A 54717-nucleotide genomic window follows, 5' to 3' on the forward strand; every position below is an offset into this window, starting at 1 on the left:
GTACCGGTACCGCGGGCACGGGCAGCACGACGGCCGCCGCAGGCGGCACCGGCGGCACCGGCGGGGCCGGCGGGGCAGGCGGGGCAGGCGGCGCCGGCGGCAACGGCATCGGCGGGGTCGGCGGCGGTACCGGCGGTCAGGGCGGCGTCGGCGGTGTGGCCGGCAACGGCGGCGCGGGCGGCAACAACACCGGCACGACCAGTGGCGCCGGTGGGGTCGGTGGCAACGGCGGAATCGGCGGCAACGGCGGTGCGGCGGGTACCGCCGGCACGAACGGCGGCACCAGCGGCAGTGCGGGTGCGGCCGGCAACGGCGGCACCGGCGGTGCCGGCGGCGGCGGCGGCGCGGGTACGACCGGCGGAACGCCGGGTACGGGCGGCTCCGGCGGCGCGGCCGGCAACGGCGGCGCAGGCGGAACCGGCGGCAACGGCATCGGCGGCGTCGGCGGCGGCACCGGCGGGCAAGGCGGCGGCGGCGGCAAAGGCGGCACCGGCGGAACCGGCGGAACCGACACCACCACAGGCGACGCCGCTGCCAACGGTGGCGGCGGCGGCAAGGGCGGTACCGGCGGTACAGCCGGCGCCGGCGGTACCAACGGCGGTACCAACGGCACCGGAGGCCAAGGCGGGACCGGCGGCACCGGCGGAACCGGCGGCGCCGGAAACAACGGCACCAGCGGCGGGGCACCCACCGCTGGTAACGCCGGCGGACAGGGCGGAGCCGCGGGCGCAGGCGGCACCGGCGGAACCGGTATCGGCGGCGTCGGCGGCGGCGCGGGCGGTCAGGGCGGCGTCGGCGGCACCGGCGGTGCGGGCGGAACCGGCGGCAACAACACCGGCAACAACGGCGGGAACGGCAATGCCGGTGGCGGCGGCGGCAAGGGCGGCGTCGGCGGTGCGGCCGGTGCCGGCACCAACGGCGGCGCCAACGGCACCGGCGGCGCCGGCGGCCTCGGCGGCAACGGCGGTAACGGCGGCACGGGCGACATCGGCACCAACAGCATCACCGCTCCGGTGGTGGGTGGCAACGGTGGTACCGGCGGCAACGCCGGCGGCGGCGGCTCGGGCGGCGCCGGCATCTCGGGGGTCGGCGGCGGCACCGGCGGCACCGGCGGCACCGGCGGCACCGGCGGCACCGGCGGCAGGGGCGGTAACGGCACCGGAGCCAACACCTCCGGCGCCAAGGGCGGCACCGGTGGCACCGGCGGGTCTGGTGGCGCCGGCGGGACCGGCACCGACGGCGGGTCCGGCGGCGCCGGCGGAAATGCGAACACCGCGGGCGCCGGCGGCAACGGTGGCACCGCCAACGGCACCGGCACTGGTGGCGGCGGCGGAACAGGAGGCACCGCGGGCGTCGGCGGTACCGGCGGCAATGCCGGCGGTGGAAACGGAACGGGCGGCACCGGCGGCACCGGCGGCACCGCTGGAAAGGGCGGAACAGGCGGTGCCGGTACCGGTGCGAACGGCATCGGCGGCGCCGGCGGCAACGGTGTCGTCGGCGGCGTGGGTGGGACCGGCGGCACCGGAAGCGGCTCCGGGTCCGGTGGCATCGGTGGTACTGGCGGATCAGGTGGGGGTGGCGGCACCGGCGGATCGGGCAAGGCCGGCTCCAGCGCGGGCAAGGCCGGCGGCGCCGGCGGCACCGGTAATGCCGGCAGCGCCCCCTCCGGGGTCAACGGCGGCGGCGGCGGGACCGGCGGCACGGCGGGTACCGGGGGCGCGGGTGGCACCTGATCGCCGTTGCTCCGCCGGCTCCCGGCGGCCGGAAAAGTGCGCATATCGAACATGACCGCGTGCACCGCAAATAACCGCGTCGTCTCATTCCCAGACCGAATTTCCCGATCAGCACGACGTCAGCGGGCATAACCACCGAGATCCGGGCCCCGTCGGAAAATTGGCGATCGAGAGTTTGCCATGGCCCCGGCTCGCGCATTGCTACCATGTGGACGCTCAGAGCATTGGCGAACATGGGAGCAAACCATGGCTGCACGGCATCGCGCGGCACACCGGGCGATGCCCCGACCGCAGCGTGCCGCTGCCGACCATTACTTACAGCAGCCACCCAGCAAATTCTCATTATGGCTGGGAGCGGGTGCTCTCACCGTCGGTGTCTGCACTTCGCTGGCCGGCGCAACAGCAGTCGCCCACGCCGACTCCCCCGGCAGCGACTCCGCATCATCGAGCCACAGCGGTACCGGTCCCAAGGTAGGAAACTCCGGCCGCTCGTCGTCGAAAGCCGGCTCCAAGGCGGGGAGCACCGGCCGGTCCGACTCGAGACCGTCGACGACCGCAAAACGCACGGTCACCACGTCCTCGACCACGTCCTCGACCACGCCCGCCGCGGACGATCAGGCCTCGCCCACTCCGGCCGAGGCCACCTCCACGGATTCGGTGTCCACCGCCGCACAGGCTGGCAGTGCACGAACAGCGAAGACCGTGACGGCGGCGGATACACCGGCCACGCCGCCGAACCTGACGCTCAACGACATCATCGGTGCGATCGTCGCCTACGCCCAAAGCGGTGGGGGCACGGGAACCGTCCAGATCAGCCTCCCCGAAATCATCACCGCGCTCGTCACCAACGAATGGCTGGGCCGCCCGATCCTCGGCAACGGCGCGGACGGCACCGCGACGAACCCGGACGGACAGGCTGGCGGCTGGTTGTTGGGTAGCGGCGGTAAAGGCTATTCCTGGACCGACGCCACCTGCGTCGACAGCGGCGGGTGCGCCGGCGGCAACGGCGGAGCAGGCGGGCTGATCGGCAACGGCGGCAACGGCGGCGACGGCGCCGAGGGCGGGGCCGGCGGAGACGGCGGTGCGGCCCTACTGTTCGGCGTCGGTGGCGACGGCGGAGCCGGTGGAGCAAACCCGGCCGGGGTCGGCGGTGACGGCGGCGCGGGCGGGACCGGCGGACTGATCGGCGGGAGCGGCGGCAACGGCGGCACCGGCGGAGACGGCCAAACCGGCGGCAACGGCGGCGCAGGTGGCTCCGTGATCGGCTTCGGCTTCGGCTACTTCACCGGCTTCTACCACCCGGGAAGCGTGATCGGCGGTGCCGGCGGCGACGGCGGAATCGGCACGAACGGGGCAGGCGGCAACGGCGGAGCGGGCGGCACCGCCGATCTCTCGAGCGACCCCTTGTGGGACTACCTGTTGTCGGTAGCGAGCCTGATCCCCGGCGTCGTCTCGCCGGGTAACGCCATCGGCGGCAAGGGCGGTGCCGGCGGCGACGGCACCACCACCGGCGGCGCCGGCGGCCTGGGCGGGCTCGCCTACAACTACAGCCTCGGAAACTCCGTCGGCGGCGCCGGCGGTGACGGTGGAAACGGAACCACCGCAGGCGGTCTCGGCGCTACCGGCGGAACCGCTTGGGCGGCAAGTGGTTCGGCCACCAATGGCGCCGACGGTAGCAACGGAACGCCGTAGTTCAGCCGTCCAGGCGGGCGAACTGCTTGCGCTGATACAAGTCCACCGAGGCCTGGCGCCGGACTTTGCCACTGGTGGTGACCGGAATCGAACCCCCGCCCACCAGAACAAGATCCGCGACGGCGATGCCGTGGGTGTTCGAGATCGCGGTCGTGACATCGCGTTTGATGGCGTCGAGGTGCTGCTTGGCCTCCTCATCGGAGTCGCCGCGCTTGCGGACCTCCATCACGACGACCAGCTTCTCCACATCGTCGTCCGGAACGGCGATCGCCACACACCGGCCTTTGGTGATCTCGGTGACCGTCGCCTCGATGTCGTCAGGAGAATGGTTGCGGCCGTAGATGATCAGAAGATCCTTGATGCGGCCCACGACGAACAGCTCGCCATCGGAGACAAAGCCGACGTCGCCCGTCCTGAGCCAGGGCCCCTCCGGCGTCCCGGCCGACGGCCCGACGATGGTGGCGCCGAAGGTGCGGGCGGTCTCCTCGGGGTTTTCCCAGTAGCCGATGCTGACGTTGTCGCCATGACACCAGATCTCGCCGGTCTTCCCATCCGGAACTTCGCTGTGGGTATCGGGGTCGACGATCCGCAACAGCGGTGAACGGGTGCTGATCGGGCCGTCGTAGCTGACCAACGGCGTGCCGTCCGGACCGTCGACCCGCTTGGCCTCACCCGCGGTCAGGGCATCGGTGTCGAAGTGCACGACCTTGATCGGATCTTCCGGCCGCGGGGTCGACATGTAGAGCGTGGCCTCGGCCATGCCGTAGGAGGGCTGGATCACCGCCTCGTTCAGGTTGAAGCGGGCGAACCGGTCGGTGAAGCGCTTGATCGTCGCGGGTTGGACCCGCTCGGCGCCGCTTTGGATGGTGTGCACACCACCCAGGTCGAGGCCGGCCATGTCCTCATCGGAGGTCTTGCGCGTCGCCAGATCGAACGCGAAGTTCGGTGCGGCGGTGAACGGGCACGGATTGGTCGCCAGCAGCTGCATCCACCGCGCCGGGCGCACCAGGAACGAGGCCGGGCTCGTGAGAACCGCGCTGGTTCCCAGGACGATCGGCGAGCAAACGCCCAGGATCAATCCCAGGTCATGGAAGAACGGCAGCCACGACACGAACGTCAGGTCGGGCGGGGTCACTCCGGCATGCCGCGAGTAATCGGTGGTGATCTGCTGCAGATTGGTGAAAAGGTTTGTGTACGAGATCATCACGCCAGCCGGTGAGCGGGTCGAACCGGAGGTGTACTGCAGATACGCAGTGGCGTGCGGATTGTCGTTCTCGTACATCGCCGGAGCGCCGGGCCGGGGCGGGGCGTCCAGATCCAGCAAGTCGACCTCGATGATGGCCGGTGGTGCCTGCCCGGGCTGCGGGACGATGCTGCGGCTCACCTCGGCCACGACGGCGGATGTGGTGAGAACGGCAACGGGTGACGCGTCGCGCATCACCGAGTCGACCCGCTCGTCGGTGACCCCGCCCATCGGCACCGACAACGGAACCGGGATGACCCCGGCGTGCAGCGATCCCAGGAACGCAACGATGTATTCCAGGCTCTGCGGCGCGATGATCATGGCGCGATCGCCCGGCGACGCGGACACGCTGAGTTCACGGGCGAAATTGGCAACCCGCCGATACAACTGCGGCCACGTCAGGCTTACCGGGACGCCGGCCCAGTCCTGGTCGTAGTCCATGAAGGTGTACGCAATGTCATCCGGTTGCATGCTGGCGCGTTCGCGCAGCAGGGCAGGAATCGATGCCTCAATCGCCTGTGTCACGGCAAGCAAGCTATCAGGACCCCTCACCACGCCACTTTCGAACAGCGAAGTTAAGTGACGCCTTCGTCAGCCATCGCAGGCGGCGCAGACCCCTCGACGCGGGGTGCTGCTGCAACGCGCCTGCCAGCACTCTCCTGGAGTGCACTTACTTGTGAATCAAGCAAACTTGACCCCGCGACGATGCGTCTGCGTCAATAATCGTCTTGCCTGGGTCGGGGGAACCAAAGGTGAGTCAAGCAACGGACTGGACTGCGGCTTCGTTGCTGTTGAGGAGACGGGATGGTTTCATTCGGTGCGATCGATGATCGGCCAAGCAGCTCAAGCGCGGCGAATTCCCCAGCCCCTATGAGCTCACAATCGACCACTCCGGTCGCCGTCATCGGTATGGCATGCCGGTTACCTGGCGGTATCGAGTCCCCTGAGCAACTCTGGGAGTCACTGCTTCGGGGCGATGACCTGGTCACCGAGGTGCCGCGGGATCGCTGGGACAACGACGAGTACTACGACCCCGAGGCCAATGTGCCGGGCCGCACCGCATCGAAGTGGGGTGCGTTCCTTGACGACGTTGCCGGCTTCGATGCTGAGTTCTTCGAGATCAACGAGCGCGAGGCTGCCGCCCTCGATCCGCAGCACCGTTTGCTGTTGGAAACATCATGGGAAGCCGTCGAGCATGCCGGGCTCACTCCTGCGGCGGTGAGAGACTCACTGACCGGTGTGTTCACCGGATTAACGCACTCCGACTATCAGCTGGTATCGGCACAGAGTGACGCGATGGAGGGCCCGTACGGGTTCTCAGGCAGCACGTTCAGCATGGCTGCCGGACGAATCGCTTACACGCTCGGTCTTCACGGTCCGGCGATGGCAGTCGACACCGCATGTTCGTCTGGGCTGCTGGCAATCCACATGGGGTGCCGCAGCCTGAGCCAGGGCGAAAGCGATCTCGCGCTCGCCGGTGGCGCCTACGTGCTCCTGGACCCACGGAAGTTCATCGCGGGGACCGCGGCAGGCCACCTGTCTCCTACGGGACGCTGCCGCGCCTTCGACGTCGCGGCGGACGGCTATGTCGCTGGCGAGGCCTGCGCGATGGTGTTGCTCAAGCGCCTGCCCGATGCACTCCGGGACGGCGACCGGATCCTCGCGGTCATCCGTGGGACCGCCGCAAACCACGACGGCCATACCGTTAACACCTCAACACCGTCGGCTGGCGCGCAGGCTGCCGTGTACCGGGCCGCCCTGGCCGCCGCGGACGTCGACCCACACACCGTCGGCTTGGTCGAGGCGCACGGCCCTGGCACCCCGGTGGGTGATCCGATCGAGTACACCAGCCTCAGCGAGGTCTACGGCGTCGATGCTCCCTGCGCGCTCGGATCGGTCAAGACAAACGTCGGCCACTCGCAATCGGCGTCCGGTGTCGTCGGCCTGATCAAGACGATCCTCGCCTTGCAGAATGGTGTCGTTCCGCGCAATCTGCACTTCACCCGCCTCCCGGACGACCTGGCCAAAATTTCCACGAAACTGTTTGTGCCCGTTGAGAACACCGAGTGGCCCACCAGCGGACAACACCCGCGCCGCGCGGCAGTATCGTCGTATGGGGTGTCCGGAACCAATGTCCACGCCGTCCTGGAACAAGGCCCCGAACCCCAGGCGACGCAAAGCTCGAACCTGAGCCGCAGCGACGCGCCGGCGGCGCCACTTCTGTTCCCCATCTCGTCGACTTCGGCCGAAGAGCTGCGGCGCTCCGCCGGCCGGCTCGCCCAGTGGATACAGGCACACGACGACGTGGCGTTGTCAGATCTGGGCTATACCCTGGCCCGCCGGCGCGCGCACCGCCCGGTGCGCACCGCTGTCCATGCCAGCAGTGGGCCGGAATTGACCGCGACGCTGCTCGAGGTCGCCGGCGGCGAGACGCCGTATCCGGCGGCGCTCGCCCACGACGATCGCGGTCCCGTGTGGGTGTTCTCCGGGCAGGGTTCGCAATGGGCTCGGATGGGCGCACAGCTGCTCGAAACGGAGCCGGTTTTCGCGGCCACCGTCGCGCAGCTCGAGCCGCTGATCGCGGCCGAATCGGGGTTCTCCGTTACCGCGGCGATGACGGCACCGGAAGTGGTGAGCGGCGACGCTCAACTGCAGCCAACCGTGTTCACCGTGCAGGTCGCGCTCGCAGCCGCCCTGAAGGCCTGCGGTGCACGGCCCAGTGCCGCCATCGGATATTCGATGGGTGAGGTCGCCGCAGCCGTGGTCTCCGGTGCGCTGTCGCTCGAAGACGGGGTTCGGGTCATCTGCCGGCGGTCGCAGCTGATGTCTCGCCTCGCCGGTACCGGGATCATGGCGTCAGTGGAACTGCCTGCCAAGCAAGTGCTTTCGGAGCTGACACTCGGCGGCGTCAAGGACGTAGTCGTCGGCGTGGTCGCCTCACCGGAATCCACTGTGATCAGCGGCGCTAACCAGACCGTTCGCGAACTGATGGCGACGTGGGAAGAGCGGGACCTGATGGTCCGCCAGTCCGTCATCGATGTCGCCGCACACTCCCCTCTGGTCGAGCCGATCCTCGACGAACTCGGCCAGGCTCTCGCAGAGATCAAACCGCTTACACCGCAGATTCCGTTCTACTCGGCCACGGGGTTCGACCCGCGCGAGGAACCGGTGTGCAACGGAAAGTACTGGGTGAAGAATCTGCGCAATACGGTGCGGTTCGCCGCGGCGGCGCGTGCTGCCGTGGAGGACGGGTACCGGGTGTTCGCCGAACTCTCACCACATCCGATGCTCATCCACGCGATCGAACGGACCGCCGGCAATCTAGACGCGTCGGTCGCCACCTTCGCCGCCATGCGCCGCGAGCAGACGATGCCTCACGGGCTACGCGGCTTGGTGGCCCAATTACACAGTGCCGGAGCCGAAATCGACTTCTCCGTTCTGTATCCCGATGGGCGGCTGGTGGACGCGCCCTTGCCTACGTGGACACGCCGTCGGCTGTGGTTGGACCGCGACGGTCACGAGTCCCCGGCGCATGGCGATTTCACCGTCAGCGTGCATCCGCTCCTCGGCCCTCACGTACGCCTACCGGAGGAGCCGGAGCGCCACGTGTGGCAGGCCGAAGTCGGCACCGCAACCCAGCCCTGGCTCGCCGACCACACAGTTCGCAACGTGGCGGTACTCCCAGGTGCGGCCTACTGCGAGATGGCCCTGGCCGCGGCGCACATGGTGGTCGGGGAGGTCGTCGAGGTCCGCGACATCCGCTTCGAGCACGCGCTGCTGCTCGATGCGCAGACCTCCCTCGCTGCGTCGGCATGGCTGTCGTCCCCCGGTGTCGTCGACTTCCTCGTCGAGGCCGACGACGGCGGGCGCCAGACGCGGCAGGCCAGCGCGACCCTGCACATTGCCGCCGATCACGGACCGACCGCATATGATATCGCCGCGCTCAGGGTGGCCCATCCACACCGCACCGACGGCGACCAGGTGCGCGACAGGCTCGACCAGCTCGGCGTCCAGTACGGACCGGCGTTCCGCGGCCTGGGTGACATCCACACCAGCGACGATGCAACGGTTTTGGCCGAGGTCGCGCTGCCCCGCCAGCTCCGCATGCAACAAGGCGCTTACAGCGTGCACCCGGCATTGCTGGACGCCTGCTTCCAGGCGGTTGCCGCGAGTCCGCAGATCCAGGCCGGCGTATTGGGCCTACCGCTGGGAGTTGGCCGGATGCGCTCCTACGGACCGGCACGAAACGCCCACTACTGCCACGCCCGAGTCACCCAGATCGATTCCGCCGGGATCGAGGCCGATCTCGACGTGCTCGACAAGGACGGCACGGTCCTGCTCAGCATCCGGGGATTGCGCTGCGGTACCGGGGAATCCGAACAGGCCCAACAAGATCGGGTGCTCAGCCAGCGACTGCTGACCATCGAATGGCAGCAGTGCCAGCTGCCGGAACCATCGCACGTCGACGCCGGAACCTGGCTGCTGATCAACACGAGCCCCACTGCGGACCTACTCAGCTCGACACTGGCCGATACGCTGAAAACCCAAGGCGCTCAATGCAGCACCATGTGCTGGCCGTCGAACGCCGACCACGCCTCCAACGCCGGACATCTCGCCGAACAGCTTCGCTCCGGGAAAGTCACCGGCGTGGTGATCCTCGCCGGACCGAAGACCAACGGCAGTCATGACCAAACCCCGGTGGTGGGCCGTGAATACGTTCAGCATCTGACGCGCATCACCCGCGAGCTGGCCCAGACGTCGGGCCACATCCCTCACCTCTTCGTCGTCACCCGCGGCGCCCAGAGCGTAGTGGCCGACGACGTGGTCAATCTGGAACAAGGCGGTCTGCGCGGCCTGGTACGGGTGATCAGCGCCGAATATCCGCACCTACACGCTACCCAGATCGACGTCGACAACAGCGGCGACGCCGAAGAACTCAGCCGGCAACTGCTATGCGGATCCAAGGAAGACGAGACCGCCTGGCGCAACGGTACGTGGTACGCGGCCCGCCTGCGGCCCAGTCCGTTGCGACCCGACGAACGACAGATCATCGTCGCCGACAACGACTCCCAGGGAATGCAGCTGCGGATCCGTACACCCGGCGACCTGGAGACACTGGAACTGGTTGCCAGCGAACGTGTTACACCAGGAACAGGACAAATCGAGGTCGCTGTCGGAGTGTCGAGCATCAACTTCGCCGACGTGCTGGTCGCGATGGGACTCTTCCCCGCCATCGACGGCGGCCTGCCCGAATTGGGAATGGATTTCGCCGGCGTGGTCACGGCGGTCGGCCCCGACGTCACAGACCATTGCGTCGGTGACCGCGTCGGCGGCTTCTCGCCGAACGGATGCTGGGGCACATTCGTCAGATGTGACGCACGCCTGGCGGTCACACTTCCTCCCGAGCTGACCGATCATCAGGCAGTCGCCGTGGCGACGGCGACCGCGACCGCGTGGTACGGCCTGCACGAACAGGCCCGGATCGCGGCCGGCGACCGAGTGCTGATCCACTCCGCAACCGGCGGCGTAGGCCAGGCCGCTATCGGGGTCGCGCGAGCGGCCGGCGCCGAGATCTTCGCCACCGCCGGTAGCGAAGAACGCCGACAAATGCTGCGCGACATGGGGATCGAGCACGTCTACGACTCACGCAGCATCGCCTTTGCCGACCAGATTCGCCGTGACACCGGCGGGTACGGCGTAGACATCGTGCTCAACTCGCTGACCGGCGCTGCCCAGCGGGCCGGCTTCGAACTGCTGGCCACCGGCGGGCGGTTCGTCGAGATCGGCAAACGCGATGTCTACGGCAACACCCGCCTGGGGCTGTTCCCGTTCCGGCGGAATCTCACGTTCTACTATGTGGACCTGGCGCTGATGTCGCTGAGTCATCCTCAACGGATCGGCGACCTACTGCGAACGGTGTATCAGCTTGTAGCACAGGGCGATTTGCCACCCGCCGCGCACACTGAGTATCCGTTGGGCGACGCCGCCACAGCCATCCGGGTGATGGGTGCGGCCCAGCACACCGGCAAGCTGCTCCTCCAGATTCCGCGCAGTCAGACCAGCAGCGTCGTGGTCCCGCCGGAGCAGGCCAACACCTTCCGCCGCGACGGCGCCTACTTGGTCACCGGCGGCCTGGGCGGCTTGGGGCTGTTCCTGGCCGAGAAGATGGCCGTAGCGGGCTGCGGACGTATCGTACTGACCTCCCGCTCGCAGCCGACACTGAAGGCGCTGGAGACAATCGAACTGATCCGCGCGCTGGGTGCCGAGGTCGTCGTGCATTGCGGCGACATCGCCGATCCGGGCACCGCGCAGAAGATGGTAGACGCGGCCACCGCCACCGGGCTGCCGGTACGGGGTGTGCTTCATGCGGCGGCGGTGATCGAGGACGCCATTCTGCCCAACATCACCGACGAGCTGATCGAGCGCGACTGGGCACCAAAGGTCTACGGCGCATGGAATTTGCACAACTCCACCGCCGATCAGCCCGTGGACTGGTTCTGCTCGTTCTCGTCGGCGGCCGCGCTGGTCGGCGCTCCCGGCCAGGGCGCCTACGCCGCGGCCAACAGCTGGCTGGATGCGTTCACCCGCTGGCGGCGGACTCAGGGCCTGCCGGGCACCGCGATCGCCTGGGGGCCATGGTCTCAGATCGGGCGGGCCACGGATCTCGCCGAGAGCGCGGGCGTGGCCATCGCTCCCGACGAGGGCGCGTACGCGCTCGACACGCTGCTGCGGTACGACCGCGCGTACACCGGGTACGCGCCGACGAGTGGCAGCTCGTGGTTGACGGACTTCGCCGAGCGGACTCCGTTCGCGGAGGCATTCAACCTCGCCGGAGAAAGCCAAACCAACACAAGCAAATTGCTCGAGGAGCTCAGCGGGCTGCCAAGGGCAGAATGGCCCGCCCGGTTGCGGCACTTGATATCCGATCAGGTGAGTCTGATCCTGCGCCGCAATATCGAGCCTGACCGACCACTTGCCGAGTACGGCGTCGACTCGTTGGGCGCCCTGGAACTACGGACTCGCCTCGAAGCCGAGACCGGGGTGCGTTTGACGTCAAGCGACCTCGCGGTCGGAACCATTCGAGGTCTCGCGGAGTTGTTGTGCGAAAAGCTCGCACCGACGAGCAGCGACGCGCCAGCCTAGCCCCACATGAGTGATCACCGCTGCAGCGGCACCAGCGGCACGCGCTGCAGAACAGAGGATTGGGAGGATCGTGAACGCAGTTCTTAGAGTGGCCGCCTTGGGCTTCAGTCAGCTCGTCGCGATCGCGCTGTTGCTGTTCATCCCGGCAGGCACGTTCAACTACTGGCAGGGGTGGGCGTTCTTGGCGGTGTTCGCCCTCACGGCCTGGTTCCCGAGCATCTACCTGCAGATCACCAATCCGGTTGTCCTGCAACGGCGGATGCGCAGCGGGCCGATCGCCGAAGCACGGGCTGTACAGAAGATGGTCATGCTCGGCCTCTACGGATCACTGGTCGCGATATGCGTGGTGAGCGCCCTCGATCACCGCTTCGACTGGTCATCGGTGCCGGTGCCGCTCTGTGTGCTCGGCAATCTTCTGGCGGGCAGCGGCCTGGTCGTGACGGTGATGGTGGCCGTTCAAAACACCTATGCATCGACCACTGTCCAGGTGGAAACGGGCCAGACAGTCGTCAGCACCGGTCTTTACGGCCTGGTGCGCCATCCCATGTACACGGGCAACGTTCTGATCCTCGTTGGCCTCCCGCTTGCCCTCGGCTCCTTCTGGGCACTCGCATTCGTCATGCCCGGGGTGGCCGTGCTGGCCGCGCGAATCCACGACGAGGAGAAACTGCTCGGTGACGAATTGGCCGGATACCGCGAATACACCCAGAAGGTCCGCTCGCGCCTGATCCCGTACATGTGGTGAGGCGCCCCTACCGTGATCGGCATCGTGCAGAAAGCGAGGTGCAATTCAGGTGACTGATCTGCAAGTACGCAAAATGCGATTCGGCTTCGCCGACTATCCGGTTCCGTTCAATTGGAATCCGTCCGATCCCGCGTTCTCGTGCGCGACCAACATGCTGTCGTTTCTGTTCCTGGCGATCGAGAAGATGATCAGCGCGACGGTCCACGAGGTGCTTCCGTCGATCACCGACCCGGAAGTCGCCGAAGAGGCCTTGGCTTTCGTGCGGCAAGAGGGCCAGCACAGTATGGCGCACCGTCAGCATGCCAAGGGCCTCATCAAAGCGTATCCGGCATTGCAGGAGACACTCGACGAGATCATGGCGGACTACGACGACATGACCGCCACCAAGTCAGTCAAATATCGATTGGCCTACATCGCCGATCTCGAGGCGACGTTCACGCCGACGTTCACGATGATGCTCAACCACGCCGACACCTTGCTCGCCCCCGGTGACGACCGTGTCGCCTCGATGTTCCTGTGGCATTTCGTCGAAGAAATCGAGCACCGGAGTTCCGCACTGATCATCTACAACGCCGTCGTCGGTGACCCGTGGTATCGAATGCGGCTGGCACCGGCGGTCTTCCAGCACGGCGGGATCGCGATTCAGCGAACCGCCAACAGCTTCAACGAACGCATCCCCCTCGAGGAGCGCAAAGTCGACGCGACGTCGATGTTCGGCCCAAACCTGAAAGGAACTCTCGCCCAGAAGTTTCCGTTCTTCCAAAAGTACCGACGTTTCGACGTCCCCGACCACGGACCCTTCCAGAAGTTCTATCCGCACATACCGCTGCGCGAGCAAGCCGTCGCCGCTTTCGGGGTCATCCTCAGTCAGATTCCGGGCCACAATCCCGGCAAGCACACGATGCCCGCCCTCGCGACCGAGTGGCTGGCCCGCTACGAGGCCGGTTACGATGTCACCCGCTGGTATACCGCGGGTAACGAACCGTCGCGGGGCTAGCTCGCTACGACGCGGCTCAGGTCTCGCACCGTCGGCGTTGCGAGAAAGACCGGCAGCGTCACCTGCTCACAGACGGTGGCGTTGATCGCCGCGACAGCCCGCATCGCCGAGAGCGAGTCCCCACCCAGATCGAAGAACGAATCGTCCACCCCGACGCGATCCACACCCAACAACTGGGTATAGATGCCGCACAAGGCCTTTTCGAGGTCGCTGCTCGGCGCCTTATACACAGGGTGTTCGGGCGCCGGGGCAGCTGGCGGCTGACGGTCCGCCACAATGAGTGGGTGGGCAGGGTCTTGCGCCATGTTCGTCAGAGCCCCGTCGAGTTGCTCGACGATCCGCTTAATGCTGTTCTCGTCGAACACATCGGTTCGATATTGGATCCGCAGATCCAGTTCCGGACCCGGCACGGCTTGGACCGTGAGCGGGTAATGGTAGAAATCGCGGCTGTCGACGGCGGTGACCGCCAGCCCGTCCGCTCCCGACAACAGCGAGGTATCGGTCGGGTAGTTCTCGAACACGAACACCGTGTCGAACAGCTTGCGATGACCGGCGACGCGATGAATATCGTTGAGCCCCAGGTACTCGTACTCGAAAGTCCGACTCCGGCTGTCCCGCAACTCGTCGAGAAGATCCGCAACGCCCGCGTCGGGCGCGACGTTCACCCGCATCGGCACCGTGTTGATCAGCAGGCCCACCATCGCGTCCGCGCCGGCCAGTTCGGCCGGCCGCCCCGCAACCACGACACCGAAGGTGATATCACGCCGGCCCGTCATCGTCATCAGCAGCTGCGTCCAGGCCGCCTGTAGAACAGTACTGATGGTGGTGTGGTGGGTACGCGCCAGCTCGTTCAACGCCGTCGTGGTCTGCTCCGAAACCCGAAGCGAGGCAACACCGCGGGGGCCAACGCCCAGATCCGGCGGCCCGACCAATGTCGGGGTGTCGAACCCGGCCAATGCCTCGCGCCACGCGGAACGCGCGGCAGGCAGATCCCGATCGGCCAGCCAGCTGACGAACCTGCGATACGGCACCGCCGCGGGCAGCCGCTGTCCGTAATAGCCGGCGAACACTTCCTGCAGCAACACCGTCGTCGACCAGCCGTCCAGCAGGATGTGGTGGTTGGTCAGGACCAGCCGATGCTGATCCGGTGCGACGCGAATCAAGGCGGCGCGGAACGGAGTCTGCTCAGCCAGATCACACACCGCCGCTCGTTCCGCCGCGCACAGCTGTGCGATCCGTTCATCACGGTCAGTGGCATCCCGACTGAGATCGACATATTGCCATGGCACGATCGGCTGCGCCGGGATGACCTGGATCGGTTCATCGAAGTCACCGGTGAAGTGCGCCGCAAGGTTGGGATGGCGTTCGACAGCGCCCTCGACCGCCTCCTGCAGCCGGTACCGGTCGAGCCGGCCCTGCAGCGTGACGCCCATCTGGACGGCGTACACGTCGTCGCCGGAACTGTGAGCGACTCCCGCGTGGAACAACAAGCCCTGCTGCAGCGGTGTCAGCGGCAGGATGTCGGCTACCTCGTGTTCCCGGCACAGTTCGTCGATCTGCTGCTGAGACAACCGGGCGGGCGCGATGTCCGACGGCGTCAATCCCCCGCCACCGCCGTGTACGTGCGCGCAGATTCCGGCGAGGGCGTCGAACCACAGCCCGGACAGCCGGGTCACCTGCGCGTGGTCGAGTGCGGACAGCGCCCACGTCCAGCCGGCGCGAAGGCGCGGTCCGTCGAGGGTTTCCACGGTGCCTGCGTTGAGTTCGACGGTGTGCATCAACGGCATCGGGACCGCCGCCGCGGCACCGGTCACCTTCCAGCCGTCCTCGCGGATCTCCCAGAAATCACCCGACGTCTGCCCGCCGGCACCACCCATCCGGCCGAGGTAGTTGAAGCCGATGGCCGGGTCGGCGCCGGCCAGGTCGACGTCGGCGTTGAGGTATCGCAGCAGACCGTAGGTCAAACCGTCGGGCAGAGCCCGAAGTTGTTCCTTGGCGTCCTTGATGATCGGGCCGAGGTCGGCGTCACCGCTGAGCACCTGTCCCCAGTCCAGCCCGCCTGCAGCGAGCGATATCGGGTACTTGGTGGTGAACCATCCGACCGTCCGCGACAGGTCTACGTCCGCCACTTCTTCCTGGCGGCCATGACCTTCTGCATCAATGACGACGGGTGCGCCTGCGGTGCCGAGGAATTCGGTCAGGGCCAGCCCGAACGCGATCAGCAGGATGTCGTTGATGCCGGCGTGGAATGCCGCAGGCACCTCGCCGAGCAGCATCCTGGTGGTCTCGGTGTCCAGCTCCACCGACAGGCTGCCTGCGTTCGCATAAGTGTCGATCGCGGGCTGGACGGCGGGCAATGGCGCGGGGATCGCCGCGATCTCCTGCCAGCGTTCGACGGTGCCCACGACTTCGGGGTGATAGGCGTGCTCGGCCAGGATCGCCGCCCACCTGGCGAAAGATGTTCGCGGAGCGGGCAATTCGACGGGCTGTCCGCCGTGAAGTTGCGCCCAGGCGAGGTTGAAGTCCTCCACCAGGATTCGCCACGAGACGCCGTCGACCGCGAGGTGATGCACGATCATCAGCAGCTGCCCGGTGGGGACGGCCCACAGCGCGCTCACCATCGCCCCGGTCGCGGGGTTCAGCCTGGATCTGGCCTTGGCGACCGTTTCATCCGAGAGGACGTCGACGGTGTGCAGGCACGCGCGGGCGTCAACGGATCCGGGCTCGGGCACGGTCAGCGACCAGCCGCCGGCACCGTCGTCGTCTACCCGCATCCGCAACATCGCATGGCGGTCCAAGACTGCTTGCAGCACCACCAGCACGTCGTCTTCGGTCACACCGACCGGCGCCTGGATCAACACGGTCTGGTTGAACTGATCGACCGGACCGTCAACGCCGTTCAGCCACTGGATGATCGGGGTCGCCTGCACCGTGCCGGTGCCCTCGTCGACAACATCGTCGTCACCGTCACTGAGCGTGGCGACCCGGGCCAGCCCGGCCACCGTCTGTTCGACGAAGATGTCGCGCGGCCGGCAGGTCACCCCGGCGGCCCGCGCTCGCGCAACCACCTGCATCGACAGGATGCTGTCGCCGCCGAGTTCGAAGAACGATTCGTCGACGCCGACCCGCTCCAGTCCGAGGACCTGGGCGTAGATACCGGCCAGGATCTCTTCGACCGCGTCCGACGGGGCGCGGTAGGAGTCGACGTCCTGATAGTCCGGTGCCGGTAACGCTTTGGTGTCCAGCTTCCCGTTGACTGTCAGCGGCAAGGCGGCGATCGCCACCACCGCGGCGGGGACCATGTACGACGGCAACCGGTCGCCCAGCGCGGCACGCGCGGCAACCGGGTCGACATCGCCGGTCACATACCCGACGAGCCGCTTGTCACCGGGACGGTCTTCGCGGGCGATCACCACCGCCTGCTCGACACCGTCCAGATCGCTGAGTGCGGCTTGGATTTCGCCGAGCTCGATGCGGTATCCGCGGATCTTCACCTGCTCGTCGGAACGCCCCATGTAGCGCAGTTCGCCGTCGGCGCCCCACGCCATCAGGTCGCCGGTGCGGTACATCCGTGCCCCGGGCTCGCCGAACGGGCAGGCCACGAACCGAGTTGAGGACAGCCCGGGCCGGCCGATGTATCCGTCGGAGACGCCGGCGCCCGCGACGTACAACTCACCGACGACACCGATCGGGACCGGTCGCAACAAGGTGTCGAGGACGAAGAAGCCGAGGTGCCCCAACGGCACGCCGATGGGGCTGACGGCGCTGTCGGCGTCCTCGGCCACAATCTCCCGGAACGAGGCGTGCACCGTCGTCTCCGTGATGCCGTACATGTTGAGCAGACGCGGCGAGCCGGGAGGATGGTTCGCCAGCCAGGCCCGCATCTTCTGTGGCTCAAGCGCTTCCCCGCCGAACACCACGGCCTCGAGCTTCAGCTGGGAGCCGAGCTCGGGATTGGCCGCGTCGGCCGTCTGCAACGCATAGAACGCCGAGGGGGTCTGGCTCAGGACACCGACCTGCTCGGACACCAGCAGGGCGTGCAGATCTTCCGGCGAGCGCACCACCGCGTCGGGGACGACGACCACCCGGCCGCCGTAGAGCAGCGCACCCCAGATCTCCCACACCGAGAAGTCGAAGGCCAGGGAGTGGCATTGCGACCAGGCCAACCCTGCCATGTCCATGTCAGCGTCCAGGGTCTCCAACAGCCGAATCACGTTGCGATGTGGAATCGCAACGCCCTTCGGGGTTCCTGTGGTGCCGGAAGTGTAGATGATGTAGGCGACGTCGTCGGCCTGCGGCCCGGGCAGTGTCGCGCCGGTGTCGACCGCGGGGTCGACCAGGTCACTCACATCGATCACCGAAAGGGCATGCCCGTCAAGCAATTCGGCCAGGGCCGCGGTGGTGACGGCGGCGACCGGCCTGGCGTCACCGAGCACGAACTGCCTGCGCTGCTCGGGCACCGTCGGATCGATCGGCACATAGGTCGCGCCGGTTTTCACCACCGCCACCATCGCCACGATCGCCTCGGCCGTGCGGGGCAACAGAAGCGCCACCCGTTGTCCGGGTCCTGCACCGCGACCGGCCAATACGTGCGCGGCCCGGTCGGTCGCCTCATCGAGTTCGCGATACGTCATCGAGTCGCCCTCGAAGGTGACCGCCGGCGCATCCGGGGTGAGCGCCGCCTGCCGGATGAACATCGACGCGATCGTCTCCGCGGTGCTCACCGGCTGGGTCAGCACGGTGCGGTTGCCGATCTGGTCGAGGCGGGCGTGTTCGGCGGTCTCGAGAACGTCCAGCGCCGACATCGGCTGAGCCGGGTCCGCGGTCATCGCGGTCAGCACCCGCCTCAGCCGGTCGATGAGGATCCCGATACTGGCGGAATCGAATACGTCGGTACGGAATTCGACACCGCCACCGATTCCGGCAGGTTCACCGGTCTCATCCCAGCGTTCGGCCAGATTGAACGTGAGGTCCATGCGCGCCGTCTTGGTGTCCACCGCGAGCGGCTCGACCCGCAGGTCGCCGAGCGAAAGCCCGGCGGCATCGCCGGCCTGCCAGCCGAAGTTCTGCCAGGCCAACACCACCTGCACCAGCGGGTGGTGGGCCATGCTGCGGGTCGGTTTGAGCCGCTCTACCAGGACCTCGAACGGCACATCCTGGTGCTCGTAGGCGGACAGGCTACGCCGGCGCACCTGGGCGAGCAGATCGGCGAACGTGGGATTCCCGCTCAGGTCGACACACAAGACCAACGTGTTGACGAAGAAACCGACCAGCTCGTCGAGCGCGGTGTCACCGCGTCCGGCGATCGGGAAGCCCACCGCCACATCGTCATTGGCGGACAGGTTCGACAACAGCACGGCCAGTGCGGTCTGCACCACCATGAAGGGCGTCGCGTTATGCTCGCGCGCCACCCTGGCGACCTGGCGTTGCAACTCGGCAGGCCAGTCGACATCCAGGCGCGCGCCGCGATAGTCCGCGGCCATCGGGTAGGGCCGGTCGGTGGGCAGCTGCAACTGCTCGGGCATACCGGCCAGCGCGTCCTCCCAATACGCCAATTCCGCGGAGATGCGGCTGTCGGCGTCGGTCAGATCCCCCAGCCGCGAGCGCTGCCACAGCGTGTAATCGACGTATTGCACCGCCAGATCGGCCCAGCCGGGCGCCTCGCCGGCCGACCTGCTGGCGTAGGCGACCCCGAGATCACGCACCAGCGGTGCGACCGACCAGCCGTCAGCCGCGATGTGGTGCACCACCGCCACCAGCACATGTTCGTCGCCAGCGATCCGGAAAAGCTGTGCCTGCATCGGGATTTCGTTGGCGAGATCAAAGGTGTACCGCGTCGCCGCGTCGATGGCATCGGCCAGCTCGGTGTCCGACCAGCCGGTGGCATCGATGACGGCCCAGCCGAAGTCCGCGACGTCAGTGGGGACGACGAGCTGTTGCGGCACGCCTTCGACTGCCGGGAACCGGGTGCGCAGGCTTTCCTGGCGGCCCACGACATCGGCCAGTGCAGCGCCCAGCGCGTCGGCGTCGAGCTGGCCCCGCAGCCGTAAGGACACCGGAAGGTTGTAGATCGGGGATGGTCCCTGGAGCTGGTCGACGATCCACAACCGGTTCTGGGCGAAGGACAGTGGTACGACCTCGGGCCGCGGGCCGGCCATCAAGGGCTCGGAACGGGTTTCGTCACCGGTGACCCGCAGCGCAAGCTGCGCGACGGTAGGTGTCTCGAACAGCACGCGGACCGCCAGCCCGGAACCCATGCTGTTGTTGACCGCCGCGACCAGGCGCATCGCCGACAGCGAATCCCCGCCGAGATCGAAGAACGAGTCGTCCACCCCCACGCGGTCGATGCCGAGCACCTGCGCGAAGATCCCGGCGAGGATCTCCTCGGTGGGAGTGCTTGGGGCACGGTAGTTTTCCGCATCCTGGTAGTCCGGCGCCGGCAGCGCCCGCCGGTCCAGCTTGCCGCTGACGGTGAGCGGCAACGCCGACAACTCCAGCACCGCGGCCGGAACCATGTAGGCGGGCAGCCGTTCGGCGAGCGCGACCCGCACCTTGACCGGATCCGCGGTGCCGGTGAAGTAACCCACCAGACGCGGGTCGCCGGGGCGGTCTTCGCGGGCGATCACCACCGCCTGCTCGACGCCGTCGAGGCCGGCCAGCACGGCTTGGATCTCGCCGGGCTCGATGCGGTACCCGCGGATCTTGACCTGCTCGTCGGCGCGGCCCAGGTATTGGAGCTGGCCGTCCGGACGCCACCGCACCAGGTCGCCGGTGCGGTACATCCGCTGACCGGGTCCACCGAACGGGCAGGGGACGAAGCGGGATGCCGTCAGCCCGGTCCGACCGATGTACCCGACGCCCACACCGCGACCGGCCACGTACAGCTCACCGACCACACCTTCGGGCACCGGGCGCAACCGTTCGTCGAGAACGAACGCTGCGACAGTTGGCGGCGGTGCGCCGATGGGGACCTCAGCGCCCGCCTCCAACGGCTTGCTCATCGAGGCGTAGACCGTGACTTCGGTGGGACCGTAGGCGTTGATCACCACTCGGCCGGGCGCCCATTGGTCGACCACTTCGGGCGGGCACGCTTCACCGCCGAGCAGCAACGCCACCGACTCCAACCCCTGCGGTCGCAGTGCCGCCACCGCGGACGGTGTTTGGGTGAGCACAGTGACATGTTCGCCGACCAGCAGCGCGTGGAAATCATCGGGCGAACGGACAACCGGATCGGGCACCACCAACAGCCGCCCGCCACCGAGCAGCGCGGCCCAGATCTCCCACACCGAGAAGTCGAAGGCGTACGAGTGGCATTGCGTCCACACCTGATCGGCCGGCAGGTCGGGGTGCGCCGAGTCAGCCAGGTGGGCCAGGTTCCGGTGGGACAGCGCAACACCTTTGGGGGTGCCGGTCGTGCCCGAGGTGTAGATCAGATAGGCGATGTTGTCCGGGTCCGGCGCCGGGAGCGCCGTGCTGGGCTGGACCTCAATCGACTCGTCGTCTATGTCGATGACCGCCACATCGTGCCCGTGCAACCGAGGCCGCAGCGCGGCAGTGGTGACGACGGCGACAGGCGCCGCATCGGAGAGCATGAACTCGATCCGGGCCTCTGGCAGCGCGGGGTCGATTGCCAGGTACGCAGCCCCGACCTTCAGTGCGGCCAGCATGACGACGACGGCTTCGGCCGAGCGTTCCAGCAGTAGCGCCACACAGTCACCGGCTCCTACGCCGCGACCAGAAAGCAAGTGCGCGTGGCGGTTTGCCGCCTCATCGAGGTCCCGGTACGTCATCGACACATCGCCAGAGGTCAACGCGATGGCCTGCGGGGCGCGACTGACTTGGCCTGCGAACAACTCCGGAACCGACATCGCCGGGGCAGATTCCGTCAGCACCGCGCGATTGCCCACGGTGTCGAGACGCGCGCGCTCGGCGGCGTCGAGTACGTCGACCGACGACACCCGCGCAGCGGGGTCGGCGATCATCGCCACCAACACCCGCTCCAGGCGCGCAACGAAGGTTTCGATGGTCTCGGGGTCGAACACGTCGGTACGGAACTCGGCCATGCCGAAGAGTCCGGTGGGCTCGCCCGATTGTGTCCAGCGCTCGGTCAAGGAGAACGCGAGATCCACTCGCGCGGTGTGGGTATCGAGCGGAAGCTGGGTGACTTGCAGGTCTCCCAACGCCAGCGCGATGTCTTCGCTGGTCTCCCCCGGCAGGTTCTGCCAGGCCAGCATCACCTGGACCAGCGGGTGGTTCAGAGAGCGGGTGGGATTGATCCGCTCGACGACCACTTCGAACGGCACGTCTTGGTGCTCGTAGGCGGCCAGACTGCGTGTCCGTACTTGAGCCAGGAGGTCGGCGACGGTGGGGTCACCACTGACATCGACGCGCAACACCAGGGTGTTGACGAAGAATCCCACCAGCGCGTCCAGGGCAGGGTCGGTGCGCCCGCCAATCGGGAATCCGACCGCCACATCGGAACTCGCGCTGAGTTTGCTCAGCAGCAGGGAGAGTGCCGCCTGAACCAGCATGAAGCTGGTCGCGTTGTGCTCGCGAGCTACCGCAGCGATCCGCTGCTGCAGCTCGACGGGCCATTGCCATCCGATCGTGGCGCCGCGCTGGTCTGCGACCGGCGGATACGGCCGGTCGGTCGGCAACTGCACCCGCTCCGGCATTCCGGCCAGCGCGTCTTGCCAGTACGCCAGCTGCGAGGCGATGAGACTGTTCCCGTCGTCCAGGTCACCGAACTGGGCGCGCTGCCACAGCGTGTAATCGACGTATTGGACCGGTAATTCGGCCCAGACGGGCGCCATCCCAGCCGATCGGCAGACGTAAGCCACGCCGAGGTCGTTCACCAGCGGGCCCATCGACAAGCCGTCGGCCGCGATGTGGTGTGCGACTGCCACAACCACGTGCTGGTGATCGCTGACGCGGAAGAGCCGCGCCTGCATGGGAATCTCGGCGGACAGATCGAACGAGTGCAGCGCGACGGCGCTGACCGCGTCATCCAACTCCGCTGCCGACCAACCGGCGGCGTCGATGACGTCCCAGCCGAAGTCGGCTGTCTCGGCGGGCATCACCAGCTGCTGGGGTATGCCGTCGGGCGCGGCGAACATGGTGCGTAGGCTCTCGTGACGGCCCACGACATCGGCCAGCGCGGCACCCAACGCCTGGGCGTTGAGCGGCCCATCCAGCCGCAGACCCACCGCCATGTTGTAGGTCGGTGACGGCCCCTGCAATTGGTCGAGGAACCACAACCGGTTCTGCGAGAACGACAGCGGTATCACCGGCGGGCGCTCCATGCGGCCCAGTGGCCTGAGCCGATCGTCATCCCCGCCGATCCGCGGCGCCAACTGGGCTACCGACGGCGCCTCGAATAAGGTCCGCACCGAAAGATGCGTGTTCAGACCGGTATTGATCGCGGCGACCAGACGCATCGCCGACAGCGAATCCCCGCCAAGATCGAAGAACGAGTCATCCACACCGACGCGGCTCAGACCCAGGATCCTGGCGTAGATGCCCACCAGGATTTCCTCGATCGCGGTGGCCGGCGGGCGATAAGAGTCGGTGTCGGCGAATTCCGGTGCGGGCAGGGCCCGTCGGTCCAGTTTGCCGTTGACCGTCAACGGCAGCGCGTCGATCACCATGATCGCGGCCGGAACCATGTATTCCGGCAGGCGTTCAGCTAGCGCCGTCCGCGCTGCGACGGCATCCACCGAGCCGGTGACGTAACCAACCAGACGCTTGTCGCCGGGGCGGTCCTCGCGGGCTATCACAACAGCCTGCTGGACTCCGTCGATCTCGGCCAGCACGGCACGAACCTCGCCGAGTTCGATGCGGTACCCGCGGACCTTGACCTGCTCGTCGGCGCGCCCCACATACCGCAGCTCACCGTCAGCACCCCACCAGACCAGGTCACCGGTGCGATACATCCGGTCGCCGGGCGCGCCGAACGGGCAGGCGACGAAGCGGGACGCCGACAACCCCGGTCGGCGCCAATAGCCCAAACCAGCCTGCGGCCCAGCCACATACAAGTCACCGACGACACCGGCGGGCACCGGGCGCAACCACTGGTCGAGTACGAAGAACGCCAGGTCGGCCAGCGGGCCACCGACCGGACTGACATCGCCGGCTATATCTTCATCGACGATCTCGCGGAACGACGCGTGCACCGTCGTCTCCGTAGTGCCGTACAGGTTGAGCAGGCGCGGGGGGCCGGGGTGACTGTTCAGCCACGCCCGAAGGCGTTGTGGCTCAAGCGCTTCACCGGCGAAGATCACCGCAGACAACTTCAGCTGCCGCGCGAGTTCGGGCTGCATCGCATCAGCGGTTTGCAGCGCGTAGAACGCCGACGGTGTCTGAGACAGGATGGTGACCTGCTCGGCGGCCAGCAGCGCATGGAATTCCTCCGGTGCGCGGGCCACGGACTCGGGCACCACCACCAGCCGCCCGCCATACAACAGCGCGCCCCACATCTCGCAAACCGAAACGTCGAAGGCCAGGGAATGCCAGAGCGACCACACCTGCTCCGCCATCTCGACTTTGGCGTCCATGGCGGCCAGCAGCTCGGTCACGTTGCCGTGGGTGATCGCCACACCCTTGGGGATGCCGGTGGTGCCCGAGGTGTAGATCAGGTACGCGATGTCATCAGCAGCCGGTCCCGGCAACGCCGTGCTCGGCTGACGCCCGACGGCGGGGTCATTCACGTCGAGGATGCGCAGATCCTGTCCGGCCAGCCGCTGCGCCAGCTCCGGGTTGGTGATCGCCGCCACCGGCGCCGCATCGCCCAATACCAACTGCATGCGGGCCGAGGGCGCTGCCGGGTCGATCGGCACATACGCTGCACCAGTTTTGAGTACCGCCAGAATCGACACGATCGCCTCGGCCGACCGCGGCAATAGCAGCGCAACCCGCTGACCCGGTCCAATCCCCTTGTCCGCCAGCATGTGCGCGAACCGGTTCGTTGCCTCGTCGAGCTCCTGGTAGGTCCAGGAGCGCTCTGCCCAGGTGAGCGCCAACGCTTCGGGAGCACGGGCCACCTGGGCGGCGAACAAGGCCGGGATCGACTGCCGCATCGCGCCCGGTTGTGCCAGCGCGGCCCGGTTGCTCCACCGATCCACGTCGGCGAGTTCGGTGTCGTCGAGCACCTCGATCGTGGACAGCGGACGGACCGGATCGGCGATCATGGCCGCCAGAATGCGCTTGAGCCGTGCGATCAGGGCCTCGACGTCGGACGCATCGAACATGTCGGAGTCGTACTCGACCCTCAGGGTCAGTTCGTCGCCCGGTAGGGCCTGCATCGCGATTGGGTAATGGTTGTACTCGCGGTGCGCGAAGTCCGTAACCATCAGCCCGTCGGCCCCGGACAGCTTTGCGGCATCGATCGGGTAGTTCTCGTAGACGAAGAACGTGTCGAACAGGTGGTCCTGGCCGGTCACCCGATGAATCTCGCTGAGCGCCAGGTGGTGATGATCCAATATCTGAGCATGATCGTTCTGCAACTGATCGAGCAGATCAACGGTCGTTGTCGCCGTGGCGATCCTGACCCGCACGGGCACCGTGTTGATCAGCAGACCCACCATCGAGTCCGCGCCCAGCACCTCGTCGGGCCGCCCCGACACGGTAGTACCGAACGCCACATCACGTTGTCCGGTCAGCGACATCAAGACTCGCGCATAAGCTCCCTGCAGCACCGTGCTGACCGTGGTGTGGCAGGACCGCGCCAGTTCACCGAGTGCCCGTGTCGTCTGCTCGGACACCGTCGAGGACACGACGGTGCGCCGTCCCAGGCTCGCCCGCCCTGCCGCACCCACCAACGTCGGGGTGTCGAAGCCAGCCAGCACCCGCCCCCAGGCGGACCGGGCCGCATCGAGATCGCGACCGCTCATCCAGCTGACGAACCGTCGATACGGCGCGGCGGGACGGAGCCGCTGCCCGTAGTAGCTCGCAAACACCTCCCCCAGCAGGATCGGCAACGACCAGCCGTCCAGCACGATGTGATGGTTGGTCAAGACAAACCGGTACCGATCGGTCCCGGTCCGAATCAGCGCCGCCCGAAACGCCGGTTGATTCGCCAACTCGCACACCGCGATACGTTCGGCCGCGCACACCTGCTCGATCTGCGCCTCGATATCGCCACCGGCTTCCAGCTCGAAGTACTGCCAGGGCACTACCGGGTCAGCCGGTATGACCTGAACCGGCTCGTCGAATCGTTGGGAGAACCGGGCCGCCACGTTGGGGTGCCGGGCGACTACGGCCTGCACCGCCGCGTGCAACTTTTCCTGATCCAGCGGACCGGCCAAACTCACATAAAGCTGCACCGCATACACATCGTCGCCGCCCAGCGCCGCACTGGCGTGGAATAACAACCCCTGCTGCAGCGGAGTCAACGGCAAAACATCGGCAATCCGCATCGGTCCGCGTGAGCCCGTCGTGCTGATCTTGGCGACGACAGGCGCCGGAGCGGCCGCAGGCGGGGCTGCCGACGGTTCGGGCGGCGCCTCGTCCCCCCCTATCAGCACTGCCAACTGGGCGACCGTGGGCGCCTCGAATAGTGCCCGCACCGAAAGCCGAGTATTCAGACCGGTATTGACCGCCGCGATCAGGCGCATCGCCGACAGCGAATCTCCGCCGAGGTTGAAGAACGAGTCGTCTACGCCGACGCGCTTCACCCCGAGCACCTTGACGTAGATGTCGGCCAGCACCTCTTCGACGACTGTGGACGGGGCGCGGTAGTGACCGGTGTCGGAGAACTCCGGAGCCGGCAATGCCCGCCGGTCGAGCTTGCCGTTCACCGTCAACGGCATGGCATCGATGACGACGATCGCTGCGGGAACCATGTACTCCGGCAGGCGTTCTGCGACGGCGGCCCGGAGGGCGACCGGGTCGAGGTCAGCAGAAGCACCGGTGGCATAGCCCACCAGCCGCTTCTCGCCGGGGCGGTCCTCGCGGGCGATCACCACCGCCTGATCGACTCCGTCCAGCCCGGCCAGCACCGCGCGAACTTCACCGAGTTCGATGCGATAGCCGCGAATCTTGACCTGCTCGTCGGCGCGCCCGACATACCGCAGCTGCCCGTCGGCACCCCACCACGCCAGGTCGCCGGTGCGGTACATACGGACCCCTGCCCCGCCGAACGGGCAAGCCACGAATCGCGATCCGGTCAATCCGGCACGGTCTGCGTAACCGACACCGACTCCTCGGCCGGCGACGTACAACTCGCCGACCACTCCGGGCGGCGCCGGGCGCAACCAGCTGTCGAGCACGAACAATGCCGCCCCGGCGATCGGCGGCCCGATCGGCACCGCACCAGATCCCGCGACAAGGGGCGCGCTCAGGGCCACGTCCACGGTGGTCTCGGTGGGGCCATAGGCGTTGATCATGATCCGTCCGGGCGCCCACTGATCCATCAGCTCGACCGGGCAGGGTTCGGCACCGATGATCAGCGCCACCGACTCGAGAACCTCGGGAGAGAGCATCCCCACCTCGGATGGGGTGGTACTGAACACAGTGACGCGTTCGCCGACCAGCACGGCCTGCAGATCTTCCGGTGCGCGGGCCGCCGACTCGGGCACCACGACCAACCGGCCGCCCCCCAGCAGCGCGCCGAAGATCTCCTGGACGGAGACGTCGAAGCCGTAGGACCGGCATTGCGACCAAACCCGTTCCTGTGGAAGCGGTGCCGCCTGTAGTGAGTCGATCAGCTGAGCAACGTTGCGGTGGGCGATGGCGACGCCCTTGGGCACGCCGGTGGTTCCGGAGGTGTAGATCAGGTACGCGATGTCGTCGGGTTCGGGCCCGGCCAGTGCCGAGCTCGGCTGGGTCGACACCGCCGGGTCCGCCACGTCGATGATGCGCAGGCTCTGCCCGGCGAGCCGCCCGGCCAACTCGGCGTTGGTGATCGCAGCCACTGGCGCGGCGTCGTCGAGCACCAAGTGCATGCGCGCCGACGGCGCGGTCGGATCGATCGGCACATAGGCGGCGCCGGTCTTGAGCACCGCAAGGATCGACACGATCGCATCAGCCGAGCGCGGCAACAACAGCACAACCCGTTGACCCGGCCCAATCCCCTTGCCCGCCAGCATGCGCGCGAACCGGTTGGTCGCCTCGTCCAGCTCGCGGTAGGTCATCGAGCGACCGGCGAAACTCAGCGCGGACCCCTCCGGGTCCCGCGCCACCTGGGCGGCGAACAAGGCGGGGATCGTCAGCGCCGGTGCCGGTTGGGCCAGCGCCGTGCGATTGCTCCACCGATTCAGGTTGGCGTGCTCGTCGGCATCCAGCAGGTCCATCGACCACAACGGCGACGCAGGGTTCGCGATCATCGCGGCCACAACCCGTTTGAGCCGTCCAACCAGAGCATCGACGCCTGCCGCGTCGAAGACACCGGTGTCGTACTCGACACGCAGGGTCAGTTCATCGCCCGGAATCGCTTGAACCGACAGCGGATAGTGGTTGTACTCATGGTGCGAAAAGTTCGTGACGGCCAAACCGTCGGTGCCCGACAATGTGGCGGCATCGATCGGATAGTTCTCGTAGACGAAGAACGTGTCGAACAAGTGGTCCTGGCCGGTCACCCGATGAATCTCGCTGAGCGCGAGATGCTGATGGTCCAGCGTCTGTGCGTGATCGTTCTGCAGCTGATCGAGCAGATCGGCGGTTGTGGTCGATGCGGCGATGCGCGCACGGACCACGACGGTGTTGATCAGCAGACCCACCATCGAATCCGCACCCAGCACCTCGTCAGGCCGCCCCGACACCGTGGTACCGAACGCCACATCACGCTGACCGGTCAGCGACATCAAGACTCGCGCATAGGCTGCCTGCAACACCGTGCTGACCGTGGTGTGACAGGACCGCGCCAGCTCGCCCAGCGCACGGGTGGTATCCGGAGACAGCTGGAACGACGCGACGTCCCGCCCGCCCGGCACGTGTCCCGCCGGGCCGACCAGCGTGGGTGTGTCGAAACCGGTCAACACCTCGCCCCACGCGGCACGCGCGGCATCGACGTCGCGGCCCGCCAGCCAGGTGACGAATCGTCGATAGGGCTGGGCCGGAGGCAGCCGCTGTCCGTAGTACGTGGCGAACACCTCGCCGAGCAGGATCGGCAACGACCACCCATCCAGCACGATGTGATGGTTGGTCAACACAAACCGGTACTGATCCGTCGCAGTCCGGATCAGCAGAGCGCGGAACGCGGGCTCATTGCCCAACTCGCACACCGCAATACGTTCTGCTGCGCAGACCTGCTCGATCTGGGCCTCGGCATCGTCGCCGGTCAGCTCGAGGTACTGCCACGGCACCACAGGCTCGGCGAGCAGGATCTGGACGGGCTCGTCATATTTCTGCGAGAACCGGGCCGCGAGGTTGGGGTGCCTGCCGACCACCGCCTGCACCGCCGTGTGCAGTCTGCCCTGGTCCAGCGGACCGGCCAAACTCACATACAGCTGAACCGCATACACATCGTCGCCACCCAGCGCCGCGCTGGCGTGAAACAACAACCCCTGCTGCAGCGGAGTCAGCGGCAGAACATCAGCTATCCGCATACTGCCGCTGAAGCTCGTCGATCTGCTCCTGGGTCAGGGCGGCCGCGATATCCGACGGTGTCAGCCCGCCGCCACCACCTTGCACGTGCGCGCAAATACCGGTCAGGGCGTCAAACCACAACTGGCTCAGCCGGTTGACTTGAGCGTGATTGAGTGCCGAGGGTGCCCATGTCCACGCTGCGGACAGGCACGGCCCCGCGTCGGTGTCCACTGTGCCGGCATTGAGCTCCAAGGTGTGCATCAGCGGGATGGCCGGCTTCACGCTCGGGCTGATGTTGGCCAAGCCGTCCCAGCAGATCTGCCATGTGTCACCGGATGTTTCGGCCGACGTCGCGCCCTGGCGCCCCAGGTAGTTGAACCCGATCACCGGGTCAGGGCCGTCCAGGTCGACTTCGGAGTTCAGGTAACGCAAGGCCCCGTAGTTCAGGCCTTCCGGCAGGGCGCGAAGCTGCTCTTTGGCGGCCTTGACCACCGTGCCCAGCCTCGCGTCACCGGCCACCACCTGGGCCCAGCTCAGTCCTCCCACGTCGAGCGACACCGGATACTTGGAGGTGAACCAGCCCACCGTGCGCGACAGGTCGACCTGCTCGGCCGGTTCGGCTACCAGCTCGTCGTCGCGCCCATGACCTTCGACATCGATGGAGATCGGCGAACCACCCGTGCCCAGGAATTCCGTTGCCGCCAAGGCGAATGCGATCAACATGATCTCGTGCACGCCGGCATGGAACGCGGCGGGCACCTCCCCGAGCAGCGTCTGCGTGGTCTCGATGTCGAGGACTGCGGCGAGGTTGCCCGCCGTCACCAGCGTGTCCAGGAAGGGATCCACCTCGGGCAATGCGGCAGGCGTCGCGGCGATCTGCCGCCATACGTCGGCCTCCGACACGACGTCGGCTCGTTGTGCGTGCGCATCGAGCAGCGACGCCCATCGGGCGAAGGACGTGCCCAGCTCGGGCAGCATGACGGGCTCGCCGGCGCGGTGCTGAGCCCAGGCGAAGTTGAGGTCCTCCAAGAGGATTCGCCACGACACCCCGTCGATTGCCAGATGGTGGATGATCGCCACCAGCCGGCGCGTCGAGGTCACCCATACCGCGCTCAGCATGACGCCGGCGGACGGGTTCAACTGCGTTCCGGCGTGGAGCACAGCGTCGTCGGTGAGTTCGTCGACGGTGTGTAGGCGCGAACGGGCGTCAACCGAGCCGGCCTCGGGAACGTCCAGCGACCAGCGACCGGCGTCGTCGCGGTCGACGCGCAGCCGCAGCATGGCGTGCCGATCCAGCAAGAGCTGCAGCATCTCGAGCACGTCGGCTTCGGTGGTTCCTGCTGGCGCCTGGACCACCACGGTCTGATTGAAGTGGGCAACCGGGCTGCCGCCGGCTTCCAGACTCTCGAGCCAGCGGATGATCGGTGTGGCGATCACCGGACCGACACCGTCGGCTGCCAAATCACCGTTGGCGTCGAGCGCCTTGGCCACTTGCGCCAGTCGCGCGACGGTCTGCTCGACGAAAACATCACGGGGACGGCACAACACGCCCGCGGCACGCGCCCGGGCGACCACCTGCATCGACAGGATGCTGTCGCCGCCGAGCTCGAAGAACGACTCGTCGACGCCGACTCGCTCGAGTCCGAGGACCTGAGCGTAGATCCCGGCCAAGATCTCCTCGACCGCGTCAGCCGGTGCGCGATAGGACTCGGCATCCTGGTACTCGGGCGCAGGCAACGCCTTGGTGTCGAGCTTGCCGTTGACCGTCAGCGGCAACGCGTCGATCGCAACGACGGCGGTGGGCACCATGTAGACCGGGAGCCGCTCGGCAACGGCCGCACGCGCGGTCGCCGGGTCGGCGGATCCGGTGATGTAGGCCACCAAGCGCTTGTCACCGGCGCGGTCCTCACGCGCGATCACGACCGCCTGCTCGACGCCGTCCAATTCGCTGAACGCAGTCTGGATTTCGCCGAGCTCGATGCGATAACCGCGGATCTTGACCTGCTCATCGGCACGCCCCACATACTCGAGCTGCCCATCGGGACTCCAGCGCACCAGATCACCAGTGCGATACATCCTTTGCCCTGGGGCGCTCCCTTCGACCCCGAACGGGCATGCCACGAACCGCGTTCCAGACAACCCCGCCCGGCCGACATAGCCGTAGGCCAATCCCGACCCGGCCACGTACAGTTCGCCGACCACTCCCGCAGGAACCGGCTGCAACCACCCATCAAGCACAAAGAAACCCAGATTCGCCAACGGGTGCCCGATCGGGCTGACGTTTGGATCGGCCACCGCGTCCGCTTCAACGATCTCCCGGAACGACGCGTGCACCGTCGTCTCGGTGATGCCATACATGTTGATCATCCGAGGCATCCCGGGACGGTTCTGCAACCAATCCCGAATACGTTGCGGCTCAAGCGCTTCGCCACCAAATACCACAGCCTTGAGCGAAAGCGTTCCCAGCGCACCCGCATCAACGCTCTGCAAGGCGTAGAAAGCCGTCGGCGTCTGGCTCAGCACATCGACTCGTTCGGCCACCAGCAATGCGTAGAAATCTTCCGCCGAACGCACGACCGCATCAGGCACCACCACACACCGGCCGCCGTAGAGCAGCGGTCCCCAGATTTCCCACACCGAGTAGTCGAACGCCAGCGAATGGCACTGTGTCCACACCTGGTCCGCCAGATCCATATCGGTGGCCAGCGCCGACAACAGACGGGTGACGTTCTGATGCGGAATGGCCACGCCCTTGGGCGTTCCCGTGGTGCCCGAGGTATAGATGATGTACGCGATATCGTCGGGAGCCGGGCCCGCCAATGCCGTGCTGGGCTGGTCCTCGATCGCGAGATCATCGAAGTCGATGACCAGCAGATCCCGTCCGTCCAGACGAGATCGCAACTGCGCGGTAGTGATCGCGGCCACGGGCGCCGCGTCGTCGAGCACGAACTGCATCCGCGCCTCCGGCACGGACGGATCGACCGCGACATAGGTCGCTCCGGTCTTCAGCACCGCGAGGATCGCCACGATCGCCTCGTCCGATCGCGGAAACAGCAGCGCGACGCGCCGGCCGGGGCCCGCGCCGTGACCCACCAGCAGGTGGGCGAGCCGGTTCGTCGTCCCGTCGAGCTCGCGATACGTCCACGACCGCCCGCCGCAGGTGAGCGCGACCGCATCCGGAATCCGCGCTGCCTGTTCGGCGAACAACGCCGGAATCGAGACCGGCGTGCTCATCGGTTCGGCGAGCACGGCCCGATTGCCCCACACGCCAAGGCGATCCCGCTCCGCGGCATCGAGCACGTCGATCGACGACAGCGGCCGCGCAGGGTCGGCGGTCATCGCCGCCAACACGTCGAGCAGGCGCCTGGTCACGTCGGCGGCATCGCAGTCCGGGAAAAGATGCCCGGCGCCCACTGTGCTGAGGGACAGGTCGTCCCCGAGCCCCGAGAAGGTGAACCCGGTGCTGCCGCCAAGACCGGAGTTGGTCATGTTCGCTTCAGCCGCGGCACCGGCAAAGTCCAGCGTGAATGCGGCCGGGAAGAAGTTGATGACCACCCGGTCGGCGGTGTGGGTGCCACGCTCGAGCGCGTGCACCGGAAATCGCTGATGTCGCACGGCTTCCGCGATCTGGGTGTCAACGTGCTTGCAGAATTCGCGCACCGACAACTGCGCCGGGGTGCGCAATACCAGCGGCACCAGACCGGAAGCCATCCCGGGCAACGTTTTCAGTTCAGGACGAACTCGCCTGCTGACGGGGAAGTCGAAGACCACCTCCGAGCCATCGGCGCAGCGCCCACGCACCAGGAGTGCGCTCGCTGCGGCGACCACCGAGGTGCGGGGGATGTCCCATTCGTCGGCCAGCTCGCCGACACGCCGCAGAACGGCCGGATCCAAGGGCACAGGGGCCGACCGCCAGCCGTCATCGTCGGAGCCGTCCACCAACCCGCTGCCCTGCCCACTTCCGGACGGAAGATTGGCGGTCCAGTAGACCCGGTCGTCCTGATAATCGCCGGACGCCTCGTATTCCAATTCGCATTCCAGCAAGTCCCGCAATGAACCGAAGAATGCGGGCGGAATGAGGTCGCCGGAAATCGTTGCGGAGTAAATTGATGCGACGCGATTGACGAGCAACCAAATTCCGGCGCCATCAATGACGATGTGGTGGAAACAGCCGAATACATAGAATTCCGCGGGCCCGGTCTCGAAGAGCGCGTATTTGAAGAGCGGACCGGTGAACGGCATCGGGGTGCGCTGGATCGACAGCGCCATCTCGTGCACGTCACGCGCCGGATCGCCCGAGCCGGAGAAGTCGTAAAAATCCAGTTCGATCTCCGGGTAATCGAGCACCCGCTGGAAGACCTGGCCGTCCTCCTCGAAGAACGCGGCGCGCACCGGCTCGGCTTCGCGCATCGCGCGCTGCAACGCCCACTCGAAGGCGTCGCGCTCCAGCGGGCCCTCGACCTTCAACAGCATGCCGAGCTGCCAGTCGGTAGCGGCGTCACCCGTCTCCTGTGCCAGCCAGATGTCCAGCTGCGCGCGCGTCAGAGGAAGCGCATCCTCGTTGAACTCCATCAAGACTCCCAGACCCAAACCGTTGAACTAGTCAGACGCTCGACTACCTGCCAACCGGTCACGCAGGCTCTTCGGCCGGATGTCGGGCCAGTTCGCTTCGATGTAGTCCAGACAGTCCGCGCGGTCGGCTTCACCGTGTACGACCCGCCAGCCGGCAGGCACATCGGCGAACGTCGGCCACAGGCTGTGTTGCTCCTCGTCGTTGACCAAGACGACGAAACGTCCCTCATCGTCATCAAACGGATTGGTGCTGCTCACCGGGTCTCCCGACACTCTCGTCAATTTGGGTAGAACAAGTTCCAAACCATACTTCGTGGTGTGACCCATGTCATGAAGTTGGGTGTGACTCACATCACCGATAGCTACCTTTTGTACACCCGCGCTGTCGAGTGACAGTGGTGGCCACGGATTTCTCTCAGATGGCATGCTTCGGTTCCCCGGAGAGGCATTTCACCTCCAGGACGCTGGAGAGCCGATATGACGTCAGATTGCGCCTACAGTCGTTAGTGGCGCGAGCCAGCAAGCACCCGACGTCAGCTGTAGCGACCCCGTCGAGCGAACTCCTCCAGCCGATCGGCGGTGTCCGCAGCGCTTTTCACAGGTTCGGTGATCCGGGAGGCGAGCTCGCGGGCCCTGGCGACGTAGTCGAGAGCAAGGATGGCGCGCAAGTCAGCCACCAGCGTCTGCTCGGTCACCGTGGAAAACCGCCGGGCCGTGCCCACCTTCAGCCGCTTGACCGCCGTCCCGTAGATCGCATGAACCATGTCCCAGAAGAGGATCAGCTGCGGGATACCTGCACGCATGACGATCGGCGTCGTGCTCGATCCCCCGTGGTGAACAACGGCGCGGCAAGCCGGGAAGACGGTCGCGTAGTTCATCACGCCGACCACTTTGACTCGCTCGGAATGCGGGGCGTTGCTGAAGTCGGTCCCTGCGGCGCCGACCAGCGCGCGTTCCCCCAGCCGTGCGCACGCCGCGTCGATCATCGCGATCGTGTCAGCCGGCGATTCGACCGGGATGCTGCCGAAGCCGAAAAAGATCGGTGGTGTTCCGGCCTCAATCCACGACATGATCTCGTCGTCGTCAGCGGTCGCCAACTCAAGCGTCAGCGTCCCGACGAATGGCCGCTGGACCTCGAAGGGCGCCCACTCGGCCCCGAGGCCGGGGAAACACGCCTCGTCGTATGCCTGGACTTCCAGCGATCCGCGTTCGGTGATGCGCCTAGGCGCCGACCGGGTCGCCTTCGGCAGCCCCAGCTCGCGCCGCTGGGCGTCTTCGGACTTCTTCGTGCCGCGCCACGACATCCACCAGAACGCCCTGACGACCGCACGGCCCAGCGCGGCCGGCAGAAAAGGCAGGACCCGCGCGTTCGGCCGCAGCGGGAAGTAGTGCAGTGTGGCGAACGGGATGTCGTAGTACTCGGCGACATTCGACGCAGCGTCTTCGAAATTGATGCCACTGAATATCAGGTCGGCGCCCTCGGCCAGCGACATCAGTGTTGCGCTCATGTCCTGCCAGCCCTGGAAAAGGGGTCCGGTTATTTCACCGCGCGCCTTTTTCATCTTCCGTAATTTCCAGGGTGGGGTGAAAAAGCACGTCCAGTAGTCGCGATGCGCGTCGAGAATCGACCGCGAGTTGGGGCCGAAACCTATCGAGTCGGGCACCGCCGCCTTGCTGAATTCGACCAGATCCGGCGGAACGGCCAGGGACACGTCATGCCCGCGGCGCACCAGCTCGCGCCCGACGGCCGCAGTGGGCTCGATATCGCCGCGGCTACCCCAGGTTGCCAGCACGAACTTCATTGGAAGGGCTGACCTACCGGGCGCTGCTCATGGCGAGGAACTCGCCGAGGTACCGGGGTGGCTTCAGGTTGAGTAGACGGGTGCGATCGGCCTTGAGATCCGCGTAGGTGAGCGCCTCGACCTGTTCCGGGGAGTACGGCAGCGTCGTCTCGGGCGATCCCTTGCGGACGAACCCGACGCCCTGATCGCACTTGAGCACGCCGACCAGCAGGTCGGGCCGGGTGCTACGGAGTTCGACGATCGCTTTCCAGACGTCGCCATTCCAGATGCCGATCTTCAACGGACCTGACTGCTGCGCCATGAACTCGTCCCACGACTCTGCCCGGCGGCCGGCCAGCTCGAACGGCGGGTTGCAGTCGTGCAGGAAGATCACACCGTCGTCCTTGAGATGACGCACAGTGTTCTCGACATCGCGCACCACCTGCTCGTAGGTGTGCAGTCCGTCAATCAGTGCGACGTCGACCGGGTGCTGTTCGAGCAGCGCCTTCTCGTTTTCGAAGAAGGCGTCGCTGGTCGTCTCGAAGTACTCGACGACTCGCCCCTTGGCGTTGGCCAGATCACGAGTGCGTTCGGTCAGCCGGAACGCGGGGTCGACTGCGATCTTCACGTCGGCACTGATCCGCTGGAAGGCCTGTCCGCGGGACACGCCGATCTCCAGATAGACGGGGTTGGACCGCATGGCAAGCGCCTGCTGGACGGCCCTGATCCGGTTCACACCTGGCATCGCGTCCGCCAACATGACCAGACCCTGGTTGATATTCACGCGAGGTTCCTACCACAAAAGGGTTGTGCAACATGGGGGTTTCGGGCAGGCGGCCGGCAGCGTAAGAATGTTCGGCTATGTCGCGTTCATTCCAGATCGTCAGCGAATCAGCAGCAAGTGTGGACCAGATTCATGCTGCGTTCGGACGTGAGGATTACTGGGCTGACCGGCTGGCGGGCGACGCCGCGTCGACGCTGGACTCGCTGATCGTCGACGCCGACGGTGTGGTCGACGTGCACATCACCCAATACCTGGGTCGCCAGATGTTGCCGGGGCTGGTGGCCAAGGTCGTTACCGGCGACTTGAGACTCCAGTACCGCGAGACCTGGCGTGCGGCCGGTGACGGCCGAGTGCGCGGCGAGGTCAATGTGTCGGCGTCCGGCGGACTCGGATCGAGCCAGGCGGAAAATTGGCTGGCTCCGGCAGGTTCTGCTTCACAGCTGCACTCCGCGGTGCGAGTGGAGGTCAAAATCCCCTTGGTGGGCGGCCAACTCGAGAAGTCGATCGGTGCAGGTCTGACCAAGAGCATCCCGGCGACGCTGCGCTATACGACCACATGGATCGCCCAACACACCTAAAGCACCCCTTATTGACGGACGCGAATGTAACAATGCCTCGACCATCAGACGCGTCCGCTCAGTAAGTAGGTAGGTGATCTTGCGCCAGGCGCAGAGCGTTAGCCCTACCGAGACCCCGCCAACTGCGCGCTCAGAGCAGAAGACATTCCGCGCGGACATCGAGGGCTTACGTGCCGTCGCGGTGCTTGCGGTCGTCTTGTTCCACGCTTCGGTTCCCGGGATCGGTGGCGGCTACGTCGGCGTCGACGTGTTCTTCGTGATCTCGGGATTCCTGATCACCGGACTGCTCTGGCGGGAGGTGAGCGGAACCGGCACCGTGCGACTGCGCAACTTCTACGGCGCCCGTGCGCGCCGGCTCCTGCCGGCCTCGGCTGCCGTCGGCACCATCACGATGATCGCCTCGGCAATTCTGTTGCCGCCGTTGCTGTCTCGGTCCGCAATCGGCGACGGCATCGCCAGCGCACTGTACGTCAGCAATTACCAGTTCCTGCTGCGAGGCGTCGACTACTTCTCCAGCCACGTGGCGATGTCACCATTCCTGCATTACTGGTCGCTCGGCGTCGAGGAGCAGTTCTATCTGGTCTGGGCGCCGATGCTGCTCGGCGCCGTCTGGCTCGTGCGGCTGGCGCGACGAGCGCGCCGTCGCCCGGCAATCGGGGCGACCGCGTCCAGGCGCCCGTTTATCGTGCTGCTGACGCTCGTCGTGATCGTGTCGTTCGCGCTGTCGTTCCTGGGGAGCTACATCCTGCCCGCCGCGGCGTTTTATTCGCTACCCACCCGGGCGTGGCAGCTGGGTATCGGCGGACTCGTTGCGCTGACCGCCGTTGGATGGCAATGCCTTTCACCGCGAATCGCCGCAACCATGAGCTGGGCAGGGCTCGGCCTGATCGTGCTGGCCTGCGTATGGTTGACCCCGACCACGGTGTACCCGGGAGCCGCGGCACTGCTGCCCACGCTGGGCGCTGCCCTGGTCATCGGCGCCGGGTGTGCCACGCCGACGCAGGGTGGTGGGCGCCTGCTCGGATTACCGCCGATGCGCGCAATCGGGCGCATCTCCTATTCGTGGTACCTGTGGCACTGGCCCGTCCTCGTTCTCGCCCCGTTCGCGCTGGGCCATGCACTCGGCTTGGCCGAACGGATCGCCGGGGCTCTGCTGTCCGCCGGGCTGGCGTGGCTGACCCTGCGTTATCTGGAAAACCCGCTGCGATTCGCCCCAATGATCCGCAGCTCAGGCTGGCGCAGCCTCGGCATGGGAGCGGTAGCGACCCTGATCGCCGTCGTTGTCGGGGTCGGACTTCTCAAAGTGGTGCCCACCCCGGTCGGGCACGGCGCCGCCGCGACACCACCAAAGTTCACTGCGGTGACCGTCCCTGCGGGCGCCTCCCTCGACGCTTACGACGCCGCGGTACGCCAGACGTTCGCCCAGGTGCAGGCGGCGATCGCGGGATCAGCCGACGTCAAGTCCGTCCCTTCGAACCTCACCCCAGCGCTTCTGGAAAGTGTCGCCGAGAAGAAGGCACTGGCGTTCGGCGGCTGCCTGCGTGAACCGTTCGAGAGTGGACAGCCCGAATGCGCAATGGGAGATCCGTCGTCGTCGACTACGGTGGCCCTGGTCGGTGACTCCCACGCCGCGATGTGGACCCCGGCATTCCAACAGGTCGCCACTCAACGGCACTGGCGTCTCGAGCTGCTGGCCAAGGGGGCCTGCCCGTTGCTGGATGCGCCGATCAGCAATCCGCTGAGCCGGCTCGCCGAACACTTCGCGCATTGCGGGGAATGGCGAAACGAAATCCTGCGCCGGCTGGAATCCGAGCGGCCACGGCTGATCGTGCTGAGCCTGTGGCATGGCTACGGGACCACCGAATCTCTTTCGGGCTACCGGGCATTCGACACCGCGTGGATTGACAGCTTCGGCCGTCTGGTTCAAAGGTTGCGCGCGACGGGCGCGCAGTTGCTTGTGCTGGGCCCGATCCCGGATCCCGGCTTCCACGTGCCAGTCTGTCTGTCGGGGTATATCGATGATGTTCCGGCGTGCACCCCCGCCCGGTCGACTGCGGTCAACGAAGATGGCATCGCCGCCGAAGCCGCCGCCACTGAGGCGGGCGGTGGTCGCTATGTCGACACCACCGATTTGTTCTGCACTGCCGAACGCTGCCCGGTGATCGTCGGCAACACCCTGGTCTACCTCGACGAGAACCACATGTCATTGGAATGGTCGCGGGCGTTGGCCCCGGTGGCGGGAGCCTTGGCCGACCGCGCGCTCGCCCACAACGAGTAGCGAGCAGATCCCGAAACCACCACTCGCGCCTGCGCCCGGGTGTAAGAATGCCTCGACTCAATTGACGTGTTCGCTGATTTAGCAGGTAGGTGACATTGGCCCACGCCGACAGCCTCAGGGCTAGCGAAGGACAGCAAAGTCGGCGCTCCGAACAGGACTATTTCCGCCCGGACATCGAGGGCTTACGTGCCATTGCCGTGTTGGGCGTCGTCATGTTTCACGCTGCAATCCCCGGCATAAGCGGCGGCTACGTCGGTGTCGACGTGTTCTTCGTCATCTCGGGCTTCCTGATCACCGGCCTGCTCTGGCGCGAGGTCAGCGGGACCGGATCGGTGCGGCTGCGCAAGTTCTACGGGGCTCGCGCCCGCCGATTGCTGCCCGCGTCGGCCACGGTCGGCGTCATCACGATGGTCGCCTCGATCCTGCTGTTACCGCCGCTGCGGATACCGACTGTCCTCTATGACGGCATCGCCAGCGCCCTCTACGTCGGCAACTACTGGTTCATTCTCGACAACATCAACTACTTCTCTGACTCCCTGTCGCCGTCACCGTTCCTGCACTACTGGTCGCTGGGCGTCGAGGAGCAGTTCTATCTGGTGTGGGCACCGCTCATCCTCGGTACCGCCTGGGTGATCCGACGGTTCCGCCGGAACAGAGCGCGGGCCATCGCGTCATCCCGGGGCCCCTATCTGGTGGTCCTCGGACTCGTCACGGTCCTGTCTTTCGCCATGTCACTGCTGATCACCTACGTCGTGCCGGCGATGGCGTTCTTCTCGCTCGCCACGCGCGCGTGGCAGTTGGCCGTCGGCGGGTTGGTGGCGCTGACCGTGATTCGTTGGCAACGTCTCTCACCCCGGACGGCGGCAATCGCCGGTTGGGCCGGGCTGGGCATGATCGTGGTTGCCTGCGTGTGGTTCACCTCCGCGACACCGTTCCCGGGTACGGCCGCTTTGCTGCCCACCCTCGGGGCGGTGCTGGTGATCGGCGCGGGCTGCGCGACCCCCGCGCAGGGCTGCGGGCAGTTCCTGAGCACGTCGCCGATGCGTGCCATCGGCCGGATCTCATACTCGTGGTACCTGTGGCACTGGCCGGTGCTGGTGCTCGCACCTGCCCTGCTGGGTCACGCCTTGGGATTGCCCGAACGGATCATCGCAGCGGTTCTCGCCGCCGGGCTGGCCTGGCTGACCCTGCGCTATCTCGAGAACCCGCTGCGTTTCGCCCCGAGAATCCGCGACTTCCCTTGGCGCAGCCTCGGTCTCGGCGCGGTGGCCACGGCGATCGCGGTCATCGTCGGCCTGGGCCTGTTGAAGGTCGTGCCCACCCCGGTCGGACCCGGCGCGCCCGCGAACGCGGTGGTCTTCACTCCCACCGGGGCGTTGGCCGCTGGTTCCGACATCCGCGCCTACGACGCCGCCGTCGTTCAGACCGTCGCCCAGGTGCAGACGGCGCTCGCGGCCGCACTCGAGGTCAAGGCCGTCCCGTCGAATCTGAATCCGCCACTGTCCAACCTGTCGGGGGAGCAGCGGAACATCACCTACAACGGCTGCCTGCGCACACCGTACGAAAGCGGACAACCTGACTGCGTGATGGGCGACATCACGTCGTCGACCACCGTGGCACTGATCGGCGACTCGCACGCCGCGATGTGGATGCCGGCATTCCAAGAGCTTGCCCCGCAACGACATTGGCGACTGCAGCTGATGGCCAAAGAAGCCTGCCCGATCATGGACGTGGCCGTCGGCACCGCCTTCCGTCGGCTGATCGAATCCTTTCAGTTCTGCGAACAATGGCGCGCCGAGGTCCTGTCCCGGCTCCAGGCGCAACCACCCCAGCTGGTCGTGGTCAGCGCGTTTCGCGGATATGGCTTCGACGAAGAGATGACCGGATTCAAGGCCTACAACCCGGCCTGGATCGAGAGCCTGACGCGACTGGTGCGGCAGCTCCGCGACATGGGCTCGCAGGTGCTGGTGCTGGGACCGATCGCGAGCCCGCATGCGAATGTACCGATCTGCCTGTCCGGCAATCTCGATGACGCGACGGCCTGCGCGCCGTCCCGGTCAGCCGCGGTCAATCAGCCCGGCGTGACCGCCGAGGCCACCGCCACCACCGCAGGCGGCGGTCAATACGCCGACCTGTCCGATCTGTTCTGCACCGCGGAACGCTGCCCGGTCGTCGTCGGCAACACGTTGGTCTACATGGACGTGAGCCACCTGTCCATCCCCTATTCCCGGCAATTGGCACCGGCCATCGGTGCGCTGACTGACCGCGCGCTCGCTCGCGGTCACTGATCAGGAGGCTCTACCGTGTCCGCAATGCCCAACATTTCCAAGACGGTGCTCATCACCGGCGGGGCGGGATTCATCGGGTCCACGCTCGCGCGACGTCTTGTCGAGGCCGGCTACGACGTCGCCGTGATGGACATCCTGCACCCGCAAGTGCACGCCGCGGGCGCCCCGATCGATCTGCCGCGATCGGTGCGGTTGTTCACCGGAGATGTCACTCACGCGCCCGACTGTGATGCAGTCCTGCGGCTGTTCAAGCCGTCCCAGATCGTCCACCTGGCAGCGGAAACCGGCACGGCGCAATCGCTTTCGGAAGCCAGCCGGCACGGTTCGGTTAACGTCGTTGGAACGACCCAGTTGCTCGATGCGTTGAGCCGCTGCGGACACGTACCCGACCAACTGGTGCTGGCGTCGTCTCGGGCCGTCTACGGCGAAGGCGCCTGGCAGTCGGGCACCGACATTTTCTATCCGCCGCCACGCAGTCACGCCCAGCTCGCCGCGGGGATCTGGGATCCGCAAGGCCCCACCGGCGATTCGGCGGTTCCGCTCGCGAGTAGCGCAGAACGCACCGAGCCCCGGCCCACGAACATCTATGCCGCAACCAAACTCGCCCAGGAGCACATCCTCGCGTCGTGGACGTCCGCCCACGACACCAAGCTCAGCGTGTTGAGACTGCAGAACGTCTACGGACCGGGTCAGTCCCTGACGAACTCCTACACCGGAATCGTCGCGCTGTTCGCCCGGCTGTCGCGGGAGAAGCAGGCCCTCGAGGTCTACGAAGACGGCCGGATCGTGCGCGATTTCGTCTATATCGATGACGTTGTCGAGGGGCTCTTCGCGGCGATCGAGAGTCCTGCGACGCCGTCACGCTATGTCGACATCGGGTCGGGTGTGCCGACAACCATCGGAGAGCTCGCGCAACAACTCGCGGCCATCTGTGGCGCCCCCGAACCGGTCGTCGTCGGGAAGTTCCGCGACGGTGACGTACGCGCTGCGCGGTGCGATATCGAGCCCGCCACAATCCAGCTCGGTTGGCGGCCCAAGTGGTCGCTCGAGGAAGGCATGCGCGCACTGCTCGATTGGATCGGCAAATAACCGATCGCCCGCCGAATCCCCTGATCAAAGCCCGAAGAGATAGGTCATTGTTTTGAGTTTCTCGGTTGCGACCAAGTCGTCGCTACTCGGCCCGAAGCCAATCCACTCACGCTATGGTCAATATCTGTGATCGAGCTTGACGGAGTAGCAAAGACATTCGACGGCGACGTCCTGGCATTGCAGGACGTGAGCTTTTCCGTCGGCACGGGCTCGATCTGCGCTCTGCTCGGCCACAACGGCGCAGGCAAGACCACCACGATCAACATACTGTCGACGCTGATCCGGCCGACCTATGGCCAGGCCCTGGTTGCCGGGTTCGACGTCGTCAAAGATCCTGGCAAAGTCCGCGCATCGATCGGCATGACCGGGCAGCATGCCGCACTGGACTGGCAGCTCAGCGGGCGAGAAAACCTGATCATGTTCGGCCGGCTGCACGGGATGCGTCGTAAAGATGCGCGCGCGCGAGCCGACGCGTTGATCGAGCAGTTCGATCTGGCGCATGCCGCCGACCGCCGCGTGGTCACCTATTCGGGCGGCATGCGGCGCCGGATCGATATCGCCGCCGCGCTCGTGGTCCCGCCGAAGGTACTCTTCCTCGACGAGCCGACAACCGGACTGGATCCGCGCAGTCGCCGCACGGTGTGGGATCTGGTGTCATCGTTGGCGTCCGACGGCGTCACGGTTCTGCTCACCACCCAGTACCTCGAAGAAGCTGACGTGCTCAGCGATGCGATCGTCGTCATCGATCACGGCCGGGTGATCGCAAGCGGCACGTCCGAAGACCTCAAGAGCCGGATGGGCTTCAGCTACTGCACGGTGAGTCCCGTGGATCCCGCCGACCTGCCCAAGATCTTGGCCGTGCTCACCGATCTCCAAGGCACCGAAGCCGACGAAGAGGCCAATACTGTCTCCGTCCTGGCGACGAGCGGCGTCGCCACGCTCAGTGAGGTGTTTCGCCGGGTTGATCAGCTCGACATCGAGCTGGCCGATATTTCCCTGCGCAAGCCATCCCTGGACGAGGTTTTCCTGCATCTGACGGGCAGCGTCACCGCGTGACCGCAGTCGCTGTTCTCACCGAGCGCATCGTTCGGGAAGCGCTCTATAGCGATTTGCCGTTCGCGGTGCTGGCGCCGGTCGGCAACTTTGTCATCTTCAATCTCGCGCTGCGGAATGTGATCGATACCGGCGGGATCACTTACGCCCAATACATTCTCCCGGTCATCCTCGTCCAGGTGACGCTGCTGGGAGCGCTGACGACCGTCGACCGTGCCGCTCGAGAACACAACTCTGAGCTCGGCGTCCGGCTCCGCACGCTGCCGCTGTCGACCTTGACCCCGCTGTCGGCCCGCATGTTGTACTGCCTCGTCCGGGCGGCGATCGCGCTGGTCGCCACGATCGGAATCGGGTACGCCTTCGGTTTCCGAATGATCGGCGGGCTCGGCTATCTGACCGCGTTCGTCGTGCTTGTCCTGATATTCACGCTGGCTCTCTCACTGGCCTCGGACGCCGCCGGAGTGTGGCTCTCCGGCGCGTCGATCGCCAGGGAGGGCGGCACCAGTCAGGTCCTGCTGGTGCCCCAATTGCTCCTCGTGATGCTGTCCACCGGCATGGCTCCGGTCGAGTCGTTCCCCGAGTGGTTGCACGGATTCGTGCAGTATCAACCGGTTTCGCTGATCACCGCGACGCTGCGGCAACTCACCGCGGGCGATATCGCGGTCGGCGATATCGTCAGCAGCTTCGCATGGTGTGTCGGGCTGTTCGTGGTGTGCGGCGTGCTGGCGATGCGTATGCAGAGGCGGACACCATGACCGCCGACGTACCGCTGCGGAGTTCACTCATCAACGAGAGTCTGGTGTTCGCGGGCCAGCTGCTGACCCACTGGCGCCGGGCGCCGGTGGTGCCGATCCAGTCGGTGTTGTTCCCGACGTTCCTCCTGATCACGTATTACCTACTGGTCGGCAAGTCGATATTGCGGATCACCGGTACGGACAGTCTTTACGGTCTGGTGCCGACCTGCGCGATCGCGGGTGCGTTTTCCGGAGCGATCGCGGCCGGTCTGACCATTTCCATCGAACGGGACGGCGGCCTGCTGAGCCAGCTGTGGGTATTACCGGTGCATCGCGCCAGTGCCATGACCGGCAGGTTGTTGGCCGAGGCCGCGCGGACGCTGGTCAGCACGATCCTGATCACCTTGGTCGGCGTCGCGCTCGGACTGCGCTTTCATGGCAGCTGGTTCGCGCTGATCCTGTTCCTCCTGGTGCCGGTGATGGTCGTGATCGTGTTCGCGATGGCGGTGATCGCACTTGCCGTGCGGGCCAAGGACGGCACCGTTCTGATCTGGCTGGGCTTGCCGGCCATCACCGCCGTGTTCGCGAGTTCCGGTTCCCCGCCAGTGGAATCCCTGCCGTCGTGGATGTGGCCGCTTCTCCGGTTCCAGCCGATGGAACCGATTGTCGAGACTATGCGCACACTCGCCCAAGGCGGACTGCCCTGGTGGCCACTGCTGTGGGGTGTGCTGTGGACCATCGCCGGAGCCGCGATCGTGGGACCTCTGGCCGTCCGCGGGTACCGCGCCGCTGCGGAATCCGGTGGCGCGCGGGGTTGAGCTCAACCGCGGCGCGAGATGGCGAACTTCTCGACCAGGTCGGCCGTGGCCGCAACGCTGTCGGCAGGCTTGGTCATCTGCGCGGCCAATGAGCTCGCTCGGGCCGCGTAATCCGGGGCGAGGATCTTGCGCAGGTCCGCAACGAGCGTTCGCTCCGTGGTTGCCAAAAAGCGCCGCCCCGTACCGACTTTCAGCCGTTTCAGCCGGCCTGCCCAGAACGTCTGATCGGGCAACATCCACAGGATCATCGTGGGTCGCCCTGAGCGAAGACCGGCGTTCGTCGTACCTGAGCCGCCATGGTGCACGATCGCGCGACAGGTCGGAAACACCTGCGCATAGTTGATCGTGCCGACGACTTTGACGTGGTCGAACTGCGGGACATTGCTGAAGTCGTTGGTACCGGCGCCGATCAGTGCCCGCTCACCGAGTTGCGCGCAGGCCCTGGCGATCATGGCGATGGTGTCGCCGGCCGGATCGATCGGCATACTGCCGAAGCCGAAGAATATCGGCGGCGTGCCACCGGCTATCCACGACGCGACCTCGTCGTCGGCGTCCGCCGGCATTTCCAGCGTGAGCGCACCGACAAACGGACGCAGGGGCGGTGACTGGTCATTCCAATGCGCCCATTCCTGCCCCAGCCCGGGAAAGCACACCGCGTCATAGGCCTGGATTTCCATTGCCCCGGATTCGGCGATCCGCCGCGTCCAGTGTCCCCGCGACTTCGGCAAGCCGAGGGCTTCGCGCTGGGCGTCATCATTGACCCGATGCCCCAGCCACGTCAGCCACTCAGATCCCGTCATGACCAGGCGGCCCAGTCGTGGCGGGAGAAACGGAAGCAGACGGCCGTTGGCGCGCAGCGGGAAATGTTGGAGCGTGGCGAACGGAATGCCGCACGCTTCTGCGACATTGGCGGCGATCCCTTCATAGTTCATTCCGGTGAGCAACAGGTCAGTGCCGCCGGCCAGTCCCAGCAGCGTCTGTCCTGCCGACTCCCGGCATTCGTCGATAGGAGCCGAGAATTCGCGGACCAATCGCCTCAGTTCGCGCGCGCGCCAAGGCTTGCTGAACAAGAGCTTGAAGTAGTCCTGGTGCGGATCGATGATCGATTGCACGGTGGGACCATAGGCGACTGCTGCGGGGCCGGCGGATCGCGCGAAGTCGACCAGGTCGGGCGCGACAACCAGGGAGACGTCATGTCCCCGTCGTACCAACTCGCGGCCGAGCACCGCGAAAGGTTCTACCTCGCCGCGACTTCCCCAGTTCGCCAAGACAAATCTCATCCGACCTGGATTCCTTTCAACTGCTCAGCTGCGGCACCGCGAGATGGCGAACTCTTCCACACGATCGGCTGCGACTGCGGCACTTTCGGCGGGGTTCGACATCTGGGATGCGACCTCGCGGGCGCGGTCGACATATTGCGGGGCGACGATCCGCCGCAGATCCGCAACTAGCGACTTCGTGGTGGTGCGCGAAAAGCGCCGAGCGGTCCCCACTCCCAACCGGTCGATGACGGCCCCCCACATCTGTCGGTCGGGTGCCGACCACAGAATGAGTGTCGGCACGCCGGCGCGCAGTGCGCCTGCGACCGTCCCCGCCCCACCGTGGTGAACGATCGCACGACACGTCGGAAAGATCGCGGCATAATTCATTCGGCTCACAACCTTGACATGATCGGCATGCGAATCGGTGCTGAATCCGCTTGAGCCAGCGCATATCAACGCCCGCTCCCCCAGCTGTGCACACGCTTCACTGATCATCGCCATCGTTTCAGCGGGAGACTTCATCGACATGCTCCCGAAGGCGAAACAAATCGGCGGCCTACCCTCGGCGATCCACGCGGCGACCTCGTGGTCGACCTGCGTCGCTACCTCCATGCACAGGGCGCCGACGAACGGGCGTTGATCGCGCCAGTCGGCCCACTCGTCCGCCAAACCGGGAAAGCACGCGTCGTCATAGGCCTGGAGTTCCAGCGATCCGCGGTCCGAGATCCGACGCGTGGCAGACCTGGAGTCCTTCGGCAGTCCGAGTTCGTGCCGCTGCTCCTTCTCGGCATTGCCGGCTGCGCGCGACGTGATCCACCAAAAGGCAGCCATTGTCGCCCGACCCAACGGTGCAGGCAAGAATCGCAGAAGCTGGCCGTTGGGGCGCAGCGGATAATAGTGGAGCGTGACCATCGGGACGCCGTAGTACTCCGCGACATTGTCGGCGAGGTCCTCGAAAACCTGGCCATGGAACAACAAGTCCGCTTCTCCGGCCACAGACATCAGCACGCTAGCGAGTTCCGACCGGCATCGTTTCTGGAACTCCCAGTCGTCGCGGTACATCTGTCGCTGACGGCCCAGCTGCCATGGACGGTGAGCGGATTCGCCCTTTTGGTTTGCTCCCGAATTGATCGCCAACGACACCTGGGAATCCGGCCCGTACGCAACGGCGGTGAACCCGGCCGATTCAGCGAAGCCGATCTGGTCAGGCGGGACGGCGACCAGTACCTCGTGCCCTCGGCGCACCAACTCGCATCCGACGGCGAGGCACGGCTCGACATCGCCTCGAGTTCCGTACGCTGCCAGCACGATTCTCATCGCGGCGTCTCCGGCTCCGGCTCCACTGCCAGACGTACGGCAGACGGCTCGTGCTCCCCCGGCGGTGCGCTGGGAGCGTCGGCCACGGCCCGCTTCCGCTGTTCGTAACGACGCTTGAGGGAAATCGCCGGCTTCTCGACCGCGAACCAGCTGACAGCCGCAAGCGGCACAGTAACGAGGGCGGCAATCAGCGCGAACACGACTGGATTCAGAAATGCGAGCCCGCAGATGACCAGCAGTTGCTGTATCGGCCACGCATAGACGTAGACGCCGTAGGACAGATCCGTGCGCAGTCGCCATCGTTTGTCGTGGATGAGTGCGCCCGTCACGATGACGGCGTAGGCCAAGGGAATGGCTGCCAGAACACGGTAATTGGGCAAGAAGCTCGCCGCCAGAACGATACCCACGCTCAGCACGACCAGCGACCACCGAGCCGGAAGCAGGTTGCGGACCTGGTAGATCAAGGCACCCGCCCAAAACATCAGTGCGAATCGCGCGACGATCGCCTGAACAAACAGCGCCGCGGTGGCCGGGTCCATGCTCTGCTGCGTCTCCGCCAGTTCCGCAAAGACACTCCACGCCGGCAGCGTTGCCGACCACACGAGCGTCAGCGCGAACAGCGCAGGTATGAACCACTTCCGGCGCAGCAGGCCGAGCACACCGAACACCGCGACAGCGATGTAGCACAGCACTTCCCAGATCAGTGTCCAAAGCGACCCGTTCCAGACGCCAGACACCGGAATACCGCTTGGTGTACCAGCGATACCCTGCTGGGTCAGCATCACTCCGAGGTTCCCGACGACGTATTCGATCGGCGCGCGCGACAGCAGCAACTTGCCGGGCGAGCCACCCTGGATGGCCACCCCGATCGGCGCGATGACAAACGCGGTGACGATCAAGCAGAACCACAAGCCGGGCAGGATGCGCAGCGCCCGGGCTACGAAGTACTCGCCAACCCGTGGGTGCCGGAACCAACTCCAGGTGATGAGGAACCCGGAGATCGCGAAAAATCCGTCGACCCATACGTCTCTGAGAAGCTGATGGACTGGTGCGAACGAGAGGTGTCGACCGGTGAGGAGCCAGGAGTGGTAGATGATGACGCCCGTAGCCATCGCAAATCGGCACGCATTGAGTGCGTTGCGCCGAGGATCGAACACGCTACCGAGGCTCTTGCCGCCGGCGACCGCGGGGTTGCTGTCAGCAGCGAGTCTGGGGTCGGTCGTCATCCGAAATCGATCCTTAGCCCAATTCTTTGAGGTACCACGGGTTGGCCCGCGCCCACTCGATGGTGCGGCGGATCCCTTCTTCGACGTCGACCAACAGGTGCCAACCCAGCTCCCGCTGCGCCTTCGTCGAATCCGGGATGCGACGGGGAATGTCCTCATAGCGGCCGCCGAAATGCGCTGCCGTGTCAACGGGTTCGGCGCTGGACACGCCCTCGACACCGGCAATCTTGATCGCCAGATCGACCGCCTCACGCATGGTCGTCTCGACCATGCTGCCGACGTTGAACGCCTCACCGATCGCAGCATCGCTATCGGCGGCCAGCAGGGTCCCGGCAACCGCGTCGTCGACGTAGGTGAAGCAGCGCGTCTGATCACCGGAGTCGTAGAGCAGCGGTTGACGTCCGTTGAGGATCCGGTGCACGGTCTGGGACACCACGAAGATCGGATTCTGGCGCGGCCCATACACATTGAAGTAGCGGACCACTGTCACCGGCAGTCCGTGGGCGGCGTGCATGGCGAAGACCAGATGCTCGGCCATTCCCTTGCTGGTGCTGTAGCTCCACCGCGCGGTCTTCGTCGAACCGAGGACACGGTCGTGGTCCTCGGCCCACGGCGGGTTGGGGTTCTTGCCGAACACCTCGGATGTACTGGCGAATACCACCCGAATTCCGTTGCGGTGGCTCAGTTCCAGGACGTTGCGGGTTCCGATCACATTGACGTCGAGAACCTGGAGCGGATCGTTCATGTAGTTCTTGACGCCGACGACCGCGGCGAGATGGAACACCGTGTCGACATCGGGTGTCAAGGCCTCTTCGAGCGCGGCCAGGTCAGTGACATCGCCTTGGACGAACCGGAAGTTGGGGTGGTTATCGAATTCGATACTGGTGTCACGGGTGTTCTTCGCGAAGTCGAAAATGGTGACGGTGTCGCCGCGTTCCAGCAACGCGGTCACCAAATGCGATCCGATGAAGCCGTAGCCGCCGGTCACGACGACATTGGACATAGTTGCTCTTTCGTTCTACGTACGGTGTGCGAATACCTGCCGGCCCCTTACCGGCCGATCCCCTTGTAGATGAACCCGGCCGCGCGCGCGGCCGCCGGGTCGAAGCTGTTGCGACCGTCGAGAAACACGCAGCCATCGGCCGCGAGATCGGCGAGGCGGACAAGCGGAATCTGGTGGAATTCACGATGTCCCGCAAGGACAACCAGGGCGTCGGCATCCTTGACCGCGGATTCGATGTCAGGGCTCAGCGGGACCTTCGTCACCGTATGTGCCTCCTCGTCCGGCACCCACGGGTCGTGGACGGACAGCTGGCATCCCGACTCTTCCAGCAACGCAACGACGTACTTGGTCGGGGTGAGCCGACAGTCACCGGTGTTGTTCTTGAACGCGATGCCCAGGACGGCGATCTTGCTGTCCTCGATCGTCTTGCCTTGATCGGCGAGCAACTGGGTGAGCAACCCGTAGGTGTAGCTGGGCATCGTGTCATTGACGGTCCGAGAGGTCTTCGGCACGTGCAGATCCAGCCCGACGGTCTCACCGAGGTGGTTGACGAACCACGGGTCCTTCGTCAGGCAGTAGCCGCCGACACCCATGCTCGGCATCAGGATGTTGACGTTGTGGGTGCCCTTCGGCATCGAGTTGGCCGCGGCGATGACCTGCAGTACGTCCATGTCGAGCCGGTCGCAGACCTTGGCCAGTTCATTGGCCATCGCGATATTGAGGTCGATCCAGAGGTTGTCGGCGAGCTTGACCATCTCGGCCGTCCGTGGGTCCTCGACGATGATGGACTCCAAGCCGAGGGCGTGGCGCCAGAGCGTGGCGCAGCTGCGTGCGCTGCGTTCATCGACGGCGCCGACCACGACGGGAATCGACGTCAGCTCCCGGATGGCCTGTCCTTCGGCCAGGCGCTCGGGGCAGAACGCCAACCCGAAGTCGACCCCCGCCGTCAATCCGGACGCCTCTTCCAGAATCGGTCGCACCAGGGTTTCGGTGGTGTCGGGCGGGACGGTGCTCTTCAGAATGACGAGGTGGCCGGGGCGCAGGTGCTCGCCCACCGCCCGCGCCGCCGCCTTGATGTCATCGACGATGGGCTCGTAGTCCGGGCCCAGTGGTGTCCCTACGGTGACGATGACGAAGTCGTTGTCGGCGATCACGCTGAAATCGGGGGTGGCACGTAGCCGGCCGACCTTGACGCTCTCGGCGACGAGCTCGCCAAGTCCTGGCTCTGGAACGCTCGTTCTGCCCTGGTTGATCTCGTCGACGACATTCTGTCGAACGTCGATACCGGTGACCGGCCAGCCACGGTCAGCCAGAACGGCGCCGATCACCGTACCGATGTAGCCAAAGCCCACGACCGCGATCCCGGACCGCATGCCGCGGACCAAGAGGTCGATCTCAGCATCGCTTCGCCCGAACGCGCCTCTAGCCATTGCCGTTCTTAGCTCCTTCAACTACCCCGTGCGCGTCCTGGATCGAGCCGGGCCTCACGACCAGCGGGTCGCTGCGCAGCCTATCCAATATTGACGGCCTCGACCTCAAATTCGGGCGGCCGGCAAAAGTGATCAGGCACGACACTTCAGGCGCGCAAATTCCTCGACACGGTCGGCTGCAGCAACGACGGCGTCGTCGCGTGTCGTCATCCGCGGGGCGATCTCGCGAGCCCGTGCCGCGAATTCTGGGGCCAGAATCCGGCGCAAGTCCTTCACCAGCGATTTCTCGGTGGTGGTCGAGAAGCGGCGCCCCGCTCCGACCTTGAGCCGTTTCAGCTGAGCCGCGAAGAACGGCTGGTCAGGCAGCGTCCAGAGCACTAGTTGAGGAACTCCCGCGCGCAGGCACGCGGCCAGCGTTCCTGAGCCGCCGTGGTGCACCACCGCACGGCAGGACGGGAAGATCGTCGCGTAGTTGACCTGGCCGACGACCTTCACGTGATCGAAACTCGGGGCGTCGCCGTAGTCAGTGCCGCCGGCTCCGACGATTGCGCGCTCCCCCAGCTGGGCGCACGCTGTAGCGATCATCGCGATCGTGTCGGCAGGCGATCCGATCGGAACGCTGCCGAAACCGAAGAAGATCGGCGGCGATCCCTCGGCGATCCACGCTGCCACCGCCTCGTCGGATTCGGTCGGCGACGCCATCGCCAGCGCACCCACAAATGGCCTATTGACTGGCCGATGGCGATTCCCCTTTGCCCATTCGGCCGCCAGCCGGGGAAAGACCAACTCGTCGTACGCCTGGATCTCCAGCGAACTCCGATCCGCGACCCGACGCGGCACCGGGCCGGCCGCCTTGGGTAGCCCCAATTCGCGGCGCTGCGCGTCCTCGCCCTTGCGGGTCCCGCGCCATGCGGTCCACTCGTTCACGGTCATCGCCATGCGACTCAGGGGCGCCGGAAGCAACGGCAGCAGTTGCCCGTGCACGCGGTAGGGAAAGTAGTGCAGGGTGACCAGCGGGATGTCGTAGGCTTCCGCCACGTTGGCGGCGGGCTGCTCGAAGATCAGCCCGGTGAGCAGCAGGTCGGCACCCTGGGCCGCCGAAGCCAGGTTCCTGGTCATCTCCGCCCAGCATGCTTGCGCGAACTGCGCGGTCTCGGCGGCCATCCGGTTGAGCTCCTTGAGCTTCCACGGCGTGCGTCCGTAGAGAGTGAAGTACCGCCACTGCAGCTCGAGGATGTCGGTGGAGTCCAGCCCGTAGGACACTGCCGGGAGACCGGCCGCCTCGGCGAAGCCGACCAGGTTGGGCGGGACGGCCATGCGGATGTCGTGCCCCCGGCGCAGCAGCTCGCGACCGACGACCACGGCGGGCTCGATATCGCCGCGACCGCCGTAGCTCGACAGCACAAGTTTCATCGCGGGCCATTATTACCGGTTTTTTGACGAGCCAGTAAGCGTTCGGCCATGCCGTCGGCTCAACGTTGATACGATCCCGAATCGCCGAGCCCAGGCCGATCTTTGGGCCATCACGCTGAGGAGCTCGATTTTGGCTGACGGCGCATTGACTGCGCGCGAGACGGAACGCATCGAGTGGGACGTGATCGTCGTGGGCACCGGTATGGGCGGCGGGACGCTGGGATACCGGCTCGCCCAAGCGGGCCGACGAGTGCTGTTCGTGGAAAAGGGGCGCTCGACCCTGCCGGGGACGCCGGGAACGATTCGATCGGCGATGCCGGAGTTGGCCGACCCGATGTCCACCCGTTCGGCGCACAGCTATTTCGACGCGCTGGCCCGTGGCGGACGCTCGACCGACGAGGTCGAGGACATCAGTGGACGCTCCCCGAAAACGTTCGTGCCGTTCATCGGTGGCGGAACCGGCGGGTCCTCCGCGCTCTACGGCATGGTGTGCGAGCGATTCTTCGCTCGGGACTTCACCCCTCGGCAGAACTTCGCCGACCCGGGCGAGTCCACCGTGCCGGAGGCCTGGCCGGTCACCTACGACGAGATGCGCCCCTGGTACGCCGAGGCGGAGAAGCTGTTTCGGGTCCGCGGGCAGCCCGATCCGCTGCGACCAGATGCGGGCGTCAATCTTCCTGATGCGCCGCCATTTTCGGCCGACAACAGGCCCTTGATCGACTATCTGATGGGTCTCGGTCTGCATCCTTATCACTTGCCGATGGCCTGTGACTACGCCGCCGACTGTGCCACGTGTCAGACCTACCTCTGCGCCCAGTCGTGCAAGAACGACGCCGCGCGAAACTGTGTGCTGCCCGCCATCACCGACCATGGTGCCCAGCTGGTGGCCGAATGCCGCGTTCTGCATCTGGAAGCCGACCGCACCGGGGTGCGACGGGTGATCTGCGAACACGCCTCCGGCCGGCTGACCTTGAAGGCGAAGGTGGTGGTGCTGGCCGCCGGCGCGCTGGCGACGCCCGTGCTGTTGCTCAATTCCCGGTCTGGCGATTGGCCGCGCGGGCTGGCCAACGGCTCAGACATGGTGGGCCGCAACCTGATGCGCCATCTCCTCGACCCAGTCATGCTCTGGCCGGAGCCGGGCTCCGCAATCACCGCCGCCAACAAGGAGATCGGGCTCAACGACTTCTACTTCCATCAGGGCCAGAAGTACGGCACCGTGCAGTCGTTCGGCGCGATCCCGCCGATGGAGTGGCTGCTCAACCGTCCCGGCCCGCAGGCGAAGGCGCTGCGCCTGATGCGGCCGGCCGTGCGCCGGGTCTACGAGAAGTTCTTCACCGGCGGACTGATCCTGGCCGCGATGATGGAAGACCTCCCCTACCGGGACAACCGCGTGCTGCCATCCGACCGTCCCGGCTCCGACGGCCGCCAGCGAATGAGAATGCAGTACCGGCTGCACGCGAACGAACGCGACCGCCACGCGGAGTTCCTGCGACTCTTCAAAGACGTGCTGAAACCGTTTCGCACCCGCAGTCTGGGTAGCGGCACAGAGAACTCGAACATGGGCCACGTCTGCGGCACCTGCCGATTCGGTACCGATCCCGCGACCAGTGTGTTGAACGCGCAGAACCGCGCGCACGACCTGGACAACCTTTACGTGGTGGACACCTCGTTCTTCCCGTCCAGTGCCGGCCTGAACCCGAGTCTGACGGTGGCGGCCAACGCCCTGCGGGTTGCCGCCCATATGAACCAGGCGCACTTCGCCACCTGACCTATCGCGTAGGTCCTAGTCTGTCCGGAAACCTGGAGGTGAGAACGTTGGGAGTCGTTGATAGCGGCACCGTGGGCCGGACCAACCAGACTGTTGATCGTACGAACATCCACCGGATCTGGAGCAATGATCAGAACCTGTGGATGACCCTCGGTGGGGCGGCATGAAAGTGGGCGCACCTTCCCGGGGATGATCTGAAGTCCAAGGTTCTCTGATCAAGACCGGCGTTGACGCGCTGGTTGGGAAGG

25 protein-coding genes are annotated in these 54717 nt (G+C 66.2%); 13 read left to right on the forward strand and 12 right to left on the reverse strand.

The features are described 5' to 3' along the window. On the forward strand, window positions 1–1733 hold a 1733-nt coding region (locus HPC46_RS35990; RefSeq protein ID WP_179474924.1), incomplete at its 5' end, for a hypothetical protein. A gap of 246 nt (window positions 1734–1979) precedes the next feature. After that, window positions 1980–3425, forward strand: coding sequence for a PGRS repeat-containing protein (locus HPC46_RS35600; protein WP_179474925.1), 1446 nt, complete (start codon window positions 1980–1982; stop codon window positions 3423–3425). Window position 3426: 1 nt separating this feature from the next. Here HPC46_RS35600 and HPC46_RS25210 read toward each other — a convergent pair whose 3' ends face one another. After that, window positions 3427–5193: an AMP-binding protein gene (locus tag HPC46_RS25210; RefSeq protein ID WP_179474926.1), complete on the reverse strand. Its 1767-nt coding sequence runs from the start codon at window positions 5191–5193 to the stop codon at window positions 3427–3429. Window positions 5194–5538: 345 nt separating this feature from the next. On the opposite strand from HPC46_RS25210, the gene pks2 reads away from it, so the two are divergent. From pks2 to HPC46_RS25225, 3 genes are all read left to right on the forward strand, one after another. Then, on the forward strand, window positions 5539–11811 hold the full coding sequence (pks2, locus tag HPC46_RS25215; RefSeq protein ID WP_179474927.1) for a sulfolipid-1 biosynthesis phthioceranic/hydroxyphthioceranic acid synthase: 6273 nt from the start codon (window positions 5539–5541) through the stop codon (window positions 11809–11811). Window positions 11812–11881: 70 nt separating this feature from the next. Beyond that, the gene (locus HPC46_RS25220; protein WP_179474928.1) at window positions 11882–12556 is read left to right on the forward strand and encodes a methyltransferase family protein; all 675 of its coding nucleotides are present in this window, start codon (window positions 11882–11884) and stop codon (window positions 12554–12556) included. A gap of 49 nt (window positions 12557–12605) precedes the next feature. Next, window positions 12606–13553: a metal-dependent hydrolase gene (locus HPC46_RS25225; RefSeq protein WP_179474929.1), complete on the forward strand. Its 948-nt coding sequence runs from the start codon at window positions 12606–12608 to the stop codon at window positions 13551–13553. Here the strand turns inward: HPC46_RS25225 and HPC46_RS34730 are convergent. From HPC46_RS34730 to HPC46_RS25255, 5 genes are all read right to left on the reverse strand, one after another. Next, window positions 13550–29095 (reverse strand): non-ribosomal peptide synthetase, encoded by a 15546-nt coding sequence (locus HPC46_RS34730; protein ID WP_218894645.1) that lies wholly within the window; start codon window positions 29093–29095, stop codon window positions 13550–13552. The two genes, HPC46_RS25225 and HPC46_RS34730, sit on opposite strands and share 4 nt — an antisense overlap. Beyond that, window positions 29082–33647, reverse strand: coding sequence for a non-ribosomal peptide synthetase (locus HPC46_RS25240; RefSeq protein WP_179474930.1), 4566 nt, complete (start codon window positions 33645–33647; stop codon window positions 29082–29084). The genes HPC46_RS34730 and HPC46_RS25240 overlap by 14 nt, the downstream gene beginning before the upstream one ends. A gap of 27 nt (window positions 33648–33674) precedes the next feature. Next, window positions 33675–33905, reverse strand: coding sequence for an MbtH family protein (locus HPC46_RS25245; RefSeq protein ID WP_179474931.1), 231 nt, complete (start codon window positions 33903–33905; stop codon window positions 33675–33677). A 275-nt stretch (window positions 33906–34180) separates the two neighbouring features. Continuing rightward, window positions 34181–35449 (reverse strand): glycosyltransferase, encoded by a 1269-nt coding sequence (locus HPC46_RS25250; protein WP_179474932.1) that lies wholly within the window; start codon window positions 35447–35449, stop codon window positions 34181–34183. 13 nt (window positions 35450–35462) lie between these two features. Continuing rightward, a complete protein-coding gene (locus HPC46_RS25255; RefSeq protein WP_179474946.1) occupies window positions 35463–36188 on the reverse strand; it encodes a class I SAM-dependent methyltransferase in 726 nt (241 codons plus the stop codon). A 101-nt stretch (window positions 36189–36289) separates the two neighbouring features. Here HPC46_RS25255 and HPC46_RS25260 point away from each other — a divergent pair, with 101 nt between their 5' ends. From HPC46_RS25260 to HPC46_RS25290, 7 genes are all read left to right on the forward strand, one after another. Continuing rightward, window positions 36290–36790: a DUF2505 domain-containing protein gene (locus tag HPC46_RS25260; RefSeq protein ID WP_179474933.1), complete on the forward strand. Its 501-nt coding sequence runs from the start codon at window positions 36290–36292 to the stop codon at window positions 36788–36790. 73 nt (window positions 36791–36863) lie between these two features. Then, on the forward strand, window positions 36864–39068 hold the full coding sequence (locus HPC46_RS25265; RefSeq protein ID WP_407665564.1) for an acyltransferase family protein: 2205 nt from the start codon (window positions 36864–36866) through the stop codon (window positions 39066–39068). 89 nt (window positions 39069–39157) lie between these two features. Beyond that, window positions 39158–41356 (forward strand): acyltransferase family protein, encoded by a 2199-nt coding sequence (locus tag HPC46_RS25270; RefSeq protein ID WP_179474934.1) that lies wholly within the window; start codon window positions 39158–39160, stop codon window positions 41354–41356. 45 nt (window positions 41357–41401) lie between these two features. Then, window positions 41402–42445 carry an NAD-dependent epimerase/dehydratase family protein gene (locus tag HPC46_RS25275; RefSeq protein WP_179474948.1) on the forward strand — a complete coding sequence of 348 codons (1044 nt, stop codon included), beginning with the start codon at window positions 41402–41404 and terminating at the stop codon, window positions 42443–42445. A gap of 126 nt (window positions 42446–42571) precedes the next feature. Then, complete coding sequence (locus HPC46_RS25280; RefSeq protein WP_179474935.1) at window positions 42572–43501, forward strand: efflux ABC transporter ATPase subunit, DrrA-related; 930 nt, start codon at window positions 42572–42574, stop codon at window positions 43499–43501. Further along, complete coding sequence (locus tag HPC46_RS25285; RefSeq protein ID WP_179474936.1) at window positions 43498–44253, forward strand: ABC transporter permease; 756 nt, start codon at window positions 43498–43500, stop codon at window positions 44251–44253. The genes HPC46_RS25280 and HPC46_RS25285 overlap by 4 nt, the downstream gene beginning before the upstream one ends. After that, window positions 44250–45050 (forward strand): ABC transporter permease, encoded by an 801-nt coding sequence (locus HPC46_RS25290; protein WP_179474937.1) that lies wholly within the window; start codon window positions 44250–44252, stop codon window positions 45048–45050. The genes HPC46_RS25285 and HPC46_RS25290 overlap by 4 nt, the downstream gene beginning before the upstream one ends. Window positions 45051–45052: 2 nt before the next feature. Here the strand turns inward: HPC46_RS25290 and HPC46_RS25295 are convergent, their stop codons facing one another. The 6 genes from HPC46_RS25295 to HPC46_RS25320 form a co-directional block, all read right to left on the reverse strand. Further along, window positions 45053–46330: a glycosyltransferase gene (locus tag HPC46_RS25295; RefSeq protein WP_179474938.1), complete on the reverse strand. Its 1278-nt coding sequence runs from the start codon at window positions 46328–46330 to the stop codon at window positions 45053–45055. 24 nt (window positions 46331–46354) lie between these two features. Next, window positions 46355–47629, reverse strand: a complete 1275-nt coding sequence (locus tag HPC46_RS25300) for a glycosyltransferase (protein ID WP_179474939.1) — start codon at window positions 47627–47629, stop codon at window positions 46355–46357. Next, the gene (locus HPC46_RS25305) at window positions 47626–48855 is read right to left on the reverse strand and encodes an acyltransferase family protein (protein ID WP_179474940.1); all 1230 of its coding nucleotides are present in this window, start codon (window positions 48853–48855) and stop codon (window positions 47626–47628) included. The genes HPC46_RS25300 and HPC46_RS25305 overlap by 4 nt, the downstream gene beginning before the upstream one ends. A 13-nt stretch (window positions 48856–48868) precedes the next feature. Then, window positions 48869–49858 carry an NAD-dependent epimerase/dehydratase family protein gene (locus HPC46_RS25310; RefSeq protein WP_179474941.1) on the reverse strand — a complete coding sequence of 330 codons (990 nt, stop codon included), beginning with the start codon at window positions 49856–49858 and terminating at the stop codon, window positions 48869–48871. 47 nt (window positions 49859–49905) lie between these two features. Continuing rightward, window positions 49906–51288 (reverse strand): nucleotide sugar dehydrogenase, encoded by a 1383-nt coding sequence (locus HPC46_RS25315; protein WP_179474942.1) that lies wholly within the window; start codon window positions 51286–51288, stop codon window positions 49906–49908. A 132-nt stretch (window positions 51289–51420) separates the two neighbouring features. Further along, complete coding sequence (locus HPC46_RS25320; protein ID WP_179474943.1) at window positions 51421–52701, reverse strand: glycosyltransferase; 1281 nt, start codon at window positions 52699–52701, stop codon at window positions 51421–51423. 130 nt (window positions 52702–52831) lie between these two features. Here HPC46_RS25320 and HPC46_RS25325 point away from each other — a divergent pair, with 130 nt between their 5' ends. After that, entirely contained in the window at window positions 52832–54469 is a 1638-nt protein-coding gene (locus HPC46_RS25325) for a GMC oxidoreductase (RefSeq protein WP_179474944.1), read from the forward strand. Window positions 54470–54717 lie beyond the last annotated feature (248 nt).

It is taken from the genome of Mycolicibacterium vinylchloridicum (assembly GCF_013404075.1).
In the GTDB taxonomy this organism is placed as follows: Bacteria; Actinomycetota; Actinomycetes; order Mycobacteriales; family Mycobacteriaceae; genus Mycobacterium; species Mycobacterium vinylchloridicum.

Excerpts from the sequence above, each read along its gene's own strand:
- pks2 (WP_179474927.1), top strand. The coding sequence starts at position 5,539 with ATGAGCTCACAATCGACCACTCCGGTCGCCGTCATCGGTATGGCATGC.
- HPC46_RS25250 (WP_179474932.1), bottom strand. The coding sequence starts at position 35,449 with ATGAAGTTCGTGCTGGCAACCTGGGGTAGCCGCGGCGATATCGAGCCC.
- HPC46_RS25300 (WP_179474939.1), bottom strand. The coding sequence starts at position 47,629 with ATGAGAATCGTGCTGGCAGCGTACGGAACTCGAGGCGATGTCGAGCCG.
- HPC46_RS25255 (WP_179474946.1), bottom strand. The coding sequence starts at position 36,188 with ATGTTGGCGGACGCGATGCCAGGTGTGAACCGGATCAGGGCCGTCCAG.
- HPC46_RS35600 (WP_179474925.1), top strand. The coding sequence starts at position 1,980 with ATGGCTGCACGGCATCGCGCGGCACACCGGGCGATGCCCCGACCGCAG.
- HPC46_RS25315 (WP_179474942.1), bottom strand. The coding sequence starts at position 51,288 with ATGGCTAGAGGCGCGTTCGGGCGAAGCGATGCTGAGATCGACCTCTTG.
- HPC46_RS25290 (WP_179474937.1), top strand. The coding sequence starts at position 44,250 with ATGACCGCCGACGTACCGCTGCGGAGTTCACTCATCAACGAGAGTCTG.
- HPC46_RS34730 (WP_218894645.1), bottom strand. The coding sequence starts at position 29,095 with ATGCGGATAGCTGATGTTCTGCCGCTGACTCCGCTGCAGCAGGGGTTG.
- HPC46_RS25305 (WP_179474940.1), bottom strand. The coding sequence starts at position 48,855 with ATGACGACCGACCCCAGACTCGCTGCTGACAGCAACCCCGCGGTCGCC.
- HPC46_RS25295 (WP_179474938.1), bottom strand. The coding sequence starts at position 46,330 with ATGAGATTTGTCTTGGCGAACTGGGGAAGTCGCGGCGAGGTAGAACCT.
- HPC46_RS25310 (WP_179474941.1), bottom strand. The coding sequence starts at position 49,858 with ATGTCCAATGTCGTCGTGACCGGCGGCTACGGCTTCATCGGATCGCAT.
- HPC46_RS25320 (WP_179474943.1), bottom strand. The coding sequence starts at position 52,701 with ATGAAACTTGTGCTGTCGAGCTACGGCGGTCGCGGCGATATCGAGCCC.
- HPC46_RS25240 (WP_179474930.1), bottom strand. The coding sequence starts at position 33,647 with ATGGAGTTCAACGAGGATGCGCTTCCTCTGACGCGCGCGCAGCTGGAC.
- HPC46_RS25260 (WP_179474933.1), top strand. The coding sequence starts at position 36,290 with ATGTCGCGTTCATTCCAGATCGTCAGCGAATCAGCAGCAAGTGTGGAC.